Here is a 57671-nt window from a genome sequence, read left to right as displayed (position 1 = left end):
TTGTAGATCCTAAGGTCGCTCTGTCTATGGTAGTTCCCGCTCCAATATCTACATAATCTTCTATAATGACATTTCCTGTTTGAGGCACTTTACTATATTCTCCTTTTTCATTAGGTGTAAAACCAAATCCATCGGCACCTACAATAGCACCACTATGGATGTATACGGATTCTCCTATAATACAATCAGAATATACTTTTGCTCCAGAAAACAATACACTATTATCACCGATAACAACATTATCTCCTACATATGCATTAGGATAAATCTTGACATTACTTCCAATTTTTACATTATCACCTAAGTATGAAAATGCCCCTAAATAAAGTCCTTCTCCATAGATAGCAGACTCAGAAATATAACTTGGTTGCTCTATACCTAATTTATTAAGTTTTACCTGATTATAATATTCCAATAGTTTTGAAAAAGATTTATAAGCATCTTCCACTCGTATAAGTGTAGTCTCTATTTCATTTTCTAATTCAAAGTCGGTATTAACAATAGCAATAGATGCTTTTGTCGTGTATAGGTATGAGGTATATTTAGGATTAGCTAAAAAAGTAAGTGATCCAGATGTTCCTTCTTCTATTTTTGCAAGCTTAGAAACTTGAACTTCAGGATTACCCTCTACTGTTCCTTCTAATATTCCTGCTATTTGGGCTGCTGTAAATTTCATGTGTGGCAAAAATAACAAAAAACTTAGTCTTTAGGTTTGGGGTAGCATATATAGTTTTTAACTACTTCTTTTGTTAACGATTTTAAACTTAATTGATCACTAGCTTTTACTACGTCTACAATCTTGCCATTTGGTAAGACTATATTGATGCCTCCTTGTGTATAATTATATCCTTGATTTGATATTTTTCCTGTAAAAACAAAATAAGAAGCTTCGTAAGAACTTATATTATAACGCGCTATTAATGAATTAATATGCTTTTGTTGTTTCTCTTCTGAAAATGGTTTTTTTCGAATTTTTACTTTTAATAAATCTCTATTGATAATAGATTTTGATAATTCTCTAAGTACAAAGTCGTCAGTATAACACCACTCTTTCATAGCCGAAATAATATCATAATCATCCAATTTTGAAAACGTATTTAAGGCTTCCTTAAAATTATGTTGATCAATTTTATTCTTTAAAAAATAGGATAACGCACTACTCGCAGGCAGATCTACTCCTGTATGTGATACTTCTTTGGCTCGTTTTAAAACTCGCGTAATTAACTGTTCTGCCACGACCCCCGTTTTATGTAGATATACTTGCCAATACATAAGACGCCTAGCTACTAAAAACTTTTCGACAGTATAGACTCCTTTTTCTTCCACGACAAGTTGGTCTTCAAATACATTAAGCATCGCAATAATACGATCTGTATTAATGTTCCCTTCTGCCATACCTGTATAAAAACTATCCCTTTTCAAATAGTCAGTACGATCCATGTCTAATTGACCCGATACAAGTTGATTTAAAAATTTACGTGTATAAGTGCCTTGAAATATTTGGAGTGCTAGCGTTAAACTTCCGTTAAACTCTTCGTTTAAAGCTTCCATAAAAGCGATAGAAATCTGCTCATGATGCACGTTTTCTATGATACTTTCTTCCATGGCATGTGAAAAAGGCCCATGTCCTATATCGTGTAATAATATGGCAATAAGCGTTGCTTCTTCTTCTTCTTTAGAAATAAGAACACCTTTATTTTTAAGGGTTATCAGTGCTTTTTGCATAATATGCAAACACCCTATTGCATGGTGAAAACGTGTGTGATGTGCCCCTGGATATACCAAATATGAAAGGCCCATTTGTGTAATACGACGTAAGCGTTGGAAATAGGGATGCTGAATCAAATTAAAAATAACACCATTAGGTATGGTAATAAAACCATAAATAGGATCGTTAATTATAGTAACTTTGGTAGACTGTTTTATCACAGAGAATTTTAAAAGAGTTTAAACAAATATACCACTAATCACACTAGCTTTTAGGAGAGTTATTTTTTGCTTTCGCGAAAGCGTATAAAACACCACACAATACATGAGTACAATCAACATTCTTTGGGTAGATGACGAAATTGATTTATTAAAACCACATATCCTTTTTTTAGAGAAAAAGAACTATTCTGTAACCAAATGTACGAGCGGTACCGAGGCTATTGAAATCATCGATGAACAAAATTTTGATATTGTTTTTCTTGATGAAAACATGCCAGGTTTAACAGGGTTGGAAACACTTAATGAGATCAAAAACAAACGCGAGAGTGTACCTGTAGTGATGATTACCAAAAGTGAAGAGGAGTATATTATGGAAGAAGCAATTGGTTCTAAAATTGCCGACTACCTTATTAAACCCGTGAATCCTAATCAGATTTTGCTGAGTTTAAAGAAAAACTTGGATCATAGCCGTTTGGTATCTCAAAAAACAGCTTCTTCATATCAACAAGAATTTAGAAAAATTGCGATGGACCTTTCGATGGTAAATTCTTTTGATGAATGGTCTGAATTATATCAAAAATTGATTTACTGGGAAATGGAATTAGAAACCATTGAAGATCCTAGCATGTTTGAGATTTTAGAGTCTCAAAAAGCAGAGGCAAATCATCAGTTCTGTAAATTTGTAGATAGAAATTATCCAGATTGGTTTACATCACATGATGGGCCTATTATGTCTCATACGCTTTTTAAAGAAAAAGTAGCGCCAGAAATTAAAAAAGGAGAACCTACGCTATTTGTAGTCATCGATAATCTTAGATACGATCAATGGAAAGCATTCGAACCGCACTTATCATCTTATTATAAAAAAAGAGAAGAAGATGCGTATTACAGTATTCTTCCTACCGCTACACAATATGCGCGTAATGCTATTTTCTCAGGTTTAATGCCTAGTGAGATGAAAAAGAGACATCCAAACTATTGGTTGGATGATACAGATGAAGGTGGTAAAAATATGCATGAAGCCGATTTTTTAAGAGAACAACTGAAACGACTACATATAGATATTACGTGGGAATATCATAAAATTACCAATTTAAAGAATGGTAAAAAGTTGGCTGAAAATTTTAAATCCCAAAAGAATAATGATCTTACGGTAGTCGTATACAACTTTGTGGATATGCTTTCACATTCTAAAACAGAAATGGAAGTGATCAAAGAGCTCGCAAGTACCGATAAATCGTATAGATCACTTACAGAAAGTTGGTTTAAAAACTCTCCGTTGTTAGATATGATACAGCAAGCACAACAAATGGGCTTTAAGTTAATTATCACTACAGATCATGGGACTATTAATGTAAAGAATCCTTCAAAGGTGATTGGGGATAAGAATACAAGTTTAAATTTACGCTATAAGACAGGAAGAAGTCTTACGTATGAAGACAAAGATGTACTCGCAGCAAAAGACCCTCGCACCATTCATCTTCCTACGATTAATATGAGTAGTTCGTTTATTTTTGCTAAAAGTGACTTGTTTTTTGCATACCCAAACAACTACAATCACTATGTGAGTTATTATAGAAATACCTATCAGCATGGAGGTGTTTCATTAGAAGAAATGATTATTCCTATAGCTATATTGGAGCCTAGGTAATGCCTTAAATACGATAATTGATTGATTCTCATACAAAATCGCATCAATATTATCGTGTTAATAAAATAGAGTAGTATTCTAAATTAGAGTACTACGCTATTTTGTTTTAAAGTACATCTCTACTACGCTTGATTGTACAGAAAAACTCATCTTCTCCCTGGTAAAGATTAAGATGAAGAGAATGTCATTCCGAATTTATTTCGGAATCTCAGTAAAACATAAAGTAGATTATACTCATGAGAATCTGAAACAAGTTCAGATTGACAAGGAGGCTACTTCTTCCTTTGGGAAAAGGTTAGGATGAGGGTGAAGAAAGTTTCTTCATAAAATAAGATACTGTAATCCCTGTAACCCTCTTAAAATGATTAGTAAAAGAACGTGTATTTGAAAAGCCAACCTCACTGGCAATCGCCTCTATGGTATAGGATCGAAATTTTGCATCCTCTTGTAGTTTATGTGTTGCATAGTGAACACGTAAATCACTGATATAAGTTGTAAAGTTAGTTTCTTTTACGCTATTGATATACTTAGATAAATAAGAAGAGTTCGTTTTTAACGTCTCTGCTAAGGATTTTAAGGTAACGGTATCATCTAGAAAACCATGTGCTTGTTCGAACTCTAATAAACCATTTGAAATTAATTTTATTTGTTTTTCTTCAAGATCCAAAGCTACTTTCTCTTTTTCTGGAACCCTTTTTAGTGTTTCAATTGTAGTCTTTTGTTCTTTAAATCTTTCTTGGAGTGTTTTAAATCGTTTTTTATTGAGATAGTTGGTACGTATATAATAGACTATGACTACTAATAAAATTACTAATACTAAGATTATAGTATACTTATTTCTTTTTTCAGATTTATTTTTAATATTGAGTTTTAGAATGACTTCATCTTTCTCTGCGAGTAATTGCGGCATGGTATATTCTTGTTCGATACGATTCCCTATTTCAATATAATTGGAAGAAATTTTTCGATCAAATTCAATAAGCTTATTGAGATACAACAATTGATTATCAGCATCCTCTACTTCTTTATAATGGTTAATTAATAGTTGGTATCCCTCACCTAATTCTTCAAATTCATCATCCGTAATTTGGTACAAACTATCTGCTTTTTTTATGAATTGGATGGCTTCTTCTTTACGATTGAGTTTCCATAAAGTGAGGCTTTTTATTATTGAAGAGCGACTAATACTATATAAATCTTCAGGGTCCTTTAATTCTAAAAATTTATTTGTGTGCACTAAAGCTTCTTTATAGTTTTTTTCTCTATATAAAATACCTCCTTTAAGTCCGTAATAATTAAGCTTATATTCTTTAAGATTATTTTTAATTCCATATTGATACACAGAATCTAAATAGATTGAAGCATTTTTTAATTCTTTTATTTCATAATAAACTTGTGCTAAACTATACTGAATGCTAGCATATGAGTTTTTATGATATTTTAATGAATGCCGAGATGAACTTGTATTATAGTTATTTATGTTATTTTTTTCTTTTTCAAGTATCTCGATATATTTTTTTATTGCTACTTTTTTATCTCCCCATTCAGATCTAAGTAAATTGATGTTACCTATTATATAATATTGTAGATAATCATTTTTGTTCTTTTTTGTGTATTCTAATGCTTTAAATAGCATTTCTACAGATTTTTTATAATTACCATCAAAATAAAATTTATCTGATTTATTGATATAGGCTAGAGCAGGTTGGAATTTATCATTATATTTTTCTGTATAAACAATGGCTTTATCAAAATAATCTAATCGATAATTTTCCAATTGCCCTAACATACTATAAGCCTTACCCATATTCAAAGAATCATTTTTTTGATAGGCAGTCCATAAATAGGTCATTGCTATTTCATGCGCAAAGAGACTATCTGGCTCTCTATCATAATAAGGCGCCGTTCTATTAAAATGGTCTATATACACTTTATACTCTTTATTTTTTAAAGAGTCAATAGGTATATAACCACCTAGAATGAGTTCTTGAGCATGTATGCTTGTTAAAGAAGAAAAACTTATGAGTACATAAGTCCATATATGAGTAAGTTTCATAAAATGAAAACTATATAAAGTCATTAATTATTGGAATATTTATAAAAATCACTTGAATATTTATAAATGTTCCTGTGTGTAACTTGTTCATTAAGGAGATTGGTTGCAATTTTGAAATGCAAAATACAAAGCCCTTGGGTTTTTAAATAATTAATTATTGATGAAAATAAAAAAATGATACAATCCCAGTTTTAAATCTTTTTGTGTGGTGCATGATTCTAAAACTGGGACCTGTATTAAATTAATATTTCTATTTTTAGTAAATAATTTTTATGATAGTTACCACTCAATTATACTTCTAAGCCATTTTTCCTATATTTAGAGTCCCAAGTTGAAATTTATATAATGGAAATAACCTACATACTATCACAAATAGATAGTATTTCTGCGCGTATTATTGAAGCTACAAAAAGTACTGTTTTACTTTTTTATGGCGATATGGGTGTTGGAAAAACAACCCTAATCACTTCTCTAGCAAAACAATTAGGTGTTACAGAAAACGTCTCAAGTCCCACTTTTTCAATAGTTAACGAGTATCAAACCAGTGAAGGAAAAAGAATCTTTCATTTTGATGCCTACAGAATAGAACAGGAAGAAGAGATTCTGGACATTGGATTTGAAGAATATATAGAACAAGGTGATTGGATTTTTATAGAATGGCCTGAAAAAATACGAAGCTTTATACCAAAGAATAACCAAAAAATACACATTTCGATGAATGAAATTGGCGAAAGATTAATAAAATTGACTTAAAAGTGTTAAAAAAATGTTAAAATTTAAATGAACAGGTAGGAATATTTTGTAAGAGCTTTCTGATTTTTTTTCATTATTATGCGATGAAAAACAAATTAAAATTCTCTTTAACGGAAAAAATGTTTTTGAAGGATAATTCATAAACCAAGTGTACGAATAAGAAAATCACCGCTTTTCAGATAAAAGCGCGCGAATATACAAAAAAAATGGTATAGTGTAACTTCTGGTGTGTTTAATGATTTTTGTCTTAACAAATCATTAATATTAAACACTCACGATTATGAAAGTTAAAGCTTTACTATTAGCACTGCTTATAGCAGGTGCTACAGCACTTATGTACACTGCAACCAACGAAACTAATGGAGACCAAGCAGTTGATAAAAGAAAGATCAAAGTTCCAAGCGGCGAATAAAAAAACTAAAAATAGGATTTTAATTAGTGGTACTCTAATAGCATTATCACTTATTATTTCACCTTATTTATTCACTCTGTATGATTTATTCCCAGACGATATCGTCTGGGAATCTCCTTTTGGCACCTATACAAGTACATATTATGAAAGTGTAAACGTTGCTGCATGGACTCTTTTTGGAAAATTAATACCTTTATATTTTCTTTTGTTATGGTTTTTCACCTGTAAGCATTGGTGGTATCATGCAATTTTGGTTCCGATATGTCTATATACATGGCAAATTTATGGAATATTAAATGATGACATTGTTTTTCCAGATGTAAATGATATTTATGTTTTAGCACCATTAGTCTTAATAATGGCTATATTTTCCTATACCATTAGAACTAAAATTTTTGATAAAATTCACGGCATTGATTTAAGTGAATTAAGTCGGGTGAATTGGAAAGGAGAATTACAATCGTATAAGTCTATAGATGATGAAGATGAGGACGAAGAACCTATGTATATGAGTAGAGAATAATAACCTCTATCGTAGTGCATTTTAGAAATTCCTTTTTAAATCCGTATTTTTGGGTAACAACCTGACATCAATCTATGGATACACCAAATAGTCCTTTTACCAGAGCACAATTATTACCTCAAGAAGAAACCCTTGAAATTGCTAAGAAAAAAGGTAACTTATTTATAGGAATCCCCAGAGAAGCACATTTTCAAGAACGTCGCGTATGTCTTACTCCCGATGCCGTGGCAGCACTTACGGCAAATGGCCATCGCGTCCTTATAGAATCAAAAGCGGGAAAAGGAGCTCGATATTCAGACAAAGATTATAGTGAAGCGGGTGCAGAAGTCACCAATGATACTGCAAAGGTATTTTCTTGCCCTATGATTTTAAAAGTAGAGCCACCTTCTATTGAAGAATTGGATATGGTAAATCCACAAACGGTGCTCATCTCTGCCTTACAATTAAAAACACAAACTAAAAGTTATTTTGAAAAATTAGCGAGTAAACGAATCACCGCTATTGCATTTGAGTTTATTAAAGATGATGATGGCACCTACCCTGCTGTGCGTACGCTTTCAGAAATAGCAGGCACTGCTGCTGTCCAAGTAGCCGCAGAACTCATGAGTAGTGCAGAATTAGGCACAGGAACCCTTTTAGGTAATATAAGTGGTGTTCCTCCTGCGGAAGTTGTTATTATTGGTGCAGGTACCGTTGGGGAATTTGCTGCTCGATCTGCTATTGGTCTTGGGGCTAATGTAAAAATATTTGACAATTCAATTACGAAACTCCGTTGTATACAAACTAATATAGGTAGACCGATGTATACCTCTACCTTACAGCCTAAAAACTTAGTCAAGGCGCTAAAGAGATGTGATGTCGCTATTGGTGCTGTACGCGGTACAAATAGATCTCCGGTAATTGTGACAGAACCTATGATTGAGGGTATGAAAACGGGTGCTGTTATTATAGACGTAAGTATTGATATGGGCGGATGCTTTGAAACTAGTGATGTGACCTCGCATGACAAACCTACATTTGTAAAACACGGAGTTACTCATTATTGTGTGCCAAATATTCCTGCACGTTTTGCCAGAACTGCCTCTATATCACTGAGTAATATATTCACACCCTATCTTCTAGATATTGGTGAAGAAGGTGGTATAGAAAATAAACTAAGATTTGACAAAGGATTGAAAAACGGTTTGTATTTTTACCATGGCGTTTTGACCAACAAGTCGGTTGCAAATTGGTTTAATTTGCATTACCGAGATATCAATCTTCTTATATTCTAAAATATATGCGTTTATTACATCGAATAGGGTACTATTTAGGTGGTTTCTCTTTAGGTTTGATTGTTTTAGCCTTCTTCTTTAGTGGCAAAAAAACAAGTTGTGCTTACTTTCCAGAAGCTCGAGTCCTAAAAAATATCAACACAAAGTCTTATACGCTTTCGCGAAAAGCAAATACGTCTTTAACCCAATTACAATTAGATACCGTCACCATTAATCACGTGTTACAAAATGGAGATATAAATTTTGGCGAAAGCCAACCCAGAAAGGAACCCTGTGGTGAATACATTATGTATGGAGAAACGTCAAAAGAACAAGAACTTAAATTGATTCTTGAAAATTGTGAAGATGAAGTACTTATAAAAGAGGTAAGCCTTGTAAAATAAATGGCGGTATTCCTTATATTTTTCTGCGTTTGCGCTCAGACTTAATTAATTCTAATTCGCGATTTGTTTGTCCAGCTACAGAGGTGTTTTCTTCTGCTCTTCTAATCAAATAAGGCATTACATCTTTTACAGGACCAAATGGCATATATTTAGCCACATTATATCCCCCTAATGCTAGATTAAAACTTATATGATCACTCATTCCATATAATTGTCCAAACCAAACGCGTTTGTCATTAATTGTAATGGACTTATTTTTCATAATCTCAATCGCCAATAAACAACTGGCTTCATTATGAGTCCCTAAGAATACTGAGATATCATTTAAATTGTCAAAAATATACCCTAAGGTAGTATCGAAATTCTGATCAGTAGCATCTTTACTTTCACATATAGGTGTTGGGTAGTCCTTTTCTTGAGCTCTATCATTTTCTTTTTCCATATACGCGCCGCGTACAATCTTCACTCCTATTTTAAAACCTTTCACTCTTGCATCTACGTGAAGTTTTTTAAGATAATTCAATCGGTCCCAACGATAGCATTGCAATGTATTGAATACAATCGCTTTTTCTGTATTGTATGTTGCCATCATTTCTGCTACAAGATCATCAGCGGCATCTTGCATCCAACTCTCTTCAGCATCAATTAAAACAGCAACATCTGTTTCTTTTGCTTTTTTGCATATTTGATCAAAACGATCTACAATTTTATCCCATTCTTCTTGTTCTTCAGGTGTAAATGCTTTTCCCTCTGTCTTTTTTTGCCATATAGCAAAACGTCCTAAACCAGTAGGTTTAAACACAGATATAGGCATCGCATCTTTTTCTTCAGCAAAATCAGTAAGTTCCAATACCTTCGTTAGACATGCATCAAATTGCTTTTCATCTTCTTTTCCTTCTACCGAATAATCCAATACAGAACATACGCCAGCTTCAAACAATTTATCCATCACAGGAATACAATCATCTTCACTTACACCGCCGCAAAAATGGTCAAATACAGTAGAACGAATCAAACCTTCAACTGGAAGGTTTGCATTTAATGCAAACTTAGTCATAGCAGTACCTATGCGTACAAGAGGTTCTTTTGAAATCATTTTAAATAGAAAGTACGCGCGTTCAAGTTCGCTATCAGATTTAAGCACAAAAGCTCGTTCTGTATTATCAAAAATAGAAGAAGACATAGTGTTATATTTAGTATTACAAATATAATTCAAACTGAATGTGAATTACATAAAAAGATGTAATTTGGCACCTTAAAATAAAATCTATGCAGCCTATCAAAGCTTCGAGCTATGAAATTGTTTTTAACACCTCTGGATATGAGCGTCTCAACACTATTTTAAAGGCGTCATCCTATTCTAAATTATTTATAATTGTTGATAGTAATACGCAAGAACATTGTTTAGCAGGCTTTTTAAATCTACTAGAGACGTCTATAGCCATAGAAGTTATAGAGATTACTCCTGGAGAAGAAAACAAAACAATAGAAACATGTTCTGGTGTATGGGATGCCTTAGCTGACCTTGATGCAGACCGAAAAGGACTGATTATTAATGTAGGAGGTGGTGTTGTAACAGATTTAGGCGGGTTTGTTGCTAGTACTTTTAAAAGAGGTATGGATTTTATAAATATCCCTACAACTTTACTTTCTATGGTAGATGCATCTGTAGGAGGTAAAACAGGTGTTGATTTAGGGAATTTAAAAAATCTAATTGGAGTTATTAATAATCCACAATTAGTGGTTATTGATACTGGGTTTCTAGCTACACTTCCTAAAGTAGAAATGCGTTCTGGTTTGGCTGAAATGTACAAACATGGTCTTATTGCAAGTGAAACCTACTGGCAACAATTATCAGATTTAACTACAATGACTACAGATGATCTTAACCAATTAATTTATGACAGTGTTGTGATCAAAAATGATGTCGTACTTAAAGACCCTACAGAAAAAAATCTTCGCAAAACACTAAACTACGGTCATACACTAGGTCACGCTATAGAATCTTATTGTTTAAGCCATGAACAACGAACTACGTTATTGCATGGAGAAGCTATTGCAATAGGTATGATTTTAGAAAGTTATATTTCTACTAAACTAGCTGGATTGTCAGAAACGCAACTAGACCAGATCAATAATACATTATCTAATATGTACGACCCTATCCCCTTTTCTAAAGAAGATATTGATCATATCATTGAACTACTAAAATATGACAAGAAAAACGCTAATGGTAAAGTTAATTTTGTCTTATTAGAATCTATTGGAAAAGGAAGTATAGATAAAGAAGTGCCTAATGCACTAATCTATGACGCATTTGATTTTTATGCTGCAAATTCTAACTAAAGTATTTTACCCTTTATAAATAACGCTCTTTAATAAGCAAAACATGATGTTTTTCATGACCCACAGTTATAAAGCCTAATGCTCGTACTGACATAGGACTTCCGCTTCCCGTACCAACTTCTTTGAGCATCGTATCATCTAAGTTTTTAAAAAGTACAATAGTCGCATTTCTTACGGCTTCATATTCTTCTATTAGAGAGTCAATAGATCGAGAGTCAGCCTTTGAAGGAGGGATAAAATCATTTTGATCAAATCCAAGAAGATCTAGTTTATCTTTTCTAGCAAAACGTAATGCTCTGTATGAAAATATACGTTCTGTATCTATAATATGCATTAGGACTTCTTTTGGCGTCCATTTGTCCACATCATATCGATAACTAAGTTTATCTTCAGAGATTTCTTTAAAAAATGATATCACCTCATTTTTACTACTAGTAAGGATGTCAACGAGTGATATATCTTCAGGGATCATATTTACAAAAGGCGCATAATATGGATTGTATTCTGAAGTATCTAAATCTGTAGTATACATAACTTTTTTAAGTAAAGGTACTAAAAAACCCTTCTAGAACACTAGAAGGGTTTTTTATATTATTATACATTATATTAAATCAAATCTTGAAATATAGAATGCATTAATCGTTTTTTATCATTGATACTTTCTTCTAGAGAAATCATTGTTTCTGTACGATATACTCCTTCTATATCATCTAATTGAAAGATGACATTTTTTGCATGATTTGTATCTCTTGCACGTATTTTACAAAAAATATTAAATTTTCCAGTGGTTACATGTGCTACTGTTACAAATGGGATTTGAGCAATACGTTCTAATACAAATGTTGTTTGTGATGTTTTGTTCAAAAAGACCCCTACATATGCAATAAAAGAGTATCCTAATTTTGCGTAATCAAGACTAAGAGAAGAGCCTATAATGATTCCTGCTTCTTCCATTTTTTTTACTCTCACATGTACAGTTCCAGCAGATATAAGTAATTTTTTTGCAATATCTGTAAAAGGGATTCTGGTATTCTCTATGAGCATATCCAGTATTTGGTGATCAACTTCGTCAAGTTTGAATTTTGCCATTATTGTATGATTCATTGAATTTAATTCAAAATTAAATCATTTTTATTGAATAATGTGCAATTAGTTATGGTTATTTGGCACTACAACGTTATCGTAACCCCCTCGTCTAAAGTTAAATGTCTTATATCGGGTTTTCCAATTACCTTTTCTTCTAAAAGTTTTTTGATTTTTAATCCAGAAGCATCAATAACCCGATGTCCAAACATTGAAGAGGTCGTATCTTTTGAAGAAAATTCTGGAATAAATGCAATCGTATTTCTAGTCAATTTTTCTGTATACTGAATTCCGATGTCTCCATCTAATGAGTTCTTAAATAAAATATCACAATAGCACTTTTGATGTTCTGGAATGGTAAAATACATATTTTCATCTACAAATACTGGACTAGATATATGCTCTAATGCAGCTACAATAGCCATAAATACAAATTGTCTTGTGATTTCTCTATCATAATCATTTGGATAGTGGCCCGCTTCAAAAAGAATAGTTGGGGTTCCATCTGCCTGAAAAGTATCACCCGCACAATTATGATTAAATCCATCATCATAAAGTCCAATATTACCTGGTAAATACGGAGATAATACATTGTGGATATGCGCTATAACTTGCATAGACCGCTTTCGCGAAAGCGTAACACTCCTTTCTACATTTGCAGAAGGAGCTAAAAAAGAAAGTATAGATGGTTTTCCTGTGTCTTCAAAACCAAATATAGTTCGTTGTCCATGAAGATTAAAGCAAAAATCAGGTTCGAATTCTTTATATATACTCCATAATAAGTTACTTTCTGGCTGAGATCTATTTTGTGCATCTCTATTCAAATCTACCTGATTAGCATTTACACGTGTATAGGCTGCAGCACCGTCAGGATTTAAAATAGGAACAATACACAATGTACAAGAGGATAAAATAGCGGTGAAATCATAAACTGCATTCGGATCTTGAAAAGCTAGAAAAAGATCAAATAATGCTTTGGTCGTTGTACTTTCATTACCGTGCATTTGCGACCAAAGTAATATTTTGATTTTTCCAGTACCAATCGTGACTGTATGAATAGGTTTATTTTCTACAGAAACACCTTGTTTTTTAACTTCAAAATCTGAAGGTAATTCCTGTAATATTTCAAGGATATTAGCTACATGAATATAACGACCATAGAGTCTTTTTTCATGATTCTTTTTATGCCAATTTAAAAGTGTTTCCAAGTTGTATCTAGTTTTACGTTTACAAAGTTAAACTTTATAAAATTTACAATTGTAAATCATTGAATTTATTGAAATAACTCCAATTGTAAACAAAGAATGCAGGTTATCTTACTATTATATTCGGAAAAAATCCAAATAATCATTTAGAATATATTAATGTATTTATTTTCAATTATTTATAAGTTTTATATAAAGTGGTTATTTATTTATTTTAAAAGTTTATTTGCATATAAATTGCAAAGGAAACATCAAAAATTTACATTTGTAACGTATATATAAGAGAAGACATGATTTACAATGGTAAACAATAAAGATTTCATACAAAGGCTTGATAAAATCCTTAAAGAATACGAATTAACTGCAGCAAATTTTGCAGATAAAATACATGTGGGTCGTGCTACGATTTCTCATATTTTATCTGGGAGAAATAAACCGAGTTTAGATTTTGTTTTGAAGATTGTTCACACGTTTCCACAAGTAGATTTATATTGGTTATTAGAAGGAAAAGGATCTTTTCCAAAAACAGAAGAATTTACCGCTACTGCCACTACCCTTTCAAAAAGGAATCAAGATGATCGTTCTTCTAAAAAAAGAAATACTTCGCAACAAGATTCAAGCACGATTATAAATACAGAAATACAAACTTCAAGCAAGAAAATAAAACGTATTATCATTTTTATGGAAGATGGTACTTTTGAAAGTTATGAAATGTCATAACGTATCCATTTTTGTACTTTTACGGTATGATTAAAAATATACTATTTTTAGGGGCCCTTCTGCTGGTTATTATAGCTTGTAAAACACCTCAGAGAGATTGTAATGCTTTTAAAGTTGGTGAATTTAGCTATGAAGAACTTATTGATGGCCAACTTATAACTACACGCTTTACACGTAATGACACCTTAGAAGTAGCTTATTTTAATGAAACTGTAGATTCATCTAGTGTACGATGGATCAATGATTGCGAATGGATTGTCAAAAAGATACATCCAAAGAGTATGAGCGAAGAAAAAGCAGTTCATATGAAGATTTTATACACTGAAGGAGAATTTTATACCTTTGAGTATTCCCTCGTAGGGAAAACTAAAAAACAAAGAGGAACCGCCAAAAAACTAAACTAATGTTCGATATTTTTGCTTCATCAGATGCATGGATTGCTTTATTGACTCTTACTTTTCTTGAAGTCATCCTTGGAATCGATAATATTATCTTTATCACACTAGCCTCAGATAAACTTCCAGAAAATAATAGAAAGAAAGCAACTAATATAGGTCTGTTACTAGCCATGATCATGCGTATAGGCTTATTATTTGGCATTTCATATTTAATAGCATTAAGTGTTCCTTTCTGGCATATTAATACTTCCTGGATGACTGCAGGCATAAGTTGGCAAGCGATTATTCTCTTTGCAGGTGGTATTTTCTTATTATGGAAAAGTGTTCACGAAATTCATGAAAAGGTAGACGAAGCTGGTGTTGAAGAACAAGAAATAAAAGATAAAAGCTCTTCTTCTCTCACAAAAGCCATTATACAAATTGCAGTTATCAATATTGTATTCTCCTTTGATTCTATTCTTACAGCGGTAGGAATGACAAGCGGATTATCATCAAACCCTAATGATGCACTTATCATTATGGTAATAGCGGTTGTTATTTCTATTTTCATTATGATGATATTTGCAAATCCAGTGGGTGAGTTTATAAATAAACACCCTTCATTACAAATATTAGGTCTTTCATTTTTGATCCTTATAGGGTTTATGCTTATTGCTGAGGCTGCACATTTATCACACCTTAATGTGTTTGGATCTGAAATTGGAAGCATTCCTAAAGGGTATCTTTATTTTACGATTGCATTCTCACTTCTTGTAGAGTTTCTTAATTTTCAATTTCGAAAAAAAGCAGTCTCAAAAAAATAAGAAAAACACATAAAATTTTAAAAAGCGGCTATGAAATCATAGTCGCTTTTTTTGTTGATTCAACTTAAAATAATATTAAATATCTGAAAAACAGTATTTTATGTTTTTTGGCACGCAACTTGTTATATAGAAAATGTGTTCATCAATCAAACACACAGTTATGAATCTAAAAACTCGTATTATGAAAAAGTTTGCTTTATTACTCATCGGTCTACTTACTATAGGATCTACTACATATGTTGCAGCAGAAACTACAAACACCGTTCGTCGCGGAACTGTTTATGACGGTAGTAAGTATATATTTGTAGAAAATGGAATTGAATTTTCAGTTTTCCCTGACGGAGAATTTGACTTTTACATTCCTCAATACACAGACGGTCTTGCCGTAAGTGTAAATGCAGGACCAGTAGGCATAAGCTTTAATACAGGTTTTGATTATGACCCATACATTCAGTATGATGATTACGGAGCTGTTATACAGATAGAAGGAACGCCATTATTTTATGATTACTATGGACGTTTAACACAAGCTGGAGATGTACGTATCAATTACAGAAATAATAGATTAGTACAAGTAGGTGGTCTATACGTACATTATAATAACTTTGGAGTGTATTCACATTACACAGGATTTATAAACGTATATAACAGATATTACACATATAGCCCATTTCACGCTTATTTTTACAGACCTATATTTAATAGATGTCTAGTATATACAACACCATATAGAAGATTTTATACACCAGTTCGTTATAGCTATACATACCACAGAAACAATTACTATAGAGGATATGCAAATGGATATCACAATTCAAGACGTGATTTTAGACGCCCATCAACAGGACGTGTAGCTCATAATAATGGACGTCGTGATAATGTAGATCGCAATAATGCACGTTTCAGAAGCGCAGCTACTACATCTAGAAATAATTCAAGAGGTATTGCTAACAGAAATGACAGAAATACAACTAATAGAAACTCAAGAGGTATCGCGAGTAGAACAGATAGAAATACATCTAATGGAAACTCAAGAAGTATCGCAAGTAGAACGGATAGAAATACATCTAATGGAAACTCAAGAGGTATCGCGAGTAGAACAGATAGAAATACATCTAGAGGAAATTCAAGAGGAGTTACAAGCAGAACTGATAGAAGTACATCTAAAGGGAAGTCAAGAGGAGTTACTAGTAGAAGCAATAGAAATGCATCTAAAGGAAATTCAAGAGGAACATCGAGTAGAACATCAAAGTCTACTTCAAGAAGTGGAAATTCAAAAGGAGTAGCCTCTAGATCTACAAAGAGATCAAGTAGTGCTTCAAGACCATCTTCTTCTAGTAACCGTGCAAAAAGCTCAAGATCGCAAAGATCTAGCGCTCCTAAAGCATCAAGAAGTAGTTCTTCTACTAAAAGATCAAGCAGTGCATCTAGAAGTACAAGTAGTCGCTCTAGTTCTTCTTCAAAAGGAAGAGCATCTTCAAGCAGATCTCGTAGAGGATAAAAAATATAGAATTTTGGTTGGTTAGTTTGGGAAGTCCCCAGTTGTTTCAAAGCACTGGGGACTTCCTCTTGATACGCTTTCGCGAAAGCGTATCATTGTATATTAAAAACGATAAAGCAGTTCTATATATGATTTATACACATTACGTATCTTTAGGAATCAAATTTCAGAAACTAACTATGAACAAATCAATCATCCTTGTTGCCCTTTTAGTATTATCTATTGCTTGTAAAGAAAGTACAACAGAATCATCAGAAATGACAACGCCTATGACGGAAGCAGAAATTCTTGCTAAAGCCAAAGAAATTCATAAAAATGTGATGACGTTAGATACACATTGTGATATCAACGTCAAAAACTTCACAGATTCTATTAATTATACACAGAAACTCACATCACAGGTGAATCTCCCTAAAATGCAAGAAGGCGGCCTTGATGTACCTTGGTTTATTGTGTATACGGGACAGGATTCTCTAAACGCAAAAGGATATGAAGCTGCCTATGAGAACGCCATATCAAAATTTGACGCAATTCATAAACTTTGTGAAGAGATCGCTCCTGATCAAATTCAATTAGCAACAACTTCAGAAGAAGCCAGACGTATCTGGAAATCTGGTAAAAAAGTAGCAATGATTGGTATTGAGAATGGATATCCAGTAGGAGAAGATGTCAGTAATGTAGAAAAATTCTATAATCTAGGTGGACGCTATATGTCTTTAGCCCATAATGGACATAGTCAATTAAGCGATAGTAACACGGGGGAAGCTGATAGTATTTGGCTACATAATGGATTGAGTGCTTTAGGAAAAGAAGTGGTTGCCGAAATGAATCGTGTTGGGATGATGATCGATGTATCACATCCTAGTAAAGAAGCAATGCGTCAAATGATTGAACTTACCAAAGCGCCAATTATTGCATCACACTCTTCGGCGAGAGCTTTATGTGATCATAGTCGAAATCTAGATGATGAGCAGTTACAATGGATGAAAGAAAATGGGGGTGTTGTACAAACGGTCGCTTTTAAAAGCTACTTAAATACAGAGAAATTCGAGACAAGAGTAACACATGAAGTTGAAATCGCAAAAAAGATTGCTGATTCTATGGGCGTTACTTGGTTAGACGGAAGAGCTGCTGTGATGGCATTAGATAACGAAGCAAGAGAAAAATACTTTGATTTCCTTGGTACGATGGCTGCGATACGTCGTGAGAAAATGAAAACAATGGATAACCTCCCTCCTGCTGTAGATGTATCTGACTTTGTAGATCATATCGACTATCTCGTTGAAAAAATGGGATTAGAACATGTAGGTATCTCTTCTGATTTTGATGGTGGTGGCGGTATAGAAGGTTGGGAAGATGCTTCCGAAACTATGAATGTCACTATAGAGTTAGTACGTCGCGGATATACAGAAGAACAAATAGAAAAACTGTGGAGCGGCAATCTTTTACGTGTACTTGATGAAGTACAAGCCATTGCTCAAGAAATACAAAAAGGGTAATTATACATTATTTTGACAGAAGAAGAATTAAAAAACAAAGAAAAACGTAAGACGACCCCGCTAACAACTGAGGAATATCTTACGTTTTTCTTTTTTCCTTATACCGATACCGGAAGATTTGGAAGCTTCACCAAAAGCTATAATCAATCTGAAGATGAGCGATTTACAAAGTATGGGTTTGATGCTAAATTAAAACAAGCTAAAAAAGCAAGAGGACTAGGACTCCTTTTTTATGCTATCGTTATTTTTTTTCTTTTAACGCTAGTAAAATATTTAGATATAGATTTAGTATAAACAAAAGTCTTACATATCCCTTTCAGTACAAATCTGATTGATACGAAGGCGTAATTTTCGTTCGTAGTCTTCTTGTAACCAGTCTCTGTAGTTTTGTGTATTATTCATAATACTATATGAATATTGGCGTACACGATAAGCAATATCTTCTTTCAGCTTCCTGGCAAGAATACGTGCATCAAATACATCCTCACTATTATCTACAACCATAAGGGCGTGTTGCTCTACAGCATTATCTAAAGCTACTTTTGCTTTCTTTCCTTCTGCGACTACCTTCTTATACTCTTTCTTGATGTCAAAATATACTTTATCGGTATTAGCAAACTCTTTACGTAAGTCTGGAGGCATGACATATGCAAAATTACGCTCGATCTCTTCATCTCCTATTAAGTTTTCTAAATAGAAATCTGGGAATTGGAAAATCTCTTTCCAATCTATAGGCGCTTCCCACAAACCAAAACGAGCAGCATTATTTCCTAAGTCTAATACTTTAAAGTCTTTTTTATTTGGCAGAATTCGAGACCCACGACCTATCATTTGGAAATATAGTGTCAATGATTTTGTTGCTCTATTTAATATAATCGTATCTACTGTTGGCTCATCAAACCCAGTAGTAAGAATACTTACTGAGGTAAGGATAGCATCTGGCGTGTGTTTAAACCACTCTAAGATCTCTTTTCGCTCTTTAGCGCTATTTGTATTATCTAAGTGACGTATTGCATATCCAGCCTCTATAAAGGTTTCCTGGACGTATCGCGAGGTATTAATCCCGTTATTAAATATTAATGTTTTCTTTCCTTTAGATTGATCCTCATAAGCTGCAAGTAATTTCTCTTGCATAGAAGTATCTGTATATAAGATATCTGAAGACTTTACCGTATAATCACCGTTAATACCTAATTTTAAAGAAGAAAGACCTACGTTATATGAGATTGTTTTTGCACGTGCCAAGAATCCTTTTTCAATAAGTGCAGGAATACTCTCGCCTATCAAAAGCTCATCATAGTTATCTTTCATAGGCAACTTGATATTAGAACTTAAAGGTGTTGCCGTTACGCCAAGGATAAAAGATTTATGAAAATAACTAAATAGTTTTCTAAAAGAATTATAATGCGCCTCATCTATAATGACAAGTCCTACATCTTCAAAACTAATTTGCTCTTCTTGCAATCTATTGGTAAGCGTTTCTACCATAGCTACATAACACATATAGTCTTTGGCACCTTCTAAAGATTTAACATCACTAGAGATAACCATATTGGGTACTTTAAACTCTGTAAGCATACGTGACGTTTGTACAGAGAGTTCAATACGATGCGTAAGAATAACAACTTTTTTATTCTTTTTTTCTATATACCTTCTAATAATTTCAGAGAAAATGACAGTCTTTCCTCCTCCAGTTGGAAGTTGATATAATAAGTTATAATCCTCATTACATCTATCCATGCAATCAAAAATAGCATCAAGGTCTTTTAATTGATAATCGTATAATTCTTTTTCTGGCGCTTTATTTTCTTGTAAAATCTGACTCAAAAATGGAGTTTTTAGTGTGATTAAATATGAATCTTGCAAAACTAAGTGATTTTTATGCTTTCGCGAAAGCATAATTGATAAATCTCACGAGGGCTATCAACAATTAATCAACAAAATCGTTAGCAACTTCATCAAAAAGGTCTGTATTTGGCCATTCTTGGGACTCGGATTGATCTATAACTCCTTCTATTCTATCACTAAACTCTTCTTTAAGTTGGTGATAACTCAAATATTGTAAGGCCTCTTTAAAAGAAACGAGCATGCTTTTAAAGAATGCATCAGGCATACGTGTTGCCGATTCACTAAAGGTTTGTGCAATTTCAATATTAAAAAACATAAGATCACCTAGTAACTTAGGGTCTACTCCTAGTAATTTAAATTGTTTGATATATTTCTGAGCAACCGATCTTCTTTTACGAGCTCGCTTACGCTTAGTAGGGAAATATTCGTTGCTAATTTTAATTTTCGCATCTTCAATAAGTGTATCTTCTTTGGGGTTAAAGACAAAATCGTAAAATGTCTTTACTTGTGGAATACGCTCATACAAATCTATAATCTGTTCTTTAAGAGCCTCTTGGTCTAACTCTTCTATATATTTTTTCAGTGCTCGTTTACTCATAAACTAATATTGAAATACAAACGAATTTATAACAAATTTTACTGGTAAAAGGCGATACAAAAACTTAAATTTGCAAACCACTAAATACAAAAATCTACATCACCATATGAAAACACTTCAGAATTCTAAAGCCGTAAAATTGATTAATAAACTCATTGAAGATGTCGCTCAGAATGGTATTATTACAAATACTGTAGTAGAAGATCTAAAGGCTTTACGCCCTTATACAATAGATGAGCAATTGCCACTATTAGCAAAAGCTACACGCCTTTCTGCCGAACATATAGACCAATATGGCACGTTTTCTATTCCGATTCCTCAAGATGACCCTATCGAAGAAGGTGAAGAAATTGAAGCTGTAGAAAGCGATCCAAAAGAAAGTTTACATTATTTTTTCTGTTTGATACGTGATATCAATAAGAAAGTAAACGAAGAAGAACTAAGAGAATATGTAAAAGCATTAAACGAGTACTAAAACTCTTATAAACAACATTTTAAAAGACCAATAATACATCCGTATTGTTGGTCTTTTTTATACTATAAACCGTAGTGTGGTTACGGTAAATCCATAAAAATACCCGCTTGTGGGTATTTTACACGTTTTTTTAAAGTACTAGGTTTATGCCGTAATTTTATAACCTCTTTTAAAAATGAAAACCATAAAAAGAAATCTATTTACGATTTGTTGTCTCACACTCATAATAATCAGTTGCTCTGTAGATGAGGACACGACAACAACAGCTACAGAAGAAAGTGTCACAATAGTAGAAACCCAAATCATTCCTGATGCTCCAAATCCAGAAAATGATTATTCTAGACAAGGACTTTATCAAGGAACGATTGTAACACAAGACCTTGATTTTCATGAAAAAATAACTCTAAATCTAGGTGATAACGGACTCTATAACGCTAAAATAATCACTTCAATTAACGAAGAGTATTTGTTTATGAGTCAAGACACTATAGAATCTAATATTTTATATTTTGAAGGTGATCGAGGATCATTTAACGTTCAGTTTCTAGAGGATGACACAGTACATTTTTCTAATGTTACAATTAATAATAAAGATGCTGTTGCTACTGTATTTAAAGATCAAAGTTTTCAAAGAATGATACCATCTTTAGGAACATTTTCTAGTGATGATAATTCTATTACAGGAACATGGGATTTTACATTTACTCCAGCAAGTTCCTTAGGATATTCAATAACAACAACGACTATTTTTATTAATCAAAATAGTGAAACATTTGTGCTTGATATTTCAGGCAATTATCAGCGTTTATGTAGTGCTCCTGGAACTCCTGTTCCCATTGGTGTCGTAAATTCTAGTTTTTTTAATATACAAAGTTCAAACAATGTACCTTTAGGAAACAGCAACTTAAACTTTACCTTTGTTGCCAATAGATTAGAAGGTACTAATGCAGGCTGTAGAATAACGCCTAGCACTACTCTTAATATTACGTTAGCTACTTGGACTTGGAATGGAATACAAGGAACGTCTACTATAGATACTGCTAGTCTTCCTGACTTTAGCGGCTTTTAGAATTATTTTCGAAAATAAAAGTGAATGTCTAAAAAGTTATTAATTTTAGTCAAACTGAACTTGTTTCAGTTTTTCATAATATTTATAATTATTATAATGGGATTCTGAAATAAATTCAGAATGACGTTAGTTACTTTTTAGACACTCTCTTTTATATTATGAACTAGCTGTTTTACTAGGTCTTACCTCTATTTTACTAGGTAATGTTCTAGGATGTATTTGTAGTAAATCTACGACCATTTGTCCAAGGTCTTCTGGTTGAATACGCCAGTCTTTTCCATCTTCTGGTGAGCGTCCTCCAAAATGACTACTTACAGAGCCAGGCATGATGGTAGTAACTTTTACATCATCATTACGCACATCTAGCATTAATGCTTGTGTAAAACCAGTTAATCCAAATTTACTAGCGTTATATGCAGTTCCTTTTGCAAAGAAATTGGTTCCGGCAAGGCTAGAAATGGTGATGATATATCCTTTTGTTTTTTTAATAGCATCTAGACTTGCTTTTACAGATAAAAACACGCCTGTAAGATTTGTATCTATCGTATCTTGCCATTGTGAGACACTCATATCTTCTATAGAAGCAAAATGACCAACACCAGCATTGGCAAGTAATACATCTAGCTGTCCAAAAGTTTCAATAACTTCTGCAACTGCTTTCTCTTGGCTCTCAAGACTTTTTACATCAGCCTGAATACCAATAGCATTAGGTCCTAAAGTTGCTGCTGCCTGTGCTGCCGATTCTATACTACGTCCTGTAATAGCCACTTTCATTCCTTTACTCAATAACGCTTCAGCAATACCATATCCTATTCCTTTGGTTCCGCCAGTGATCAGTACTACTTTATCCTTTAATTGACTCATTTTCATTATATTTTGGAGTAAATTTACGATAGCTTTCGCGAAAGCGTAACCAACTAACATCTATTTAACATAGTGTTAATAATCATACCATTATTATGTAAACTATACTAAAGACGTTATTCCTATTTTTCGGAACCAATTAATACGTGATGAAATGAAAACAACAACACTACTTTTAGGTTTTTTGACCACTTTATCTATAAGTTCTTGCGACTTCTTTGATGATTTTTCTGCCAGTGGCGGCGATATACGCCCTATTGAAGGATTACGATTTATAGATGAAGCAATTATAGATGATGGATTTGAGTTTAACGAAACGCTTGTTGGTGGGCTTTCTGGGATTGATTATGTGGCAGAAGATTGGATTTTAATATGCGATGATTCTAGTAATTCACGTTATTATAATGCAACTATTGATTTTGATTTACAGGGGTTTAATGATATTACAATAACACAAGTAACTCCCTTGCTAAACCAAGACAATCAACCTTTTGAATCGGGAACGGTAGATCCAGAATCTATACGATTTGATCGTTATAGTGGAGGTTTCATTTGGACTAGCGAGGGTAATATTTCGAATGGGATTAATCCTTTTGTGAGAAGATCAATGAATGATGGGACTTTTATTTCTGATATCACCTTACCTACTAGATATACTATAGATACAGATTCAACAACAGGACCTCGTCAAAATGGAGTTTTTGAAGGAATCACACGAGATTTTTTAGGAGAGAACTTTTGGGTAGCGATGGAACTACCTTTAATTCAAGATGGTATTGCTCCTACAAGTCAAGAAGCAGACTCCCCTATTCGTATCGCGTTTATAAATGAACAAACGGGTCTTTTTGAAAAAGAGTTTGCCTACCAGCTTGATCCAGTTGCTAGAGAGGGTGGATTTGAAGTAAATGGTGTTGTAGAAATACTTTCCTATACTAAAAATAGATTTTTGGTTTTAGAACGCTCATTTGCAACAGGTTTTGATGATGGTGGTAATGATGTGAAAATTTATGAAGTATCCACTCATGAAGCTACAGATGTGAGTACGATAGATAATTTGTCAACGGCTTCTTTTACACCTGTCACCAAGACACTATTGTTTGATTTTAATGATATTAGAGACCAACTTACTGGAGGAATTGTAGATAATACAGAAGGGATTACCTTCGGACCTATGCTCGAAAATGGACATAGATCTTTACTAGTTGTCGCCGATAATAATTTTAGTTCATTTAGACCACAATTAAATCAATTTATACTTTTTGAAGTTTTATAACCTTTTGAAAAAATCTTTAAAAAAAGCCATCTTTTATCATGGCTTTTTTTCGTGAGCCTAAGGAGATAATTATCTTTGCAAAAAAATAAAACAATGCTCAAATCATTCCGAATTTTAAGCTTTTTAGAAGGAGTTTCTTATCTCTTGATCTTATTTGTAACCATGCCACTCAAGTATATATGGGATAATGGGTATCCAAATAAAGTAATAGGAATGGCACACGGTTTTCTTTTTCTTGCCTATATTGTGATGGCAATACTGATGAAGCCAGAACGAAAATGGGACAATAAAACAGTAGCGATTGTATTGCTATGCTCTATCATCCCATTTGGAACTTTTTGGATGGATAAAAAATACCTGAGAGATTCCTAACTAAAGAAAGGAATACTTATATAATAGTTTGGTTTTTCGCCATTGCTAGCTTTTACTGCATTTACGATAGGTAATACAAATGCGAGAATTCCAATTGCTATCAAACCTACGATTCCTAATCCGATAAGGAATATAGCGGGTATACATAATAAAGCATAAATGAATATACTTATCTGGAAGTTGAGGATCGATTTTCCATGCTCATCCATGTCTACCACTCTATCTTTATTGACAACCCATAAAACAAGTGGCACGATAAAACCTCCAAATCCTGTCACATAATCTAATAATTGTGATAAGTGTGTCAGGACTAATAGCTGTTTATCTTCTCTGAGTGCTGCTTCGTGATGTACAATTTCCATTTTTTTGATTTTTTGATTGATTTACAATATATCAGTAGTACTTTTCTATAAAATGTTACAGGTTTACGTAATTTTGTCTTGATGAACACACAAGACACCATTGTTGCACTTGCCAGTCCTGCGGGAGCTGGAGCTATCGCAGTGATACGCGTATCTGGACCAGATGCAATCACGATATGCACGCCTCTATTTAAGTCGAAACGAGGAAAAGATTTATCCAAGCAAAGAACCCATACGATTCATTTAGGACATATTATAGATGGGCAACGTGTGCTTGATGAAGTTTTAGTTTCTCTTTTTAAAGGAACCAATTCGTATACAGGCGAGCCTACGGTAGAGATTTCGTGTCATGGTTCTCCTTATATTCAACAAGAGATTATTCAGTTATTACTTCGTGAAGGCTGTCGTGCAGCACAAGCAGGAGAATTTACACTACGTTCTTTTATCAACGGAAAGATGGATCTCTCACAAGCCGAAGCGGTCGCTGATCTTATTGCAAGTGATAATGAAGCAAGTCATCAGATAGCGATGCAACAAATGCGTGGTGGGTTTTCTAATGAAATTGCACAATTACGCCAAGAACTACTCAATTTTGCTTCACTTATTGAGTTAGAATTGGATTTTTCTGAGGAAGATGTAGAATTTGCAGATCGCACACAATTTAAAGAACTTGTCGCTCGTATTACCAAAGTACTCAAACGTCTTATTGATTCGTTTGCGACAGGTAATGTGATTAAGAATGGAATTCCTGTAGCGATTGTTGGGGAACCTAATGTTGGAAAGTCTACCCTACTCAATGCGTTGTTAAATGAAGAAAGAGCCATTGTATCTGATATTGCAGGTACGACTCGTGATACCATAGAAGATGAGCTTACTATTGGTGGGATTGGTTTCCGGTTTATAGATACAGCAGGTATTCGAGAGACAAAAGATGTAATTGAAGGCCTTGGTATTCAAAAAACTTTTGAAAAAATAGGGCAAGCACAAGTGGTTATTTATTTGTTTGATTCCCTCTCTGCCTTTCGGGCATCTCTGCCAGATGAGCCCTCTCTGCCTTCGGCATCTCTCCCAGAGGGAGAGAATTTCTCCTCCATTACTATCGAAATAGAAAAGATCAAGAATCAGTTTCCACTCAAGCCACTCGTTGTTGTCGCAAATAAAGTAGATCAACTTAGCGAATCAGAAATCGCTAATCTTCAATCTACGATCTCCAATTTACACCTCCTCTCTGCTAAACAAAATATGGGTGTAGATGCGCTTAAAGCGAAATTATTAGACTTTGTAAACACAGGGGCGTTACGTAATGATGAAACCATCGTGACCAATTCTCGCCATTATGATGCCTTATTAAAAGCACTCGAAGAGATTGAAAAAGTACAATATGGTCTTGATACTAATCTTTCTGGAGATCTCATGGCTATAGACATTCGTCAGGCTTTATATCACTTTGGAGAAATCACAGGACAAGTAACCAATGATGAATTACTTGGGAATATTTTTGCAAATTTTTGTATTGGGAAATAGAATTGTCTTTGGTTGACGTTTGTTTTCTTTTTATCAACCATTATCCTATAACAGGAGAGTATTTTATTTTATAAAATAATTCATTACTCGAATTAATAAGGTCTTATTATCTGATATAATATTAGAATTATAAATAATAAAATTAAATGAAGAGTAGTAATCTTGTCTTTAATTTTAGCAAAAAAATAAAAACTAATTAATAAAACGATAATTCTAATAGGTAAATACCAAATCAATTTTTCAGGATTTTTCCAAGCTTTTATACAAGATGAATCTGAAATCATATTACTTAAATCAAAAAAGATTGGGTATAAAATCAAAATAGCAATAAAAAATACTAAAGTTTTATTCCATTTTTTATAGATTAAAATACCAAGGATAACAAAAGTTAGTTGTACTAGGACTTCAGTAAGTACTCTAAATTTAACTAAATTGGGGGATAAGGAATCTATATGTAATATATATCTGTTTACTATTGCAAATGCATTCCTCCCTACTATTAAATTAGCCTTACTTAATATATAAAGTAAGGCTAATCCTAAAGATAATAATAATATACCTTTAATGAATTTCATTGTAAATTGTGAATTTCGTTTTATTTGTCAAGTATATTATATCATTTTCTATATCGTCCAAAATTATCTGCAAATCATTATTAGATGATATTAATCTTAATTCGTCAACAATATCCAAAAGCTCATCTCTTAAGTCAGGATTAATCACAATTACTGATTCTGAAACATTTGGATCAAGAATTTTATTAACAGCATTATTAAATTCGGGCAATGTTGAAATCATTTTTAGTAAAGTACTTGTATTATAATCAGAAGCTTTAACAAATTGAGATAATGAATAATAGTATGCTATATATTTTGCACCAATATCATAATTTGCTAAGAAATTACTTCTAAGTTCTCTATGTAAATCTAAATTAAATAATGATAGCGCAGTTGTCTCGTCAATTAATTGTCTTTGGATAGCTTCATCATCTGTATCATCTTCTAGACAATCACAATCTCCATCTGGATCCAAGCAACAATAAGTACCCCCATCACAAGTGCCATTTCCAGATTCATCGCAGGCTCCTCAACAATCACCAGCAGATTTTGTATCATAAAAGTTAATTTTATTTTTAGAACCAAATTTTATGTCTTTATACAAGGTAGTAGCTCTAAACATACTTAATTCACTCCTCCCATTGTATAGTCTATCACGATCAAGGTCTACATTAACAACATTTTTAATTCCTAAATTATTTCTTTGATTTGAGCTGAAATATTGGTCAGCTATAAAAACTTGATTTTGAGTATCCATTTTATTCTCTAACATTGAAAACTTTTTCACCAAAGCTTTCGAAGTATTATCTTTAAGGTAAAGATGATGAATAATTTGATCGTTATCTTCAATTTCATAAACACTTAAACCAATTATATTTTCATAGATGATTTCTGTGTTTTTAGAAGAATAAATATGATAGATGGATATTCCAGCTAAAGAACCAAATTTGTTTTTCGTTAAAAATTCGATTTCATTTTCACTAATTTTAGAGATTAGATTGGGAATATAAACGGAATACCACAACTTGATTATTTTGGTGCGTATACACATTCTAGTTATTATCTATTACTACTTTGTGTACTTTGTATCGTATTTGGAGCTGGAAGTATTTTTAAGCGGAAGTATGCATTAAATAAGTGAAGTTTTTACAGATGTAATCGTAAACCTTTGTAGGGAAGCTAGTTACTTTATCGGTATTCATGAAAATCGGAATATACTTCTTGGGAATCGTTATGAATGCACATACATTTAAGTTATACAAAACTAGTTTGTTAGACAGAAACTCTGAATGTCTTTAATAGATCAGAGTGTGTATAATTTAAAATTGATTATTATGTTAAAAAAGATTTCAAACGTAAAGGGAGCTTTAAGCTTAAGTGAAACTAAACAAAAACAAATCGCTGGGGGAAGACCTCCAAGAAACATCTGTCATTCTGATGCAGAATGTACATATCCTCAAAAATGTATAGCATGTATTTGTACGGCACCTGGAGATCCAGTATAGGTATTTACAAATTATAATTAAAGATTACAGAAGCGAACTTATGAGTTCGCTTTTTTGTTCTTATACAATGATAAAAAAGATAAAATACTACTAATACTTAAACGATCATTTATTATAAAAGTTTAAAAATTAATTGATTACTACTATTTTTTTGGGTAATGAAATTGAAAAACGAACCCTTATAAGTATAATCTTAAATTCAATTAATTATGTTACAATCAATTTTAAAAATTACAAGGAGCTCAACCATTAAGTAAAACTGAGCAAAAGCAAATCGAAGGTGGAAGAAGAAATTTTTGTACTACAGATGCAGAATGTAGCTACCCACAAACATGTGTAGCATGTATATGTACTGCGCCTGGGGATCCAGTATAATTATATACAATCCATCTTAAAATTAAGAAAGCGAACTGATACAGTTCGCTTTCTTTGTATTTTAAATAATAATGAGTCCTCTACAAATAAGAAAAAGCCTTCTATCGCTAAAAGACCTTTTCTTACTAAGTTTTAAATATAAATATTATTTCTGTAAGACACCTTGTTTTTAACAAAACTCTATAAAATAGATAGTTATCATAGGAATTAATACCTTATAGATTCTATAAATGTATTTTATAATATAAATTTGTAAAATCAAAAATGTTTAACTAATTTTATTCAATATTAAACATTTTAAGTATGGATATTTTACAAGAAGCTTTAGATTTCGAAAATGCAAAGATGAGTCATATGTCAACAAGTGATCGTGTAGTTGCCTCTAGAGAAGCAAAGCGTCTTATCCTTGCCATTAATGAAATTTACAAAAAAACCAAAGATTCTGAACTCATGGATATGATGAAGCGTCTTACAGCAAAAAAGAAAAAAATCGAAGTACGATTAAAAGGTAGACCAGATTCTGGTATATAAAGGAATTATTATTACAAATAAAATTGCTATAAAAAGTTTGAAACACTTCTATAAACGTAGAAGTGTTTCTTATTTTATAAAGTTTCCATAACACCTAATGCGGCAGCTTCTCCTGCAAGCATTGCAGCATTTAGTGATCCATTAAGTTGTGTGTCTCCTGCTAAAAATATTGTTGATGAATAACGAGTATCTAAGGGTTTTATATTGTATTTAATATTCTGCAACTGTGGTAATGCTTTAGATATCTTATACTTCTTAAGAAAATGACAAGAATCAATACCGACGTATTGTTTTAATTCAGCTTCTACCCTATTTATAAGTTCTTGATCAGAAAGCGTATGATCTTTAACAACTGTCACAGATAATAATTCGTGAGCAGTTTCTTTATGAGTAGCAATACTCGTATGATAGAAAATATTATTTACGTACGTATCACCTGCGTCTGGCAAAAGACCTATCAATGGTTTTGAAATAGTTCTATTTATAGTTTCAAAATATAAGGTATCACATGATTTCCATATAACCGGATTCTTTTGAAAGTCTTTAATAAGATAGGTTGGGTCTGTAGCTATAATTATTATATCAGTTGTAATTTTCTCGCCATTAGATACTATAATCTCTTTATCATGTATAGAAGAAACAATCGTGTTATACCGTATGTTGGTATGTATAAGTTTTTCTAACAATTGTTGTGGGATGGCTTCAATACCAGCTTTTGGTAAAGCCGCATGACCATCTCCAAACATTTTATATACAAATTCAAACATTCTACTTGATGTCTTTAATGCTGATTCTAGGAAAATACCACTAAAAAAGGGTTTAAAAAATGTATCAATCATCTGAGAAGAAAAACCAAACTCTTTTAAATATGCGAGTGTTGTGATCTCTTTAGTATCAAATATTTCTAATAAGCTTTTGTTTTTTAATTTCGCGTTAAGCGAAAGTACTTTTAGTTTGTCCTGTATAGATCCGATTCCTGAAAACAACGTAGGAAATAGTAACGATATATTTCTTAAGGGATCTCCTAATACAGCTTGTTTCCCTTCTTTAAAGATAGAAGCACCTGGTAAAAATTGTTGTAGTTCTAAGGCTTCAAAATCTAAATACTTTCTAGCTGCTGGATACGACGTTAATAATACTTGAAAACCATGATCTAACTGATAATTTTCAATAATATCAGTTTTTAAACGTCCACCTACTCTATCTGTTGCTTCAATGATAATAGGGCGATATCCATTATTTTCTAATACTTGAGCAGCTATTAAGCCACTTACGCCTGCACCTATAATATGTATGCTTACATCTGATTTTTTCATAGAAATGATTCCTTAGTAAATGCTAGTAATTTTTGTAAAAATAACAGTTTTAATTTTTGTTTAACAAAATAAATTAAAAATTAAACAAAAATTAAAATACCTTTAACATGTCGTAAAAAACATGAGTCTATTAACTATGAATAAAATTGCTATTGTTCGTTGTGAACATTTTAATGCTGCACACAGATTGCATAACAAAAAATGGAGTGATGCAAAAAACAAAGAGATCTTTGGAAAGTGTAATAATCCTAATTACCATGGCCATAACTATGATTTAGAAGTAAAAGTAATTGGTATTTGTGATCCAGATACTGGATATGTAATCGATACTAAAATCTTATCTAATCTTATAAAGAATAAAGTTCTAGATCGGTTTGATCACAAAAATCTAAATCTGGATACACAAGAATTCAAAGACCTAAACCCTACTGCAGAAAATATTGCGATGGTCATTTATGACCTTTTACAACCTGAACTAGCATCAGGTTTAGAATTAAAAATAAAATTATATGAAACACCAAGAAACTATGTTGAATACCCTTATTAAAGAGAATGGTCTTAATGGCTTTTCTGAAGAAGAAATAGGAGACGATCATATATATACTGGTTTAGAAACTCCTATGCGACCAGATGCTTTTGATATATCTGATCAAGAAAAGAAAGAAAAAATAGCACACTTATTTGGGCAAATTATGGATGTAATGGGACTAGATCGTACCGATGACTCTCTAAAAGGAACTCCTAATAGAGTAGCAAAAATGTACATTGAAGAAATATTTTCAGGTCTTAATCCAGCAAATAAGCCTAAAGTTGCCTTATTTGATAATAAATACCAATACAACCAGATGTTGGTTGAAAAGAATATTACCTTTTATTCTAATTGCGAACATCATTTTGTACCTATTATTGGTAAAGCACATATAGCTTATATCTCGTCAGGAAAAGTAATTGGACTTTCTAAACTCAACAGAATTGTTCAATATTATGCAAAAAGACCACAAGTACAAGAGCGTCTTACCAATCAAATAGCAGCAGAATTAAAATCTATTTTAGATACAGAAGATATAGCTGTAATTATAGATGCTAAACATCTTTGTGTATCTTCGAGAGGTATTAAGGATGACACATCAGCTACTGTAACCTCATATTATGGTGGAGCATTTAACACTGCTACTAAAATTGCAGAATTACAAAACTATTTGAATCAATAAGATATTATATGAACTTAATCAATAAAGCTAAAACTGCTGCTTCAAAACTAAGTGATATCAAGCAATCATTGTATGATATTTCGATTAATAGTTTGGACGGAAAACAAATAGACTTATCTGAGTATAAAGGACAAAAGATATTATTTGTAAATGTTGCATCAGAATGTGGCTTTACAAAGCAATATAAAGATCTTCAAAAATTAAGTGATGCCTATCCTACACAACTTGTAGTGATAGGGTCACCTTGTAATCAATTTGGAAAACAAGAGCCTGGAAATGCGCAAGAAATACAAACCTTTTGTGAACGAAATTTTGGTGTTACCTTTTTACTCACTGAAAAAATAGATGTTAAAGGAAGCAAACAGCATCCATTGTATAAATGGCTTACATCCAAAGAATTAAATACTAAGAAAAACTCCAGTGTAAAATGGAATTTTCAGAAATATTTAGTAAATGAATCTGGTCAACTGGTTGATTACTACTACTCCATCACGAGTCCTACGAGTAGTAAAATCACTAAGCATTTGTCGTGATTTTTAGATAACTGAGCAACATTTATTGGCACCGCCAAAGGGTTTAATACCCCGAGGCTTGCCTCGAAATTAAAATTCAGTTTCGTATAAATTCCCTGGGGCTTGCCCCAAGGTAGTTTACTGAGTTGATATTTTTAAAATACGCTTTCGCGAAAGCGGACTCCATAATACTACTTAAAAGCAGTGTAAATATTTACGTCTGAACGTTTACCTCGTAAAGTAATGTTGCCTAATCGTTCAAAGGTAATACCTGCTGGGTTTAGTTTATTTTTTAAGCTTTCTGAGAGTAATAATTCTTGTTGAAACTCATTACACTTCCCTTGTATTCTAGCTGCAGTGTTAATAGTATCCCCGTGATATGCTATTTCTTTTTTATACTTACCTACCTCAGTAGCAACTACAATACCATCATTGAGTCCCGCTTTAAAGAAGGGTACAACATTGTATTTTTCTTTATAATACTCTTTCTTTTTAAGAAGCTGATTCTTAAAATTAAAAAAGGCATTGATACAATTTTGATTTCGCAAACCATCTCTTAACTGCCAAGTGAGAATTGCTTCATCACCAACATATTGATAAATTTCTGCTTCATTTTCTATGACAACGCCTAGATCATTAAAACAATCTCGTATAAGCATACTATATTCAATATGACCTAACCGTTCTGCATATTCTGTAGAAGATTGTAAATCTAAAAACATAAAGATCCTATTTTCTTCATGTGGGATATAAAATTTACCTCGTAGTATTTTCCACAAATTATTTCCTCCAAGCATTAAATTGATTTGTGATAAAGCTCCCATAAAGATATCTACACAGAAGACATAAAAATAAATAGGAAAACTTCCTTCATCAGTGATAAACTCCCATAAACCTATACGTACTTCAAAAAGTAATGGTAAAATCAAATACGAAATTAAAATCAGTATGATGATGAAAATAATTGACAATAACATCCTGATAAATATCAATTCACGAGCTGAGGCTCTTTTATAAATACGCTCATAGATATAAATTTGTGCATATCCAGAAATAGCACCAAAGATAGGTCCCATAATAACAGAATAAAGCAAGCTTGTTGTAAAATCAAAATCATACGCCCCATTTTCTGTAGCACCAATACCTCTTACGATACTAAGAAATATAAAAGCTAAGGTCCAACCTACACAATACGTTGCTATAATTGATAATCTATGTTTATTCCTAAAGCTCAAAGGGATATTTTAAAAATTTGCATTGTTCTATTCAAAGTTATAGAAATATTCTCCTATGAGTAAACAAAAATGAGCTTTTATAAATGTCTGTTTTAAAGAATACTATAATCTCTTTTGATCAGAACATACAATTTTGTAAGAGATTGCTTACGAAAATTAAGTTTTTAAAACTAAAACCCTACAAAACTACTAGGGATTATAACTGGTTTTAAAAACACGTATTTATAACCGTTTGATTATCAGTAATTTTTGATTAAATTTAGGTTCTCCCCCCTTATTGTAATTATTAATTAAAATCAATTTTTATGATTCGTAAATTATTTTATGGAGTACTTCTCTTATGCGTAATTTCTACCCACGCTCAAACTAACAAAAGGGTGAAAATTTCAAACATTACACAACAACAAATAGTACAATTAAGCAATGTAGGTATTGATATGCATTGTGGGGTATATCAAGACGGTAATGATCTTATTTTGGAACTAACTCCTTATGAACAAGATCTCATGGCTTCTCTTGCTTTTAATTCTGAAACACTTATAGAAGATCTTTCTACCTTTTATGCCGATAGGGCACTCTCAGATATGAGCGTAGCCACAACAGGATTGAATGCTATGAAATCTATACCCGTTGAACCGTATCAGCAAATATCCAGTGTCACTTCAGAGAGTGTTACAAATATTGGGCAATATATAGGCGAAAATGAGATCAATTGGACAGTACCGCAAAACTTTAATCTAGGAAGCTATGCAGGTTCATTAACGTTAGATGAAGCACTTGCAGAACTAGATGCTATGCGTGCGCAATATCCTACTCTTATTACAGCCAGAACAGCTGCTGCTTCAGAAACAACCATAGAGGGACGTACTGTTTATTATGTAAAAATATCTGATAATCCAGATATAGATGAAGATGAACCAGAGACACTATATAATTCACTCATTCATGCTAGGGAGATCTCTAGTCTTATGAATCAGCTTTATTATATGTGGTATTTATTGGAAAACTATGATACTGATCCAGGAATCAAAAACTTGGTAGATAACCATGAGCTATATTTTATTCCCATTTTAAATCCTGATGGATATCAATTTAATATTGATAACAACCCTAATGGTGGAGGTTTACAACGTAAAAACAGAAGAGTTACAAGTGGATGTGGTGGCGATAATGATGGGGTTGATTTAAATCGCAATAGTGGATATTTCTGGAATAATGGTGGTGCTTCATCAAATCCTTGTGCTCAAGACTTTAGAGGTACCGGTCCTTTTTCTGAACCAGAATCTCGCATAGTACGCGATTTTGTACTCTCAAGAGATTTTAAAGTAGCACTCGATCATCATGCATTTAGTAATATTTTATATCATTCATACTCAAGTATTGGGAGTCCAACTGGTAGAGAAGATGAATTTGCACAATACGGTCATGATATGAGCTTTTATAACAGATATGGTTACGGTGCAGTAACAGAAACCGGACCTCCTGTAGCAAGTGGTAGTCATATTGATTGGTTATTGGGAGGCACAAGCCCTGATGCAACAGGATCTACTGGGTCTGGAAAAAATATTATAGCATTTAGTCCTGAAAATGGAAGCGGTGCCGAAGGTGGCTTCTACCCTTCTCCATCCAATATACTTCCTATTGCACAGCGTGCGATGCGTGTCAACCTCCTTGCCGCTTACTATAGTGGAAAGTATGCAAAGTATAAAGACCTCACGCCTTCTAATCTTTCTTCGGTTACTGGTCAGTTACAAATAGGTGTAGAATATCTAGGGCAAACCCCTTCTCCTGTTACAGTAACGGTTACTCCTATTTCCAATAACATCAATAACATCGGAGCATCACAAACTATAAGTCTTTTAAAGTTAGAGCAGACTACACTTAACTTTTCATATGCTCTTGATACAAGTATACAGGCTGGCGATACCGTTCAGTATGAAGTAACTGTCGCAAATGAAGATTATATACTTTATCAAGCCGTTATTGAAAAACAGTTTACGCCTGCAGTTATATTTACTGATGACACTGATCTCAACGGACTTTCTAATTGGATAAGTAATGGTTGGCAAGAAACCACTGATACCTTTACAGGTACTACAGCAATTACGAATACTACGAGTAGTTATGGAAATAATATATTTGAAACACTAACACTTGCAAATCCAATAGATTTATCGACATCACAACAAACTACTATTCAGTTTTTTGCTAAGTGGGATATTGAACGTGATTTTGATTTTGCGCAAATAGAAGCGTCTATAGATGGAGGTGCATCCTGGACTCCATTAACAGGAAATTACACAAAACCAGGAAGTCCAATAGATACCAATCCTTATAGTCAGAAATCAAGTTCGGATGAAGCCCACCAACCTGATGGAGAACCATTGTATGATGGAGATACACAAGATAAATGGTCTTTGGAAGAGATTGTAATAGATGCTACAAATAACAGTTTTTTACAAGGGGCATCTAATGTATTCATCCGTTTTATTTTTGATTCTGACTCTTCAAATCTTACCAGTGGGTACACGACTACTTTTGAAGGGTTTACATTTGATGATTTCCAAGTTCTAAATAGCGTCCCAGTCCCTCCCGCTTCGCAAACCATTACATTTCCCCCAATAACAGATCAGTTGTCTACCGCTGGACCTATTACATTAAATGCAACAGCGAGTTCTGGGCTTCCTGTGAGTTATTCGATTACATCTGGACCAGCTACTATAACTGGTAATCTACTTACATTAGATGGAACTGCTGGGATTGTGACGGTAGAAGCAACTCAGGATGGAAATACTACATTTGAAGCCGCTACTCCTGTTTCTATTTCATTTACAGTAAATCTTCCTGCATGCGACACTGAGATTCCTCAAAATGTGACCGTGAATGCTATTACCGATAACGCTGCTACCGTACAATGGGACGCTACCAATGGGGTTTCGTATGAAGTACGCTTTCGCGAAAGCGGAAACAACACATTTCAAACTATTACAACTACAGCGTTACAAACAGATTTACTCAATCTTGCGAGTGATACGATTTATGAAGTAGAAGTGAATAGTACGTGTTCTGATGGTTCTTCTTCGGTATACAGTACTGTGATTTCATTTACAACGCTAACGCCTCCTATTACCTATTGTGATGCTTCTAGTAACAATGCTACAGAAGAATTTATCAGCAGATTTGAACTCAATACGATAAATAACAGTTCTGGAGGTCAAAATTATAGTGACTTTACAGCAATTTCTACAGGGTTAGAGATGAATCAAACGTATAATTTTACCATTGAACCTACTTGGACTGGCAATACATTCCCTGAAGGATATGCAATATGGATAGATTATAATCAAGATGGTCTTTTTGATGATAGTACAGAACGTATATTTACGCAAACACCAACAACAAATTCACCAATTACAGGAAGTTTTACTATTCCAAACAATATACCTATAGGATCTACTCGATTACGTGTTAGTATGCGTTACAATACAATTCCAACAAGTTGTGGGGGTTATGATTTTGGAGAAGTAGAAGATTATACTGTAGTGATTTCTCAGGGGATTCCAGATACAGAAGCACCTACTGCTCCTACCAATCTTATTGCTTTTGATATTACACAGATTGCAACTACGCTATCTTGGGATACATCTACAGATAATGTAGGAGTTACTAATTATACGGTATATCAAGACGGGCAAGCTATTGCCACAGTGGTAGGAACTACATATACGGTCATTGGTTTATCACCAGATACGGTATATTCATTTGCCGTCGAAGCAAACGATCAAGCAGGTAATATTTCAAATCAAAGTAATACGGTTCAAGTACAAACGCTTGAAACGACAAATGGATGTATTGAAGGGATTACTGCATTACCCTACTTCTTAGGTTTTGAAAATGGTTTTGATATTTGGATTCAAAATACAGACGATGATATCGATTGGAGACTAGATGCAAATGGCACACCTTCTAATGGAACAGGACCTAATAGTGCTATAGAGGGCCAGAATTATATATATACCGAGGCTTCTGGAAATGGCACTGGATTTCCTAATAAACAAGCCATTATTACATCACCATGTATTGATTTAACTGGGAGTATAAATGCATATATTAGTTTTAAATATCATATGTATGGTACGAGTAATAATCTTGGTTCTATAGATTTAGAAGTAAGTCTCAATGGAGGAGCTAGCTGGTTTTCTATATGGAATGAAAATCAAAATCTAGGAAATCAATGGAATACTAGAAATATAAGTCTAGACCCATATGTAGGATTCCCTATCCTTTTACGATATAATAGAGTTACAGGCACAGATTTTAGAGGCGATGTTGCTTTAGATGACATACAGATTATTCAAGGTACGATACCACCTGTACAATCGTGTAATGCCACAGAAAACACCTATCCCTATGCTGCAAGTTTTGAAATAGATTTGAATGAATGGACACAAAGCACTACAGATGATCTTAACTGGACGAGAGATGCCAATGGGACACCGTCTAATAATACAGGTCCAAGTAGTGCTAGTGATGGTGCTACCTATCTTTATGTGGAAGCATCGGGAAATGGGACTGGATTTCCTAACAAACAAGCGATTCTAAACTCTCCATGCTTTGATTTGTCTACTTTAAATGGCAGCACATTTACTTTTGACTATCATATGTTTGGTAGTAACGATTTTGGTAGCATTGCTCTAGAAGCTAGTGTAGATAATGGAGATACTTGGCAAGTGCTATGGTCACTTACAGGAGATCAAGGAAATCAATGGAATACACAAGTAATTGATTTAACTACTTATGATGGAGGTTCCGTGCAATTGCGATTTAATAGAATTACGGGAGGTACTTGGCAAGCAGATTTTGCTTTAGATAATATGGAATTGAACGGAGCTATTCCTTCATTTAAAAATAGCTCAGAAAAGTCGCAACGCATCCAAGAAAATACTATTAATCTAGATATGCAGAATATTACTTTATATCCAAATCCTGCAGAAAATGGAGCTCGTATTCATATTCAATCAGCGACTCCTCTTGACTTTGATGTTTTTACCGTTCAAGGGAAACTCGTCTATAGAAGTACAAACAAAGAGTCTTTTATAAATACACAACGTCTTCGATCTGGAATCTATTTTGTGCATTTTAAAAAGGATAATTCTATCAGTACGATAAAACGTTTTATCATCAAATAAAGCCTACTATTATTATACTAAAGGCTGTCTATTCTCTAGACAGCCTTTTTCTTTGATATATTTTTAATGTACGCTTTCGCGAAAGCGTATAAAGAATCACTTTTATGAATAGGAAATAATTAATTGAACGTATTTTATGTTTTAAAATATTGCCTCTTTTAAAATTGGTTTATTTTTGTGATATGCTACAATTTTTTAAAAAGAAAACCTCATTTATTGATATATGGAGTGGTACTCCCGAAATGCATTGCCATGTATTACCAGGAATAGATGATGGTGCAAAGGACAAGGATATGAGTCTTATTATTATTGAAAAATATAAAGACTTAGGATGTCCTAACATTATCGCAACACCACATACAATGCATGGTATTTATGATAACACACCTAGTATCATTAAAAGTGCATATGATAGCATTAAAGAGGAGATTAATGATATAAAACTTAGCTATTCATCTGAATATATGATAGATGATAATTTTGACGCATTACTCGACTCTAAAAACATCATTCCATTACATGGAAACTATGTGCTTATAGAAATGTCTTATTTTCAACCACCAGAGAATATTAAAGAAATTATCTTTAAAATTGGCACGCAAGGTTATATTCCAATATTAGCACATCCAGAACGATATGCATACTATCATAATAAACCTGAAATATTTCAAGATTTTAAATCTAGAGGATGTCTTTTACAATTGAATGCGCTTTCGCTTTCAGAACATTATGGAGAATCATGTCAAAAAATAGCTTTTAAATTATTAAAAGAGGGTGCCTATGATTTTATAGGAATAGATACCCATAAAATAGAGCATCTAAATAAGATAGAACGTATGAAGTTAGGAAGTGCTTACGTTTCTTCTTTAAAAACGGTATGTGAGAATACAAAGATTACGTTTGGCTGATGAAATAAGCTAATATGTATGTTGTAAAATAATTTTCTAAAGTTATTTACGATATAAAGTAGTATAATCGAACTCAAAGATGATATAATCATTTAGCTATTTTGATTTATAGATTCTCTAAACGATGTTTAATCTATACAAATGAAAGGAAGTTATTTCAGAACTAGACTTGATTTAAATAAAAGACCCTGCACTTGTTAATGCAGGGTCTTTTATTTTTTATATTGAGTCTATTTTTTTAATCTTAATAATCTTTTTATTCGATTAAATACGCTTGGTTGTTCTTGTCCATATCCATATCCATATCCATATTTACTACCGTAACCAAAATTTGTGATTTTAATTCCATTGATAGCAAAAGCTATATTCTTTAGTTTCCCTTCTTCATATAACTCTTTTGGGTATTGTAATAATTTCTTATCCGTATATTCAGCACGACATACATATACAGTAGTATCTGCAAGTTGACTTATAAGTAGTGTATCTGTTACTAATAAGGTAGGAGCTGTATCTACAATAACATAATCATACTTCCCTCTTACTTCTTCAATGATATTCTCAAAACGTTCACTCATTAATAATTCGGCAGGGTTTGGCGGTATTCTTCCTGATAATATTACATCAAAATCTTGGCCTTCAGTTTCTGTCCTATTAGTAATTGACGCTACATCTACAGAAGAATCATATAAATATTCAGAAAGTCCAATAGTCCATTCATTTTTATCGATATACCTATGTATTTGTGGATTACGAACATCTGCTCCTATAAGAAGTACTGATTTCCCTGTACTTGTAAGGGTTATTGCTAAGTTATAAGCTACAAACGTTTTACCCTCTCCTTTAATGGTAGAAGTAACAAAAATGACATTCCCATTTTCTTTTGCTTTTATAAAGTAGCTAAGGTTTGTTCTTAAAATCCTAAATGCTTCAGCTAAAACTGATCTATCATTATTTTTAATAACCTCGCTTTCTTTACTTTCTATAATTGGTATTTCACCTAATATAGGTAAGGAAGGGATTTCTTTCTCAAGGTCAATTCTATTATGGATTTTTGTATCAAATATTTTTTTAATAAAAAATATTCCAAAAGGCACTAATAATCCTAAAATAATAGATGCTAAATATATGATTTTAGGTTTTGGAGATATTGGTGCGTTTAAACTATACGCTCTATCTACTATTTTAGCTTTTGGTGTTGTGACAGCAAGAGAAATAGCAGTTTCTTCTCTTTTCTGTAATAAATAAAGATATAACGTCTCTTTTATTGTTTGTTGTCTCTCAATGTCTCTAGAAGATTTTGAAATACTTGGGATTTGAGATATTTTGCCTCCAACCCTACTCTGTTGTTTTCTTAAATCTTTAATCTCTATGTCTAAAGACAGAATAACAGTTTTAATATTTTCTCTAATATTCTCTTTAGACTGTACTATTTTACTAGATGATTCTAATACAACTGGGTTTGCTTCTGTTGAACTCCTTAATAAACGTTGTCTTGTAAGAATTAATTCATTATAATCATTAATGGATTGTGAAATATTTGAATTTTGGACACCTAAATTAGAAGGTAATAGTGAATATTGTTCACTCGACTTTAGATACTCCAACATAGATTCTAAAAGTTGTTTCTGAGTAGCTATTTCAATTTGTTGCTTATTTAACTCGTTTGAGTTCTCTATAAACAACTTACCTTCAGTTTCAAGATCTGTTACATTATTATCTTCTTTGAAAACAACTTTATTAGTTTCTACAGAATCTAATTCTTTAGTTATAATAGCCAATCTATTAACAATAAAATCAGCTGTATTTTTTGAAATTAAATTTCTATCTTTTATTGCATCTGTATTGTAAGCATCAATAATAGTATTAAGGGTAATTTCTGCTTTCTTTTTTTCAGGATATACTAAAGAAAGTTTGAGTATACTACTATTCTTACTAACAGATTGAATATTAATTGTTGATCTTAATTTATTTACAGCTTTTTCGACGCTATTTATATGAATTAAATAGTTACCTTTAATATCAATATTTTTCGAGTTAAGTGCTTTTTTATTTAATGCAACATTCCCTAATTTACGTGTAGAAAAAGTTTCTCCAAACTTATGAGATTTAGCTATCCCTTGTTCTCCTTCTTTGAAATTAAAACTATTATCATCTAATTGTATTTCTACATAAAACGTAGTAGAGTTTTCATCATTGATAAATGATTTATCAATGATATCTATTGTAAAAGGTAAATCTTCATAGATTTCTGAAGTTTTTATATTACCCTCTTTATAATAAGAGATATTTGAATTTAGATTTTCAACTACACTTGCAAGTAAACTTCTAGATCTTAAAAGTTCAATTTCATTTTCAAATTCAGAAACGTTTAATCCTGATCCTGTTAATCCTAAATCTTCGAAAATGGCAATCTCTGAAAGAGAAGCATTATTATCATCTTTTATAAGTATTGTAGCTTCTGTCACGTAACTATACGTGCTATATCTTAAATAAAACCAAGCAGACGAATAACATATAATTAGAGATAATATAAACCAAGGCCAATACTGGAGATATTGTTGAATTTGATCTTTTATATTGATTTCTTCCTGACCCGTTATTTTATTAGTTTCTTTCATAAAACGTAAAATTAAATCCGAGTTAGTACACTAATTACAGATATAATTATACCTGCAACAGATATAAACACACTGGTATTTCTATTAAAACTTGAACTTTGCACCTGTGCTTTATTTGGAGAAACAATAACAACATCATTTTGTTGTAAATAGTAGAAAGGCGAATTTATAATAGTAGAAGAAGTAAAATCTAATTCACCATATGTTTTAACTCCATCTACCTCTCTAATTATCTTAACATTACTTCGATCTCCAAAAATAGTCATATCGCCAGCAAGACCTAATGCTTCTAATATGGTAATTCGTTCATCTTGTAAATTAAATGTACCTGGACTAGCAACTTCACCTAATACAGAAACTTTAAAATTAAGAATTCTTATATTTACTATTGGGTCTTTAACATACTCAGAAACCAACTCTTTTACCTTTATAGTAGCCTCACTACGGGTAAGTCCTGCTATATTTATAGTTCCAACAAGTGGGAATTCAATTGTACCATCAACATTTACTAAATATGTTTGTAATTGTTGTGCTCCTTGTACATTACCATTTGTAGAAGCTCTGGCTACTATAGGTTGATTGAAAGGGAGTACAGCTTCTGGGTTTACAGCTGATATATTGATAGTTAATAAGTCATTAGCTTTTATGCTAATATTATAATTTGTGTTAGCAGGATTTTCAACTATTTGATCTAAATCTTGTAAATAGAGTATTTTCTTTTTGGATACACAAGAAGTTAGCAGTAACGTTATCGATAGTAAAATGTAGCTATATCTAATATATGATTTCAATGGTTGTCTTTCTAAAAATTAGTTTGCAAAAGTAATCTTAAAACGTGTAAGAAGCAATCTTTTAAAGATGTTACTTCTAACTATTTTTGTTTTTCAACTTGAATATCTAATATTTCATATTCAGAATTATTACTTTTAAATTCAGGGATTAATTGTTTAAGCTTTGCAACAGTTTTATTATTCATATTTTCTTTTGCTGCTTTGACTATAGATTTAATAGATTCATTTACAAAGAGGTATTCTTTTGTTTCATCTTCACTAATCATAATCTTTGTATGGTGTGTAGGAAGCGTTTTACTTTTATCACTTAATAATTCTTCATATAGTTTTTCTCCAGGTCGTAATCCAGTGATTTTAACATCAATATCTTCATTTGGAATATGCCCAGCAAGTTTTATCATCTTTTCGGCAAGATCCATAATTTTTACAGGTTCACCCATGTCAAAAATAAAAATTTCTCCTCCTTTGCCCATAGCGCCAGCTTCAAGTACAAGTTGACAAGCTTCTGGAATAGTCATGAAGTAACGAATAATATCTGGGTGTGTAATGGTTACTGGGCCACCAGCTTCTATCTGTTTTTTAAATAACGGTACTACTGACCCATTAGAGCCTAATACGTTACCAAATCGGGTAGTAATAAATTTAGTGATTTTTGTATTTCCAGGAGCTAATTCTTTTTGTTCAAAATATAATGATTGTACATACATTTCTGCAGCCCTTTTTGAAGCTCCCATTACATTACTAGGGTTTACAGCTTTATCAGTGCTTACCATAACGAAATGTCCTACTCCAAATTCTGTTGCGAGGTCAGCCATCAATTTTGTTCCTAATACATTAGTATGTATAGCTTCAGAGGGATTATCCTCCATTAAAGGAACATGCTTGTATGCAGCGGCATGATATATCACATCTATTTTATATGTTTCAAAAAGAACTCTAAGACGTTTTCTATTTACCACATCACATATAACATAAGTCACTGTAAGATCTGGGAATTTGTCTTTAAGCTCTATATGTAATGCATGTAATGGAGATTCTGCTTGATCTAAGATAATAAGTCTTTTAGGACTATATGTAGCAACTTGTCTTACAATTTCACTTCCTATAGAACCTGCCCCTCCTGTTACTAGTATATTTTTATTACTAATCTGAGCAGTTTTATTCTTAGCATTAAGGACTATAGGATCTCTATTTAATAAATCTTCAATTTGTAAAGATTTTAACTGATCTGTTACTGTTGTGTTTTCTGACCAATTTATAACTAAAGGAGAGTTATATACTTTAATATCATTCTCTAAACAATCTTTTACTAATGCATAACGCTCTTCTGCATTTAGTGTATTACCCGAAAATATAATAGCCTGAGCATCTAATTTATGAACCAAACTACTAATAGAAGTATTCATTTCTAAAACTGGTTTTCCTAGAATACGTAAGCTCTTGTTCTGTCTGCTAGAAGCAAAACCCTGTATTTTAAAACGCTGTGGATGCTCTATATCTAATGCAGCTGCTATTGAAATAGCACCATCATCTACACCAACAATAACAGCAGTTATAAGTTCTTCTTCCTGTTGAGCTACTTTAAAATATTCATATAATTGTTTTACAGATAATCTAAAAATAAATAAGGCAGAAAAGGAGATAAATAAAAATACAATTAGACCTGTGCCAATAAAAATTTTATTCCCAATTACAGCTATACTTATGATATTTATTATTAGTAATGTCAAGAAAGTAGAAACAGATGCAAAAAAGAGTTTCAATGCATCCATATATGAGGAATGCCTTATTAACCCTGCATATGTCTTAAATAATAATAAGAAGATAAAGTTAATACCAACTATAAGTCCTACCTGTTGAGAAACTCTTAATGTTTTTAAAGGAACAATATTTAGATCCTTAAGAAGGAAATAAGTAAGAAACAAACTTGAAGTAACTAATAATGTATCAATAAATAGTACTGCCCATCGAGGAAGATATCTAATATTCCTAATATCTAACTTATTGTCATCAGAAAATAAATTCTCAATAGCGATTTGTAATTTATTCTTCATATGCATTTATTGATCCTATCTGGATAGCAATTCAAAGATAACCTTTTCTATTCTTTGCTTATCATTCAACATCAAATTTGAGCCCGAAGGTACGCATAATCCGTTTTTAAATAGACGAAATGCTACATTTTCTCCATAAAAAGCACAGTTTTCGAATATTGGTTGCATATGCATCGGTTTCCAAAGTGGTCTAGATTCTATATTTGCTTTCGCGAAAGCGAGACGAATATCTTCCCTAGTTATGCCATTAGTTTTTTCAGGATCTACTAAAATTGCTGATAACCAATGGTTGCTATAAAAATCTTCATTAGGTTCTGTAAATACAGTAATACCATCGTATTTTTCAAAAAGCTCTTGATAAAAAGAATTCATCTGTCTACGAAGGTTTATGTGCTTATCCAGCACTTCCATTTGTCCTCTGCCTATTCCGGCAGATATATTACTTAACCTATAGTTATAGCCTATACTACTATGCTGGTAATGCGGAGCATCGTCACGGGCTTGTGTTGCTAAAAATACAGTATGCTGTTTTGCTTCTTCTGATGGACAAACAAGAGCTCCGCCTCCACTTGTAGTAATAATTTTATTTCCGTTAAAAGATAAAACACCATAAGTACCAAAAGTACCACAGTTTCTTCCTTTATAGGTAGACCCTAATGCTTCGGCACTATCTTCTACAACAGGGATTACATATTTATTGGCAATTGCATGTATTTCGTCTACTAAATAAGGCATACCATATAAATGCACAGCAACTATTGCTTTTGGTTTTTTCCCTTTTGCTATGCGATCAGTAATAGCTTCTTCTAAATATTTAGGAGAAATATTCCACGTTACGTCTTCACTATCTACAAAAACTGGAGTAGCCCCTAAATATGTAATTGGATTTGCACTTGCAGAAAATGTAAATGATTGACAAATCACTTCATCTCCTTGTCCAACACCACACTGTAATAATGCTAGATGAAGTGCGGCAGTTCCAGAACTCAATGCAGCTACAGGGTTGTTATTAAGATAGGCACTTAAATCGTTTTCAAAACCATTTACATTAGGGCCCAATGGAGCGATCCAATTTGTATCGAAAGCTTCATTTACATAGTTCTGTTCTGTTCCTCCCATATGTGGAGAAGACAACCATATTTTTGTTTCATTCATTGTTTGTATTCTTTTTAAGAATTCTTGCTGGATTACCTATAGCTACCACCTCTTCTTCTATATCCTTAACGACTACTGCTCCAGCTCCTATAATAACATTTTTGCCAATTTTTATATTAGGAAGTATAACCGCTCCAGCTCCTATATGACTCCCTTCACCTATTGTAACTCCACCCGTTATAATAGCGCCCGGTGAAACATGAACATAATCTTCTATAATGACATCATGCTCTATAATAGCAGCGGTGTTTACAATACTATGCTTACCTATTTTTGCACTAGAGTTTATAACTGCCTTGGCCATAACTACAGTACCTTCGTTTATAATTACATGAGAACCTACGATAGCACTTTTATGAACAACAGCTTTACTATATGTAGCATTTAATGTAGTTACTATACGTTTGCGTATTTTATTATCACCTATAGCTATAATTACATTTTTGCATTTTTTCTCACATGGTGTCAGTACTGGGTATCCTATAAGCTCTTCTATATTTTTATTGTCATCCATGATATGGTGTATAGACTCATTATTACTATGAATAATATCTATAATCACCTTAGCATGTCCGCTTGCTCCATATAGTGTGATCATAAGCTGCCTTTAAATGGTTTTGTTGTTGCTACTCCTTCTGTATTAATGTCTTCACTTAAAAATACTTTTTTTACAGTAAGCAGCATAATTTTAAAATCTAATAAAAACGAAAGGTGATCTACATACCAAACGTCTAACTCAAATTTCTTTTCCCAACTTATAGAATTTCTTCCATTTACTTGCGCCCAACCAGTGATTCCTGGTTTTACATGATGTCTTCTTGCTTGTTCTTGAGAATATAGTTCTAAATAAGATGGTAATAATGGCCTAGGTCCAACAAGACTCATGTCGCCTTTAAGTACGTTAAACAGTTGAGGGATTTCATCTAAAGATGTTTTACGTATAATACGTCCTACTTTTGTAAGTCGATCGGCATCTGGTAACAAATTACCATTCTCATCTTTAGCATCGGTCATTGTTTTTAGTTTAACAATACTAAAAATACGTCCATTTTTTCCGGGTCGCTTTTGTATAAAAAACGGAGAACCCGCATTCACAACAAGTAAACTAAGCATCGCAAAAATGAATATAGGACTCACTAACAACAGGACAATAAACGCTGTGATTATATCAAATAAAGGTTTAAAGAAATTTTTATACATCGCTATATACTCTTAGTGCAAAGTAACGCTTCTATTTTTTATCGTGCAACGGTTTGCAGATGATTAACGTATTGTTGAGCAAGCACCCCTCTATCAAAGTGTTTTTTTGCATACTCATAGCCATTAATCCCACTCAAAGAAAGCGACTCTTTATCTTGAAGTATCTTTTTTAACTTTAATACGATATCATCTATATTTTCTGGTTCTACATAAATACCACAATCTGCCTTTTCTACAAGTTCTCTAGAAACACCATCTATAGCTAAAAAAACAGGACGTTTACATGACATATAATCAAAGGTTTTATTCGAATAAATAGTTTTAAAAGTATCTACATTTTTAAGAACAGAAGCTCCCATATCGGATGCTAGGATATATTTAAAAACTTCGGCTTTAGGTACTGCATTTCTAAAAATAATATTAGATAACCCACGTTTTTTCACTTCGTCTTGTAACTCTTGCTTCTTCATTCCAGATCCTATTAACTGAAAAACAACCGAAGTATCTTGTAATTGCTCAGCAGCATCTACTAATTGTATCAAATGATTTGCAACACCATGAGCACCTACATATGTAATTACAAACTTTCCTTCTAATCCTAACTCTTTTTTAAATGTATCGGCATCAAAATCACTTTTTTGAATTTGCTCAGCTAATGTAAAATCTGCCGCATTAGGAATAAAAATAATTTTTTCTTCTGGGACTCCTTTTTCTATTAATTTAGTTTTAAAAGCGGGTGTTAGGACATTAATTAGTTTTGCTTTTTTATAAATATAGTTTTCAAACCAATACGCCATTTTTATAATGAGTTTATTTTTCAAAACTCCTGTATCTATTGCCGATTCAGGCCATAAATCTCGTACTTCAAAAACAATAGGCAATCTTTTAAAGAGAGATAATATTACTGCGGTAATACCTACAAACAATGGTGGTGATGTAACAACAATTACATCATATTTTCCTTTAGTTTTGAATAAACCTGCATAAGTAGAAGAAAATACAAAAGAAAAATAGCCCCATAACCTCCCTATAAAATTGGTATTATAACTTTCAGATACATGACTTCTTATAACATCTACTTGATCGTAAAAATTTTCATCCTTATAAAAGTATTTCTTTTTATATCGTTCAGGTTTTTTCCCAGTTGTATAACTTACCATACCTGAGAGTACCGTTATCTTATATCCTAGTGAACTCCATACTTTTGTCATCTCGTTAAAACGAGATCCCCCTCCTTCATCTTTTTCAAGAAAATATTGATGTAATAAAAGTATGCGCATAAATGGTTAGGTTAGAATCGTTATTATTGTTTTGATTTTAGGAGCGGTTGTTTCAAAAGAGGTTCGTATGGATGGTGTTTTAACACCATAATATACTGAATACCATAGTGTATCTTCTTTAGCTATTAGTTCTTTGTTCTTATCATCAAATGCTTTTACAGCTATTTTATCTGCAACAATAGGATTTACATTCCAATATTGTATCATAGTATCTTCTTCTTTTAAAGGAGAAATTTCATCTTCAATATGCCATTCTAATTTTCCTTTAAACTTAGTTACAGTTCTAGTATGTTGACGTTTACCTATATGCTTAAAAGCTTGTATAGTACCTTTAAAAATATATCTATCTTCTTCTTCAGTAACTGAACTTTGAGCTTCTTTAATCCAATTATACCATATAAATCGATTACCCTTCAGCATTTGATTCTCGCCGTTTACACTTACTGTATTGTGTCCTGGAGTTCCTACAAAGTAATTTACGGTTTTTTCATCTGTATTATATAGATAACTCCCCACATCCCATATATAGTTGATACCATTTGCCCACAAATCTAAATGCAGATTATCTGCTTGAAATGGGCGGTCTTTATAGGATCCACAACGAAGAAATGTTTTAACATCTTCTTCTTGAATAATATCGTATCCGCTTTCGCGAAAGCTAAAGATACCATCTTTTCTAGTAGAATCTACTTTAAGGTTTTGTAAACCGTACCAGCATTGACTTTCTGAATTTTGTCTAACTGTCCCGCCTAAAACAGCTCTCAAATCATCTAATTGTGATTGATAATCACGATAATCATCATCTGTTAATTTAAAAAATAATGCTCCATCATTAGATCCATAATTGGGTAATTGTTTAGATACAGGATCTTGAGAAGCTTCTAAAAAATCAAGTGATTTCTTTGCTTTTTCATACACTGCTTTTGTGAATGTATCATTATGCAGTTGTGACAAACGGATTCCCCAAGTAAGTAATTGCACAGCTACTCTATGATAATTCATAGAAAATTGAAGAAAAGTACCATCATCATAAATTTGATAATTTACTTCTTGCTCAAACCATTTTTTACCTTGCCTACTCCATTTTTTAGTTTCGGGTATAAAAGGAAAAAGTAATCCGGATATGTACAGCATTAAAGTTTCTGTAATTGCGTGATTATTACGAACGGCAATTCTAGAGAAATTAATGTTATTATAAACGTGATGTAATTGCCAGTATATGCTATTCATAATACTATCAAAACGTTCTGGAGTTAAAAATTCAGAGTTTTTATAATAGTACAATGCAAACGTCCAATTAAGTATACGCAAACTTATTTCTTGACTACATTTATAATTAGGTCCTAAATTTATAGGATTGCTTTTTATAAAATTATCGATTTCAGAAAACACAAAGGCAGCTTGATCACTATCATTATGATAATCGTGTCTTATAATATCGTATAGATAAGAGAAACGAGCTTTTTCCCAAACATACTTAATATCACCTGCTTCAGAAGATAGATCTTCTATATCTGACCAATGTTTTGTGATGTCGTATTTATAACCTGTAGAGGGATTTACAATCCAATTATAGGTAGCCCCAAGATCATGCTTCTTACTACTAAAAAAGGTAAAGGTGCCTTGTTTATTTTCGCGAAAGCGTATTTTTAAAGCTTCACTTTCCTTAGCTGTTAATGGAATATTTTCTTTCCCATCAAAAAAGAAGATTGGGGTATTATTGCGCCAATCTTCAAATGTGATAAAAGTTTTAGAATCTGGTGAGGTTGGAAATTTACTTTTATGAAACCCTAATTTTGAAGATACCATATAATGCACTCTAAATGCAACATATCGCATCCCCATATTTTTAAAGAGGTCTATTAATCGTTTTAATTTATTCAACATCTACCCAAGCGGCTGTTTTGAGACTTTCTATGGCTGCAAAAGAAGCTTTTGTTGTATTAATTAATTCATCGAAAGGAATTAATGCTTCTCCTCCATTATTAATTTGCTTCACTAAAAGTTCAAACTGACTTTTATGTCCTTTATCCATTTTAGATTTCATTTTTGAAAAGCCTTTGAAACCGAAACCTTTTAAATTACGCCAGTTATCTAATATTAATGTGCGTTCTTGAGAATATACTTCAACACGTTCTTTTGAATATGTTTTACTACCATTTGCAAAATAGTTAATGACCCCATTTGATCCGTTTGCATACTTAAGTAAAAGTGTTGCATTATCTGTATTCTCTTCTGGAGCTTTACCCATAGCATTCATACAGACAGAAATTACTTTACTCCCCGTAAAATAGCTTATCAAATCAATAAAGTGGCAAGCTTCACCAATAATACGTCCACCTCCTACTTTTAGATCGTGTACCCATACATTTGCAGGAATCATCCCTGCATTCATGGTTGCAACAACGTGTATAGGTGTATTTGAGTTACCCAATAAGGACTTCATCTTTACAGCATATGGAGAAAATCTTCTATTAAAACCTACTGTTAAGGTACTATTTGTATTCTTATAGGCCTTTGTAATAGCATCCAGTTCTTCTTCATTAAGTGCTAATGGTTTTTCTACAAACACATTTTTATTAGCTTCTAATGATTTAATTACCATTGGAGCATGCAAATTATGTCTTGTCGTAATTGCAATTGTATTTACGTCCTTTTCTTGTAAAACAGCCTCGTAATCTGTCGCGCTATTTGTGATTTCAAATTTCTTAGCGAGTGCTGTGCCAGATACGCCTCCAGAGCTTATAATATGTGAAAGGTTTGCATTGGTCCCTTTTATGGCAGGAAGCATCGTCATTTTTGTAAAATTACCCGCTCCTACAATAGCTAAACCATTAGAGTTAGAATTATTTTTACGTGTTTCATTTACTACAATATCATTAGAATAGACAGCATCTTTATAATTTAAAATAGAAGCTATTGATTTTGAATTTCCAATCTCACCATATATTTTTAGGTAATCGTCTAAATCTATAACCTCTGTTATTAATGGTTTTACATCAATATCTGAAGATTGAATAGCATTAAGGATTGTTTGAAAATTACGTTGTTCTGTCCATCTTACAAATGACAAAGGATAATCTTGACCTTTAGATTCATAATTATCATCATAACGTCCTGGTCCGTATGAACAAGAAACTTGAAAAGTTAATTCTTTTTCATAAAAATCAGCTCTACTAATATCAAGTCCTATAACGCCTACTAGAATTATTCTTCCACGCTTACGTGACATTTGAGCAGCTTGTGCTATAACATCATTTGTTTTTGTAGAGGCTGTGATAATAACACCATCTGCCCCTATATTATCTGTAAGCTCTAATACTGATTTTACAGGGTCGTCCCCTTTTCCAGGGTTAATAGTTTCAATACCCCATTGCTTAGCCATATCAAGTTTAGATTGATCAAAGTCAATTCCAATAACTTTACAGCCATTTGCTCGTAATAATTGAGCAGTCATAAGGCCTATAAGCCCCATTCCAGTCACTACAATAGTTTCTCCTATGGTTGGGTTACATAAACGAATTCCTTGCAAACCTATACTTCCTATTACTGTAAAAGAAGCTTCCTCATCAGATACGCCTTCTGGAACTAAAGCAACTAGATTCTTTGGTACAGACACAAACTCAGCATGAGGTCCGTTTGAGGCTACTCTGTCCCCTACTTTAAACTCGGAAACTCCTTGCCCGACAGCTTCTACAATACCAACATTACAGTATCCTAATGGTAAAGGTTCTCCTAGTTTATTAAAAACAGCTTCTAAGGTAGGCATTAAACCTTCTGTCTTAATTTTGTCTAAAACTTGTTTTACTTTATCTGGCTGTTGCCTAGCTTTGGCTATAAGATTAGATTTACCAAACTCTACTAACATACGTTCTGTTCCTAAAGAAACTAAACTTTTTGTTGTTCGTATAAGTACTTGTCCATTTTTTACTTGTGGTGCAGGTACTTCTTCTAATATAGTTTCCCCTGTTTTAAAGGACTGTATAATTTGTTTCATATGATAATTTAATCTTATTTTCAGGATGCAAAAATCCTAAACTTATTTGGTATAAACAATTTATATTTAATCTCTTTCGTATCTAATTAAACATTAAAATTTTATAGAAAATTAATTACTATTTTTATGCGGTTTAACTTTTTTGAAACTTAATGCTGGTTTTTCTATAAACTTCCAAGAAAAAGTAGCCAAAATTATTGTCATCAGAAGAACTATAAAAATATAAATTGTATTTCCTTCAAGTCCTCTTTCCACCATAAAGTTTACTACTAACATATGATAAATATAAATCCCATAAGAAATATCATTTCCTTTTAAAATTCTAGAACTGATAGTCCCTTTTGTAAACGCTGCGGAAAAAGTAACCCCAGCTAGTAGTAAAGAAGCAATTATATTTAATGGAGATTTAATCCAATAAGACGCTGTATCAAAATCCAACCAAGATTTTGTTATATACATAAAAACTAAATACAATATAAACCATTTCAAAAAAGTGTTTTCAAATAGTGTTTTAATTTTATTCCAATGAATATAAAAACCTACACCAATTAGAAAATAATACAGATATGGGAGAACAAATACAGCTCCAAGTTTTCTTGTTAAATATTCATTAGGGATAGTGCCTATATAAAAATTAACAGCAATTGAGACAATAAGTATTAATGCTAATGGTATTAGAGAATTTTTAAACTTATTAATAAAATAATACAGAAAAGGTATTACAAGGTAAAACTGAAATTCAACAGTAATTGTCCAAAGACTTCCATTTGGTGTCCCTACCCCCCAATAACGTAATTCATCCGGAGTATAAAACTGGAAAAGGGATGATTGTGCAAAAAACCATTCAATTATATGTGATTGTTCAAAGAAATTATTCCATTTCCCTGGAAAGTCAAGCACTAATAAAATAATTGTTATAATAAGACAAATCCATAATGCTGGAAATATTCTTAAAACCCTATTCTTAAAATATTTTTTTAAATACTGTTTATTCCTGTCGAAAGAAGCATATATTAAAAAGCCACTTATAAAAAAGAAAATAGCAACACCTGGAAAAAATTCTAAAAAAAAGGCAGACAAAAATTTAAATGCTGGTGCCTTAATTTGTAAATGTTCATAAGAATGAAATAATACAACTTGTATAGCTGCTAAAAGCCTAATAAGGTCAAAGTTATTTACTCTATCAATTTTCATAAACAATAATTATTTTTCATATTATGACTATAAACTTTTCTTTAATGATTACTCCTTCTCTAGAATAAACTTATTTTAACGTTTACTCATTTTAAATTCATTATATAAAATTCTTAAACGTCTTTCAATATCTCCATAGCTATCATTATGATACTTTGTAAATAAAGGTTTTTGTGGAGAGGTAATATCGTACTCTCTAAGGTTTTCTATAATATTTTTTAATTCTATTAACTGTTTTTTTGATAGTAATAATTCTTGACTAATTAAAGTTTTCAAAATACGTGCACTAATAAGTCCTCTTTCTATAGCTTTTAACCTCAGAGATGATGTTAAGTAATCACTAGTACCAATTCTTTTATTCCAATATGAGTAAATACTGTTTTTTGGTTCCGCATGATAATATAAAGAATAATCCAGTCTATTCCCATCTGTTGCATCCCAAGTAGAGCCTGCATGATCTGCAAAAGCATACCAACTATAGCCTTCATATTGATAAGCAACTGCAATCATAGGATAGTATCTAAATTTATATAAAGGAGATGATTTACCTGTTTCTACACTATACATCCATTTTTCACCTGATTTATTTTTTAAAGATTTATATACTGATTGCGGCTCTACTTCAAAGGCCTTATACTTCTTAAGTTCAGGCAATTGTATATGAGGCATATGGATATCTATACCTGATAACATTTTCACAGATTTGCTATCTGATAAATATCCATAAGTAATAAGTGTCTTAAAATCAGGTAATTCGTTTTCTATAAATACAGCAAGGTCTTGTAATTGAGCTAGTGTATATTTTTTATCTGATCTTTCAAAACCAGCCAATTCATCAGCAAGATAAATACTAATTTGATCAGGATTAGTAGAGGGGAATTTATTCTTTAAATCTTCAAAAGTTTTTAATACTAAATGTTTATATGCCTTTTTCCATGGAATTGTGAAAGGTTTAATATAACCTCCTGTTTTTAAAGGAGCAATTTTATCATATCTATTATCCCAAAATAATAAAATATTTCCTCCTTTTTTTATCCATGGATACGCAGTATTTCTAAAACCAGTTGATGAAGCTGTAGTAAGATCTATAGAAGTAAGTGCGTTTCCTTGTTTATCGAAATAAATAGTAGGTACATAATTAACCTGTAAATCACTAAGTCCTGTTTGAATCCATGTTTCTACAGGCATATCATTACTTGATAAATTCACATAATTAAATATAACACTTGGTAAAGTATTTAATGCATCTTTTTTAGTCTTTAGTACTCTTACAGGAAACAGAATATCTTTACTACTCTTATCAAGTATATCGTAGATCGAAAAAGCTACCATATCATCTAAAGGTTCTGCTGCTTCTAATTCTATAAAAAGCTGTACAGCCTCATTTGGTTCTTTATTAAACACAAAACTATTTGAACTTTTTTGAGGTAATGCATATAAAGCATCTGGTATATATTCAAGCTCTTTTTTATATGCATTCCCTTCTACATACCAATTACTTATTGGTATAATCCTAAATACTTTAAAATATGAAAATCTATTATCATTCAATTGTATTTTATAAACACCATTTTTATTAGGTTCTGCTTTTATGGTTATTGATAATACCAATCGTTCTCCTAATAAAACGGTTTCAACATGTGAGACATCTTCTTTAATACTATTTATAGGGGCCGTATATTCACCTTTATTATATTTCAGAATTTCAAGATCACGTGAGATTGGATATGTTTTAGTTACTTTTTTCTTTAATGGTTTAGACTTATCTATTTGACTATCAAATACTTTTTGAGAAGCGCAGGCATTAAACAAGAAGATAATTATAAACACAAAAATTACTTCGGAAACAAACAATTTAATTTTCATCTTATTTATAGTATTAACTTTTTAAATCTTATATGAAAATATGTTAGAAGTGTAATTAAAATAGAAATAGAAATCATAGAATATAACATAATATCTATTGAAAAGAACCTAATCGAAATATAAGAAGTGATTCCAACTAGTATTGCTGAAATAAGGTTTATAATATTAAGTGTTTTTGTTTTACCTAATGATAATAAAAGAGAGATATTAATAGAATTTAAACTTCTAAAAAACCATGCTATTAATAATAATTTTAAAAACCACAAAGAACTATCAAATTTTGATGAATAAAAATAATTAATTAAAATAGGCAATGTGATATACATTAATAATAATATCAAAATTGATAAGCCAAAAAGTAAAATATTATATTTTGAATAAATGGATCTTAACACTTCTTTACTTTCTAGATGTTTAGAAAAATAAGGTGTAGAAACCTGAACTATAGTTCCTTGAACCATACTCAATCCTGTAATAAAAATTGTCGCAAAGCTATATTGACCGATTAACTTAGGATTTTCTGCCATTAAAAAACTTAATATAATAATATCCATATGGATTGTAAGATTCCCAAAGATATTTGCGCCTAGTCCGTGTAAACCTATTTGAAACTGTTCTCTAATCTTAAGATTAAATTCTTCAATTTTAGCTTTAAGTTTAATTTTAAAAATCCTTTTTATATAAATTATATTTAAAAGAAGGCTAAAAAATAAACCTACCCATAATCCGTGCATAAAACCATCAATCCCATACCAATAAGTAAACAATACTATAAAACCAAGAGAAGTGATTTTAGAAATAAGTAAGAGTTGTGCATACTTTTTAAATACACGTGCTGCTTGGAAATATGCAGTAAAAACAGCAATAACTGCATTTAAAATAATTACAAATGAAAAAACAAAAAACAACTCTTTTAGAGCATTAATGTTAGTAGTTAAATTAAAATAATTAAGTATTAAAAATAAAAACCATAAAAAGAAAGAACCAATTAATACAGCATATAATGATGTCCTAAAAATATCTTCTTTACGAAAATCATTTTTTGGATTTGCACATAAAATTAATGTAGAAGTACTAAATCCAAAACCAGCTAAAATTCCTAAAATTTGAATATAACTTTGGAATATTTTTATAAAACCTAACTCTTCCTCTGTTAAAAATTTTGCAACTAAAAGTTGAGATCCAAATGCTACTAGTGCAAATAAAAAATTTGCAATAAGAACATGGAAAAAACCTTTATTCCAAACATTCAAAAA

52 protein-coding genes (2 of these 52 running past the window's edge) are annotated in these 57671 nt (G+C 32.2%); 24 read left to right on the top strand and 28 right to left on the bottom strand.

Going from position 1 to position 57671, the window contains the following annotated elements:
* Together lpxD and Q1A60_RS10260 are read right to left on the bottom strand one after the other, a co-directional pair.
* On the bottom strand, positions 1 to 676 hold the 5' portion of the coding sequence (lpxD, locus tag Q1A60_RS10265) for a UDP-3-O-(3-hydroxymyristoyl)glucosamine N-acyltransferase (RefSeq protein WP_299764643.1). The gene continues 347 nt to the left of window position 1, outside the view; the window shows 676 of its 1023 coding nt (coding positions 1-676); it begins with the start codon at positions 674 to 676; its stop codon lies beyond the left edge, outside the window.
* Positions 677 to 699: 23 nt separating this feature from the next.
* Positions 700 to 1926, bottom strand: coding sequence for an HD domain-containing protein (locus Q1A60_RS10260; RefSeq protein ID WP_299764974.1), 1227 nt, complete (start codon positions 1924 to 1926; stop codon positions 700 to 702).
* A 106-nt stretch (positions 1927 to 2032) separates the two neighbouring features.
* Here Q1A60_RS10260 and Q1A60_RS10255 point away from each other — a divergent pair, with 106 nt between their 5' ends.
* On the top strand, positions 2033 to 3580 hold the full coding sequence (locus Q1A60_RS10255; protein ID WP_299764645.1) for a bifunctional response regulator/alkaline phosphatase family protein: 1548 nt from the start codon (positions 2033 to 2035) through the stop codon (positions 3578 to 3580).
* Positions 3581 to 3875: 295 nt separating this feature from the next.
* Here Q1A60_RS10255 and Q1A60_RS10250 read toward each other — a convergent pair whose 3' ends face one another.
* The gene (locus Q1A60_RS10250; RefSeq protein WP_299764647.1) at positions 3876 to 5636 is read right to left on the bottom strand and encodes an AraC family transcriptional regulator; all 1761 of its coding nucleotides are present in this window, start codon (positions 5634 to 5636) and stop codon (positions 3876 to 3878) included.
* A 345-nt stretch (positions 5637 to 5981) separates the two neighbouring features.
* Here Q1A60_RS10250 and tsaE point away from each other — a divergent pair, with 345 nt between their 5' ends.
* From tsaE to Q1A60_RS10230, 4 genes are all read left to right on the top strand, one after another.
* Entirely contained in the window at positions 5982 to 6389 is a 408-nt protein-coding gene (gene tsaE / locus Q1A60_RS10245; protein ID WP_299764650.1) for a tRNA (adenosine(37)-N6)-threonylcarbamoyltransferase complex ATPase subunit type 1 TsaE, read from the top strand.
* Between the two features lie 359 nt (positions 6390 to 6748).
* Entirely contained in the window at positions 6749 to 7324 is a 576-nt protein-coding gene (locus Q1A60_RS10240) for a hypothetical protein (protein WP_299764652.1), read from the top strand.
* 74 nt (positions 7325 to 7398) lie between these two features.
* On the top strand, positions 7399 to 8598 hold the full coding sequence (locus Q1A60_RS10235) for an alanine dehydrogenase (protein ID WP_299764654.1): 1200 nt from the start codon (positions 7399 to 7401) through the stop codon (positions 8596 to 8598).
* 5 nt (positions 8599 to 8603) lie between these two features.
* On the top strand, positions 8604 to 8981 hold the full coding sequence (locus tag Q1A60_RS10230; RefSeq protein ID WP_299764656.1) for a DUF4258 domain-containing protein: 378 nt from the start codon (positions 8604 to 8606) through the stop codon (positions 8979 to 8981).
* A 13-nt stretch (positions 8982 to 8994) separates the two neighbouring features.
* Here Q1A60_RS10230 and Q1A60_RS10225 read toward each other — a convergent pair whose 3' ends face one another.
* The gene (locus Q1A60_RS10225; RefSeq protein WP_299764658.1) at positions 8995 to 10164 is read right to left on the bottom strand and encodes a proline dehydrogenase family protein; all 1170 of its coding nucleotides are present in this window, start codon (positions 10162 to 10164) and stop codon (positions 8995 to 8997) included.
* A gap of 86 nt (positions 10165 to 10250) precedes the next feature.
* Between Q1A60_RS10225 and aroB the strand changes: the two genes are divergently transcribed.
* Complete coding sequence (gene aroB / locus Q1A60_RS10220) at positions 10251 to 11327, top strand: 3-dehydroquinate synthase (protein ID WP_299764660.1); 1077 nt, start codon at positions 10251 to 10253, stop codon at positions 11325 to 11327.
* 13 nt (positions 11328 to 11340) lie between these two features.
* Here aroB and Q1A60_RS10215 read toward each other — a convergent pair whose 3' ends face one another.
* The 3 genes from Q1A60_RS10215 to Q1A60_RS10205 all read right to left on the bottom strand — a co-directional run bounded on the left by Q1A60_RS10215 (position 11341) and on the right by Q1A60_RS10205 (position 13618).
* Positions 11341 to 11859 (bottom strand): DinB family protein, encoded by a 519-nt coding sequence (locus Q1A60_RS10215; RefSeq protein ID WP_299764662.1) that lies wholly within the window; start codon positions 11857 to 11859, stop codon positions 11341 to 11343.
* 74 nt (positions 11860 to 11933) lie between these two features.
* On the bottom strand, positions 11934 to 12416 hold the full coding sequence (locus Q1A60_RS10210) for a winged helix-turn-helix transcriptional regulator (protein WP_089371318.1): 483 nt from the start codon (positions 12414 to 12416) through the stop codon (positions 11934 to 11936).
* 80 nt (positions 12417 to 12496) lie between these two features.
* The gene (locus tag Q1A60_RS10205; RefSeq protein WP_299764664.1) at positions 12497 to 13618 is read right to left on the bottom strand and encodes a M14 family zinc carboxypeptidase; all 1122 of its coding nucleotides are present in this window, start codon (positions 13616 to 13618) and stop codon (positions 12497 to 12499) included.
* A gap of 297 nt (positions 13619 to 13915) precedes the next feature.
* Between Q1A60_RS10205 and Q1A60_RS10200 the strand changes: the two genes are divergently transcribed.
* The 6 genes from Q1A60_RS10200 (at position 13916) to Q1A60_RS10175 (ending at position 18830) form a co-directional block, all read left to right on the top strand.
* Complete coding sequence (locus Q1A60_RS10200) at positions 13916 to 14335, top strand: helix-turn-helix domain-containing protein (protein ID WP_299764667.1); 420 nt, start codon at positions 13916 to 13918, stop codon at positions 14333 to 14335.
* Between the two features lie 26 nt (positions 14336 to 14361).
* The gene (locus Q1A60_RS10195) at positions 14362 to 14739 is read left to right on the top strand and encodes a DNA topoisomerase IV (RefSeq protein ID WP_299764668.1); all 378 of its coding nucleotides are present in this window, start codon (positions 14362 to 14364) and stop codon (positions 14737 to 14739) included.
* Entirely contained in the window at positions 14739 to 15536 is a 798-nt protein-coding gene (locus Q1A60_RS10190; protein ID WP_299764670.1) for a TerC family protein, read from the top strand. The genes Q1A60_RS10195 and Q1A60_RS10190 overlap by 1 nt, the downstream gene beginning before the upstream one ends.
* A 181-nt stretch (positions 15537 to 15717) precedes the next feature.
* Complete coding sequence (locus tag Q1A60_RS10185; protein WP_299764672.1) at positions 15718 to 17037, top strand: hypothetical protein; 1320 nt, start codon at positions 15718 to 15720, stop codon at positions 17035 to 17037.
* 179 nt (positions 17038 to 17216) lie between these two features.
* On the top strand, positions 17217 to 18536 hold the full coding sequence (locus Q1A60_RS10180; RefSeq protein WP_299764675.1) for a dipeptidase: 1320 nt from the start codon (positions 17217 to 17219) through the stop codon (positions 18534 to 18536).
* Between the two features lie 12 nt (positions 18537 to 18548).
* Positions 18549 to 18830 (top strand): hypothetical protein, encoded by a 282-nt coding sequence (locus tag Q1A60_RS10175; RefSeq protein ID WP_299764677.1) that lies wholly within the window; start codon positions 18549 to 18551, stop codon positions 18828 to 18830.
* Positions 18831 to 18839: 9 nt separating this feature from the next.
* On the opposite strand, the gene Q1A60_RS10170 is transcribed toward Q1A60_RS10175, so the two are convergent.
* A complete protein-coding gene (locus Q1A60_RS10170) occupies positions 18840 to 20363 on the bottom strand; it encodes a DEAD/DEAH box helicase (protein ID WP_299764679.1) in 1524 nt (507 codons plus the stop codon).
* Positions 20364 to 20466: 103 nt separating this feature from the next.
* On the bottom strand, positions 20467 to 20982 hold the full coding sequence (locus Q1A60_RS10165) for a DUF6155 family protein (RefSeq protein ID WP_299764682.1): 516 nt from the start codon (positions 20980 to 20982) through the stop codon (positions 20467 to 20469).
* 106 nt (positions 20983 to 21088) lie between these two features.
* Here Q1A60_RS10165 and Q1A60_RS10160 point away from each other — a divergent pair, with 106 nt between their 5' ends.
* Together Q1A60_RS10160 and Q1A60_RS10155 are read left to right on the top strand one after the other, a co-directional pair.
* Positions 21089 to 21457: a hypothetical protein gene (locus Q1A60_RS10160; protein WP_299764684.1), complete on the top strand. Its 369-nt coding sequence runs from the start codon at positions 21089 to 21091 to the stop codon at positions 21455 to 21457.
* Between the two features lie 175 nt (positions 21458 to 21632).
* Entirely contained in the window at positions 21633 to 22526 is an 894-nt protein-coding gene (locus tag Q1A60_RS10155; protein WP_299764686.1) for a hypothetical protein, read from the top strand.
* A 156-nt stretch (positions 22527 to 22682) separates the two neighbouring features.
* On the opposite strand, the gene Q1A60_RS10150 is transcribed toward Q1A60_RS10155, so the two are convergent.
* On the bottom strand, positions 22683 to 23390 hold the full coding sequence (locus Q1A60_RS10150; protein ID WP_299764978.1) for an SDR family oxidoreductase: 708 nt from the start codon (positions 23388 to 23390) through the stop codon (positions 22683 to 22685).
* 154 nt (positions 23391 to 23544) lie between these two features.
* Between Q1A60_RS10150 and Q1A60_RS10145 the strand changes: the two genes are divergently transcribed.
* Positions 23545 to 24663, top strand: a complete 1119-nt coding sequence (locus Q1A60_RS10145; protein ID WP_299764688.1) for an esterase-like activity of phytase family protein — start codon at positions 23545 to 23547, stop codon at positions 24661 to 24663.
* Between the two features lie 93 nt (positions 24664 to 24756).
* The gene (locus Q1A60_RS10140) at positions 24757 to 25035 is read left to right on the top strand and encodes a DUF3817 domain-containing protein (RefSeq protein WP_299764690.1); all 279 of its coding nucleotides are present in this window, start codon (positions 24757 to 24759) and stop codon (positions 25033 to 25035) included.
* On the opposite strand, the gene Q1A60_RS10135 is transcribed toward Q1A60_RS10140, so the two are convergent.
* Positions 25032 to 25397, bottom strand: coding sequence for a DUF4870 domain-containing protein (locus tag Q1A60_RS10135; protein WP_299764692.1), 366 nt, complete (start codon positions 25395 to 25397; stop codon positions 25032 to 25034). The two genes, Q1A60_RS10140 and Q1A60_RS10135, sit on opposite strands and share 4 nt — an antisense overlap.
* Before the next feature lie 81 nt (positions 25398 to 25478).
* On the opposite strand from Q1A60_RS10135, the gene mnmE reads away from it, so the two are divergent.
* Complete coding sequence (mnmE, locus tag Q1A60_RS10130) at positions 25479 to 26921, top strand: tRNA uridine-5-carboxymethylaminomethyl(34) synthesis GTPase MnmE (RefSeq protein WP_299764694.1); 1443 nt, start codon at positions 25479 to 25481, stop codon at positions 26919 to 26921.
* Between the two features lie 92 nt (positions 26922 to 27013).
* Here the strand turns inward: mnmE and Q1A60_RS10125 are convergent, their stop codons facing one another.
* Genes Q1A60_RS10125 through Q1A60_RS10115 form a run of 3 tightly spaced genes read right to left on the bottom strand, consistent with a single transcriptional unit; the run spans position 27014 to position 28502 of the window.
* Positions 27014 to 27496 (bottom strand): hypothetical protein, encoded by a 483-nt coding sequence (locus Q1A60_RS10125; RefSeq protein ID WP_299764696.1) that lies wholly within the window; start codon positions 27494 to 27496, stop codon positions 27014 to 27016.
* Entirely contained in the window at positions 27483 to 27953 is a 471-nt protein-coding gene (locus Q1A60_RS10120) for a hypothetical protein (protein ID WP_299764698.1), read from the bottom strand. Before Q1A60_RS10120 ends, Q1A60_RS10125 begins: the two co-directional genes overlap by 14 nt.
* A 54-nt stretch (positions 27954 to 28007) precedes the next feature.
* Complete coding sequence (locus Q1A60_RS10115) at positions 28008 to 28502, bottom strand: hypothetical protein (protein WP_299764701.1); 495 nt, start codon at positions 28500 to 28502, stop codon at positions 28008 to 28010.
* Between the two features lie 310 nt (positions 28503 to 28812).
* Between Q1A60_RS10115 and Q1A60_RS10110 the strand changes: the two genes are divergently transcribed.
* Together Q1A60_RS10110 and Q1A60_RS10105 are read left to right on the top strand one after the other, a co-directional pair.
* Positions 28813 to 28983 (top strand): hypothetical protein, encoded by a 171-nt coding sequence (locus tag Q1A60_RS10110; protein WP_299764703.1) that lies wholly within the window; start codon positions 28813 to 28815, stop codon positions 28981 to 28983.
* Between the two features lie 678 nt (positions 28984 to 29661).
* Positions 29662 to 29889 carry a hypothetical protein gene (locus Q1A60_RS10105; RefSeq protein ID WP_299764705.1) on the top strand — a complete coding sequence of 76 codons (228 nt, stop codon included), beginning with the start codon at positions 29662 to 29664 and terminating at the stop codon, positions 29887 to 29889.
* A gap of 74 nt (positions 29890 to 29963) precedes the next feature.
* On the opposite strand, the gene Q1A60_RS10100 is transcribed toward Q1A60_RS10105, so the two are convergent.
* Complete coding sequence (locus tag Q1A60_RS10100; protein ID WP_299764707.1) at positions 29964 to 31205, bottom strand: FAD-dependent oxidoreductase; 1242 nt, start codon at positions 31203 to 31205, stop codon at positions 29964 to 29966.
* A gap of 121 nt (positions 31206 to 31326) precedes the next feature.
* Here Q1A60_RS10100 and Q1A60_RS10095 point away from each other — a divergent pair, with 121 nt between their 5' ends.
* Genes Q1A60_RS10095 through Q1A60_RS10085 form a run of 3 tightly spaced genes read left to right on the top strand, consistent with a single transcriptional unit; the run spans position 31327 to position 32949 of the window.
* The gene (locus tag Q1A60_RS10095) at positions 31327 to 31752 is read left to right on the top strand and encodes a 6-carboxytetrahydropterin synthase (RefSeq protein WP_299764709.1); all 426 of its coding nucleotides are present in this window, start codon (positions 31327 to 31329) and stop codon (positions 31750 to 31752) included.
* A complete protein-coding gene (gene folE / locus Q1A60_RS10090) occupies positions 31715 to 32416 on the top strand; it encodes a GTP cyclohydrolase I FolE (RefSeq protein ID WP_299764712.1) in 702 nt (233 codons plus the stop codon). Before Q1A60_RS10095 ends, folE begins: the two co-directional genes overlap by 38 nt.
* 8 nt (positions 32417 to 32424) lie before the next feature.
* The gene (locus Q1A60_RS10085) at positions 32425 to 32949 is read left to right on the top strand and encodes a glutathione peroxidase (RefSeq protein WP_299764714.1); all 525 of its coding nucleotides are present in this window, start codon (positions 32425 to 32427) and stop codon (positions 32947 to 32949) included.
* 170 nt (positions 32950 to 33119) lie between these two features.
* Here the strand turns inward: Q1A60_RS10085 and Q1A60_RS10080 are convergent, their stop codons facing one another.
* Positions 33120 to 34163, bottom strand: a complete 1044-nt coding sequence (locus tag Q1A60_RS10080; protein ID WP_299764716.1) for an adenylate/guanylate cyclase domain-containing protein — start codon at positions 34161 to 34163, stop codon at positions 33120 to 33122.
* A 377-nt stretch (positions 34164 to 34540) separates the two neighbouring features.
* Between Q1A60_RS10080 and Q1A60_RS10075 the strand changes: the two genes are divergently transcribed.
* Both Q1A60_RS10075 and Q1A60_RS10070 read left to right on the top strand, forming a co-directional pair.
* Positions 34541 to 39352: a M14 family zinc carboxypeptidase gene (locus tag Q1A60_RS10075; protein WP_299764718.1), complete on the top strand. Its 4812-nt coding sequence runs from the start codon at positions 34541 to 34543 to the stop codon at positions 39350 to 39352.
* A 182-nt stretch (positions 39353 to 39534) separates the two neighbouring features.
* Positions 39535 to 40260 carry a CpsB/CapC family capsule biosynthesis tyrosine phosphatase gene (locus Q1A60_RS10070; protein WP_299764720.1) on the top strand — a complete coding sequence of 242 codons (726 nt, stop codon included), beginning with the start codon at positions 39535 to 39537 and terminating at the stop codon, positions 40258 to 40260.
* 230 nt (positions 40261 to 40490) lie between these two features.
* Here Q1A60_RS10070 and Q1A60_RS10065 read toward each other — a convergent pair whose 3' ends face one another.
* From Q1A60_RS10065 to Q1A60_RS10010, 12 genes are all read right to left on the bottom strand, one after another.
* Positions 40491 to 42878: a tyrosine-protein kinase family protein gene (locus Q1A60_RS10065; RefSeq protein WP_299764722.1), complete on the bottom strand. Its 2388-nt coding sequence runs from the start codon at positions 42876 to 42878 to the stop codon at positions 40491 to 40493.
* 11 nt (positions 42879 to 42889) lie between these two features.
* Positions 42890 to 43669 (bottom strand): polysaccharide biosynthesis/export family protein, encoded by a 780-nt coding sequence (locus tag Q1A60_RS10060; protein WP_299764724.1) that lies wholly within the window; start codon positions 43667 to 43669, stop codon positions 42890 to 42892.
* An 80-nt stretch (positions 43670 to 43749) separates the two neighbouring features.
* On the bottom strand, positions 43750 to 45723 hold the full coding sequence (locus tag Q1A60_RS10055) for a nucleoside-diphosphate sugar epimerase/dehydratase (RefSeq protein WP_299764726.1): 1974 nt from the start codon (positions 45721 to 45723) through the stop codon (positions 43750 to 43752).
* A gap of 15 nt (positions 45724 to 45738) precedes the next feature.
* Positions 45739 to 46878 carry an aminotransferase class I/II-fold pyridoxal phosphate-dependent enzyme gene (locus Q1A60_RS10050; protein ID WP_299764728.1) on the bottom strand — a complete coding sequence of 380 codons (1140 nt, stop codon included), beginning with the start codon at positions 46876 to 46878 and terminating at the stop codon, positions 45739 to 45741.
* Complete coding sequence (locus tag Q1A60_RS10045; protein WP_363322583.1) at positions 46871 to 47476, bottom strand: acetyltransferase; 606 nt, start codon at positions 47474 to 47476, stop codon at positions 46871 to 46873. The genes Q1A60_RS10050 and Q1A60_RS10045 overlap by 8 nt, the downstream gene beginning before the upstream one ends.
* Positions 47473 to 48078, bottom strand: a complete 606-nt coding sequence (locus tag Q1A60_RS10040) for a sugar transferase (protein ID WP_299764731.1) — start codon at positions 48076 to 48078, stop codon at positions 47473 to 47475. The genes Q1A60_RS10045 and Q1A60_RS10040 overlap by 4 nt, the downstream gene beginning before the upstream one ends.
* 38 nt (positions 48079 to 48116) lie before the next feature.
* A complete protein-coding gene (locus Q1A60_RS10035) occupies positions 48117 to 49358 on the bottom strand; it encodes a glycosyltransferase family 4 protein (protein ID WP_299764733.1) in 1242 nt (413 codons plus the stop codon).
* Positions 49359 to 49364: 6 nt separating this feature from the next.
* Complete coding sequence (locus tag Q1A60_RS10030; RefSeq protein ID WP_299764734.1) at positions 49365 to 51245, bottom strand: alginate lyase family protein; 1881 nt, start codon at positions 51243 to 51245, stop codon at positions 49365 to 49367.
* Complete coding sequence (locus tag Q1A60_RS10025; protein WP_299764736.1) at positions 51235 to 53355, bottom strand: bi-domain-containing oxidoreductase; 2121 nt, start codon at positions 53353 to 53355, stop codon at positions 51235 to 51237. Before Q1A60_RS10025 ends, Q1A60_RS10030 begins: the two co-directional genes overlap by 11 nt.
* 111 nt (positions 53356 to 53466) lie before the next feature.
* Positions 53467 to 54549, bottom strand: coding sequence for an acyltransferase (locus Q1A60_RS10020; RefSeq protein WP_299764738.1), 1083 nt, complete (start codon positions 54547 to 54549; stop codon positions 53467 to 53469).
* Between the two features lie 75 nt (positions 54550 to 54624).
* Complete coding sequence (locus Q1A60_RS10015; protein ID WP_299764740.1) at positions 54625 to 56415, bottom strand: hypothetical protein; 1791 nt, start codon at positions 56413 to 56415, stop codon at positions 54625 to 54627.
* A 5-nt stretch (positions 56416 to 56420) separates the two neighbouring features.
* Positions 56421 to 57671, bottom strand: partial view of an oligosaccharide flippase family protein gene (locus Q1A60_RS10010; protein ID WP_299764742.1) — the 3' portion only. 21 nt of this gene lie beyond the right edge of the window; 1251 of the gene's 1272 nt are visible here — the last part of the coding sequence; its start codon lies off the right edge, out of view; the stop codon is at positions 56421 to 56423.

The sequence above is a fragment of the uncultured Dokdonia sp. genome, from assembly GCF_947492535.1.
Lineage (GTDB): Bacteria > Bacteroidota > Bacteroidia > Flavobacteriales > Flavobacteriaceae > Dokdonia.
The sequence above is the reverse complement of the archived record's forward strand: the minus strand, read 5'-3'. Positions and strand labels throughout refer to the sequence as shown.

Excerpts from the sequence above, each read along its gene's own strand:
- Q1A60_RS10025 (WP_299764736.1), bottom strand. The coding sequence starts at position 53,355 with ATGAAACAAATTATACAGTCCTTTAAAACAGGGGAAACTATATTAGAA.
- tsaE (WP_299764650.1), top strand. The coding sequence starts at position 5,982 with ATGGAAATAACCTACATACTATCACAAATAGATAGTATTTCTGCGCGT.
- Q1A60_RS10050 (WP_299764728.1), bottom strand. The coding sequence starts at position 46,878 with ATGAATGAAACAAAAATATGGTTGTCTTCTCCACATATGGGAGGAACA.
- Q1A60_RS10160 (WP_299764684.1), top strand. The coding sequence starts at position 21,089 with ATGAAAACACTTCAGAATTCTAAAGCCGTAAAATTGATTAATAAACTC.
- Q1A60_RS10225 (WP_299764658.1), bottom strand. The coding sequence starts at position 10,164 with ATGTCTTCTTCTATTTTTGATAATACAGAACGAGCTTTTGTGCTTAAA.
- Q1A60_RS10095 (WP_299764709.1), top strand. The coding sequence starts at position 31,327 with ATGAGTCTATTAACTATGAATAAAATTGCTATTGTTCGTTGTGAACAT.
- Q1A60_RS10185 (WP_299764672.1), top strand. The coding sequence starts at position 15,718 with ATGAAAAAGTTTGCTTTATTACTCATCGGTCTACTTACTATAGGATCT.
- Q1A60_RS10015 (WP_299764740.1), bottom strand. The coding sequence starts at position 56,415 with ATGAAAATTAAATTGTTTGTTTCCGAAGTAATTTTTGTGTTTATAATT.
- Q1A60_RS10195 (WP_299764668.1), top strand. The coding sequence starts at position 14,362 with ATGATTAAAAATATACTATTTTTAGGGGCCCTTCTGCTGGTTATTATA.
- Q1A60_RS10145 (WP_299764688.1), top strand. The coding sequence starts at position 23,545 with ATGAAAACAACAACACTACTTTTAGGTTTTTTGACCACTTTATCTATA.
- aroB (WP_299764660.1), top strand. The coding sequence starts at position 10,251 with ATGCAGCCTATCAAAGCTTCGAGCTATGAAATTGTTTTTAACACCTCT.
- Q1A60_RS10070 (WP_299764720.1), top strand. The coding sequence starts at position 39,535 with ATGCTACAATTTTTTAAAAAGAAAACCTCATTTATTGATATATGGAGT.
- Q1A60_RS10155 (WP_299764686.1), top strand. The coding sequence starts at position 21,633 with ATGAAAACCATAAAAAGAAATCTATTTACGATTTGTTGTCTCACACTC.
- Q1A60_RS10035 (WP_299764733.1), bottom strand. The coding sequence starts at position 49,358 with ATGCGCATACTTTTATTACATCAATATTTTCTTGAAAAAGATGAAGGA.
- Q1A60_RS10140 (WP_299764690.1), top strand. The coding sequence starts at position 24,757 with ATGCTCAAATCATTCCGAATTTTAAGCTTTTTAGAAGGAGTTTCTTAT.
- Q1A60_RS10190 (WP_299764670.1), top strand. The coding sequence starts at position 14,739 with ATGTTCGATATTTTTGCTTCATCAGATGCATGGATTGCTTTATTGACT.
- Q1A60_RS10200 (WP_299764667.1), top strand. The coding sequence starts at position 13,916 with ATGGTAAACAATAAAGATTTCATACAAAGGCTTGATAAAATCCTTAAA.
- Q1A60_RS10250 (WP_299764647.1), bottom strand. The coding sequence starts at position 5,636 with ATGAAACTTACTCATATATGGACTTATGTACTCATAAGTTTTTCTTCT.
- Q1A60_RS10020 (WP_299764738.1), bottom strand. The coding sequence starts at position 54,549 with ATGAAAATTGATAGAGTAAATAACTTTGACCTTATTAGGCTTTTAGCA.
- Q1A60_RS10215 (WP_299764662.1), bottom strand. The coding sequence starts at position 11,859 with ATGTATACTACAGATTTAGATACTTCAGAATACAATCCATATTATGCG.
- Q1A60_RS10125 (WP_299764696.1), bottom strand. The coding sequence starts at position 27,496 with ATGAAATTCATTAAAGGTATATTATTATTATCTTTAGGATTAGCCTTA.
- Q1A60_RS10110 (WP_299764703.1), top strand. The coding sequence starts at position 28,813 with ATGTTAAAAAAGATTTCAAACGTAAAGGGAGCTTTAAGCTTAAGTGAA.
- Q1A60_RS10255 (WP_299764645.1), top strand. The coding sequence starts at position 2,033 with ATGAGTACAATCAACATTCTTTGGGTAGATGACGAAATTGATTTATTA.
- Q1A60_RS10210 (WP_089371318.1), bottom strand. The coding sequence starts at position 12,416 with ATGGCAAAATTCAAACTTGACGAAGTTGATCACCAAATACTGGATATG.
- Q1A60_RS10065 (WP_299764722.1), bottom strand. The coding sequence starts at position 42,878 with ATGAAAGAAACTAATAAAATAACGGGTCAGGAAGAAATCAATATAAAA.
- Q1A60_RS10165 (WP_299764682.1), bottom strand. The coding sequence starts at position 20,982 with ATGAGTAAACGAGCACTGAAAAAATATATAGAAGAGTTAGACCAAGAG.
- Q1A60_RS10135 (WP_299764692.1), bottom strand. The coding sequence starts at position 25,397 with ATGGAAATTGTACATCACGAAGCAGCACTCAGAGAAGATAAACAGCTA.
- Q1A60_RS10040 (WP_299764731.1), bottom strand. The coding sequence starts at position 48,078 with ATGTATAAAAATTTCTTTAAACCTTTATTTGATATAATCACAGCGTTT.
- Q1A60_RS10085 (WP_299764714.1), top strand. The coding sequence starts at position 32,425 with ATGAACTTAATCAATAAAGCTAAAACTGCTGCTTCAAAACTAAGTGAT.
- Q1A60_RS10030 (WP_299764734.1), bottom strand. The coding sequence starts at position 51,245 with ATGTTGAATAAATTAAAACGATTAATAGACCTCTTTAAAAATATGGGG.
- Q1A60_RS10235 (WP_299764654.1), top strand. The coding sequence starts at position 7,399 with ATGGATACACCAAATAGTCCTTTTACCAGAGCACAATTATTACCTCAA.
- folE (WP_299764712.1), top strand. The coding sequence starts at position 31,715 with ATGAAACACCAAGAAACTATGTTGAATACCCTTATTAAAGAGAATGGT.
- Q1A60_RS10150 (WP_299764978.1), bottom strand. The coding sequence starts at position 23,390 with ATGAGTCAATTAAAGGATAAAGTAGTACTGATCACTGGCGGAACCAAA.
- Q1A60_RS10180 (WP_299764675.1), top strand. The coding sequence starts at position 17,217 with ATGAACAAATCAATCATCCTTGTTGCCCTTTTAGTATTATCTATTGCT.
- Q1A60_RS10055 (WP_299764726.1), bottom strand. The coding sequence starts at position 45,723 with ATGAAGAATAAATTACAAATCGCTATTGAGAATTTATTTTCTGATGAC.
- Q1A60_RS10045 (WP_363322583.1), bottom strand. The coding sequence starts at position 47,476 with ATGATCACACTATATGGAGCAAGCGGACATGCTAAGGTGATTATAGAT.
- Q1A60_RS10240 (WP_299764652.1), top strand. The coding sequence starts at position 6,749 with ATGGAGACCAAGCAGTTGATAAAAGAAAGATCAAAGTTCCAAGCGGCG.
- Q1A60_RS10230 (WP_299764656.1), top strand. The coding sequence starts at position 8,604 with ATGCGTTTATTACATCGAATAGGGTACTATTTAGGTGGTTTCTCTTTA.
- Q1A60_RS10105 (WP_299764705.1), top strand. The coding sequence starts at position 29,662 with ATGGATATTTTACAAGAAGCTTTAGATTTCGAAAATGCAAAGATGAGT.
- Q1A60_RS10100 (WP_299764707.1), bottom strand. The coding sequence starts at position 31,205 with ATGAAAAAATCAGATGTAAGCATACATATTATAGGTGCAGGCGTAAGT.
- mnmE (WP_299764694.1), top strand. The coding sequence starts at position 25,479 with ATGAACACACAAGACACCATTGTTGCACTTGCCAGTCCTGCGGGAGCT.